The following is a 52651-nucleotide window of genomic DNA, read 5'->3' on the forward strand; positions in this document are numbered from 1 at the left end:
TGCGAGACCCGCGCTACTGCTGACTTGTCTTGCTGCGTCCCGATTCGCCTCCGTTCCAGAGGTATCGATCCGAATTTGGGTTTGAAGACAACGAAAATTACCAAAATAATGGCGGACAGGCACAGCGCCACGGCTAGGACGAAGACCATGGGGGATTCCACGGCTACCGCCTTCCCACTGGCGCTACTCCTGCACCGAAGACTGCCGGCGACACAGAGATGCCAAGTTCGGCGAACCGATCCAGAAAACGGGGTCGAATGCCGGTGGCTACGGGCTTGCCCAAGAACCGTCCTTGAGCATCCATACCTGCCGCGTAGTCGAAGAGGAAGGCGTCCTGCAGGGTGACGATCTCACCTTCCATGCCTTGGACTTCTGTCACGTGCGTAACGCGCCGGCTGCCGTCGCGGAGGCGGGTCACCTGGATGATGAGGTCCACTGCGGACGAGACTTGTTCCCGAATTGCCCGCAGCGGAAGGTCCATGCCAGCCATCAGAACCAGGGTTTCCAACCGGGCCACGGCGTCCCGCGGGGAGTTTGCGTGGACAGTGGACAAGGAACCGTCGTGGCCTGTGTTCATTGCCTGCAGCATGTCAAGGGATTCACCGCTTCGCACCTCGCCCACAATGATCCGGTCAGGCCTCATCCGAAGGGAATTGCGGACAAGCTCACGAATGGTCACTGCGCCCTTGCCTTCGATGTTGGGTGGCCGGCTTTCCAAGCGGACAACATGCTCCTGCTGAAGTTGCAACTCGACCGCATCCTCAATGGTGACGATGCGGTCGTCCGGGGGAATGAAGGAGGAGAGGACGTTGAGCAGTGTTGTCTTGCCGGTACCGGTGCCACCCGAAACGATGATGTTCAACCGGGCCCGGACGCAGGCGCTCAGCAATTCCGCCATCTCGGGAGTCAGTGATCCCCAGTCAATGAGGTTCTGCACAGTCAAGGGCACGTGACTGAATTTGCGGATCGTCAGTGACGGCCCGTTGACTGCCAGCGGCGGAATGATGGCGTTGACCCTGGAACCGTCCTCCAGACGCGCATCTACAAGTGGGGAGGACTCGTCGATCCGGCGGCCAACCTTGGATACTATGCGTTCGATAACCGTCCGGAGGTGTTCATCGGAGCTGAACCGTGTCCCAGTCAGGGTCAAACGTCCGTGGCGTTCGATGTAAATCTGATCAAAGCGGTTGACCATGATTTCCGTAACTGATGGGTCCTCCAACAACCGCTGCAGCGGGCCGTACCCCATCACTTCATCCGCTATTTCGCGAATCAGCCTGCGACGTTCCTCAGGGGACAGCGGAACCTGTTCCTGGTCAATGACAGTAGACAATTCCTCGACAGCAGAGGCGCGAAGAGCCTCTTCTGAAGAAGTAGTGTCACCAAACCGGGTGCCCATCCGTTCGAAGAGGGCTTGGGCGGCCCTCTGTTTCAGGTTGGCTAGAGCGTCTACAGCGGGGGCCGACGTGGGACTCGCCGTCGCCGCCCCTGGCATGGACAGGAGTGATGGCGTCGACACCGGAACCGGGGTTGCCGGCTCAGACGCCGACGCCGGAAGCGGGGCATTTTGACCCGGGAGTGCAGGCGAGCCGCCGCTGGTCCTGGAGAGCCGGTCTGAAAGTTTCATGAGACAACCACCCTTCGGTGAAGCTTGGTCTGCGGGGAGGCCACCCATTGCGGATCAAAGCGCTCCACGAGCTTTTTGAGTCCCTTGGACGCGGAGTCCCTGGCATTGCTCTGCAAGATGGGTATTCCCCGATTTGTTGAATAGGGAAGCGTCTTGGACCGCGGAACGACCGTGTCCACGGGGACTCCGATTGTTGCCTCAACATCCTGGACTGAAATTCCGCTCTTGCGGTCGGCGAAATTCAAGACGGTGTGTCGGCCTTGGGGCAGAAGCTGGAGCTCCCGGAGCACTGCAAAGCACTTATGCAGTCCTCGAATACTCGGGACGTCCATGCCGCAAACCCAGACGCCGTCAGTTGCCTGTTCCAGGGTCGCGAGCACATGCTCGCCCAGGCCTGGTGCGGTGTCGACCACTACATACTTGAACTCGCTTGCCAGCTGATTGATGAGCCTGCTGACATGTTCTGCAGTTATGGAATCGGACTCGGCTGGCGTCTTTGGTCCGCAGAGCGCGTAGATCCCTGCCGGATGAACGGTAAGAAAGGCCTTGAGCACCATCGAGTCCTGCGACGCTGCCCCGTGGACTGCCTCGGTAATCGAATGTTCCGGCTCAAGAAGCAGCCCGGACGCAACATCTCCGAACTGCAGGTCAAGGTCGACAATCACCACACTCATGGGCGCAACTTTGCCGAGGCCGATTGCCAGGTTTGTGGCAACAGTAGTCTTGCCGACACCTCCTTTGGGCGACATGACCGCAATGACCCTTCCGCGATCCTGATGTCCTTCCGCCGCAGGAGCCATGCCGCGACGGCGGCTTGCGGAAGCCAAGCACGCCCGTTCGAGCAGTACCCGCAGCTCACTCGAGCCGATTTCCGATGTAACCACGTCCCGAATACCGGAGTGCATCGCGCGCAACACCAATTCAGGATTGGGCTCTGCAATGAGGAGGAGGCTGATCTCCGGGTACTGCAAGTCGAAGACGGTAGCAAGCTTGAGGGCCTCATCTGGTGCAACTCCTGGACCCAGAATGAGAACTTCCGGCGGGGCGCCGTTGAGCTGCTTGAAGACATCGTCAGGTCCACCTGCCAGCACTTCGGGTGAGAGGGTCTGCAGTTCCCCGTGGAGGGCGCCGGTGATGGCCTGGCGAATGCGTCCTTCGAAGTCCCTTACAGCTGTAATGGCTACGAAGCGGCTCATCAGTACAGCCCTCCATAAGTAGTTACAGGAGGCGTGCTCTTCACCGTGGTATCCGTCTGCTTGGCCAGCCACAGCTTTCCGAACTCCGCAGTGAAGATGAGTTTTGACGCGTCGGCGTCGCTTCGCGCGAAGGTGATGAAAGCGGAACCGTTGGGCATTTCAACCGCTGGCTCGGATGAACCTGAACTTGTGTTGTTCGTTGACGCAGAAGGTGCCTTTTGTACGGCCGTGATGAGGACATCATGGAAAAGTAATCCCGTTTGCCCGTCCTCCTTATCGAATGAAGAGTAAATCGTCACGGTGTCTCCAGCTTCAAGCCGGCCGCCCAGGATGCGTTCAGGTGACAGCAGAAGGGTGATCTCCTCGAGTCCGTCCGGGACTGGCACGGTGCCGGGAGCCAGGTCGCGGGGATCTACCAAGCGAGCGGCGAGCAGTTGTTCTCCGGGTTCCAGACCGATAGCGGTGACTTTTCCCTCCTGCTGATCGAGCGTAGTGAGGGCTCCGTCCGGGACAGCGGACTTTGGGATCGCCTCGACTCGGACTTTGCCGGCAAGATCTGCCGATTTGGTTCCCACAGGGACCTGTTCAGTGATGACCAGAACATTCACGGGCTCAAGTCCTGCTTGGGCCCGCGCAGACGCGCCCTGAACATATACAAATAGGAGAACGGCTCCCACTACTGCCAGCAGTAATGCAGCTAAGCCTCCCAGTAGGCGTGATTTCACTTCAATTTCTCCTTTGATGGATGTGTCGATTTGCTGGCAGAGCGCGTTCAGCTACTCCGAGAGTGCAACCACGGTTCCCCCGTAGTTGGGCAGCCCGCCAGTTATTGACAGTCCCTCTTCAAGAGAGACGAAGCGGGTGAAGTAACCCTGTATGCCACGGCAGTTACCGCCAGTGCAGTCCGGGGCGGACGGGTCAAGATCAGTCAGTCCTGGCCCACCACCGAACTTGAACCCGGTGACCTGGAAAGCCAGGAATCCGGCTAGGGTAAATTTGGTTTTTTGTCCGTTTTGAACTGCGCTCGTGAAGACAGGAATCAGGATCGGAGAGTCCTTGATCGTTGACGGCATATCTTGACAGACGTTGGGGAGATCGTTGCCGGGGTTGCTGCCGACTTCGCTATTGGCGATGTTGATGTTTGTCGAGCAGCCAGTGTCCGTGTCCAGCCAGCCAAATCCGCCGGGTGCGTAGCCGTTTTGCGCCTCGCAACCTGGCACGGTGGGTACGTTTTGGTCATAGCGGAACAAGATTCGCGCAGGGTTGGGATCTCCGGTGAAAGTACCGGTTGACTGAAGTTCAGCCAACTGGCTGGACGACAGGTACTTTTCGAAGACACACATGCTGATGGTCCAGGGCAGAGTCGTCGCTTCCGACGGCGAACCCCAGGACGCTTCCGCTACGGCTGTAATCGCAGCCGTGTCCATACCCATGACTTTTGCGAAGAACAGTGAGAAGTGGTTGCTGCCGGATCCAGCTTCCCGGGCGTTTGTTTCCACGCGGACCGTGTTGGCGTTGGGCTGCGTAACAGAGAAAACGCCAGTTGAACCGTCATTGGCGTTAGCGTCCGCCAATCGGTTGGCAGGCGCGGCCATAGCCGTAGTGCAATTCAATCCCTTAGCACAATCGCCTGCAATTGCCAGGGCCGTTGCATCGGCCCCGTTTTGAACCTGGGCTTTCTCCGCATACATCGCCCCAACGTCCACGGCTATGGCTGCGCATCCAAGTACTGCAACCATAAGCACCGCCACGATGATGGCCGCCGCACCGTTTTCCGGATTCTGCTTTTCACTCGAACTTCTGGACTTGAAATGGGCAAATCGTCCTACCCGCCGCATCTCATTACCCCCACTCCTGTCATAGATAATGGAAAGATGCCGGAAGCGCCGAAGAAGCCGGCATCGAGGAAGCCTGTTAACGAGGGCAAGGCCACCCTGGTCTCGACCTGAACGTTGGAAGTTGACGTGCAGCTGCTTGCGTTGTCGGTTACGGTAACGCTCAATCCAGATAGTGATGGCGCTGCTGCGAGGGTGGCTGCCTGGACATCAAAGCCGGACTCGCCGTGGTGTATTGCCGCATAACGGGCACCTTCCCGTGCGGCTTGAGTGAGGGACACCTGGACGTTGAGAGCCCTGCCGAACTCTATAATTCCCAGGAGGATCAGCAGCAGCAGCGGGAGGACAATGGCCATCTCGACCGCTACGGCGCCTCTTTCCTTCCCTTTTTTCTTCATGACCTCTCCCAGAGTGTCCCATCGAATTTGAGTATGTTTGCTGGCTGCAGCGGCAGCCCGCCGGCACCGCTGCGGTATGTAGCCCCTCTAGAGAGCGGCGGAAACAGAGGTAAAGAGTCCTGCGTTTGGCGGGCCGAGAATAATGACAGCAGCCGTAACGAGGACTGCGATAAAGGCGGCCAGGATCCCGTACTCGACCATGGTTGCGCCCTTCTCTTCCGAAGTGATGCGCATGGACGGTGTGAAAAACGGAGGTGAGGGTAGAAATTAGAGCGATCCCTTTTCGTTCCTAACGAAAGTGGACCCAGATGCCGTTCAGAAGGAGTCGGAGGGCGAATGGAGTGCGCCTCGTACGCGCCCTCCATTCGCCCCTCCGGACTTAGAGCGCTGCAGACACGCTTGTGAACATGCCCTCGATCTGCGGGCCCAGGAGAAGGACGGCGCCCATCACGACGACCGCGATGAACGCGACCATGATGCCGTACTCAACCATCGTGGCTCCCTTTTCTTCCCGAGTGAAACGATCCTTGACGCCGGCGATGAAAGCAGTCATTGAGACCATGAGAGAAGTCATTGTATTTTCCTTAATTCGGTGAAATTGGTTTCTTGGATTTCAACGAATTTCCAGCTGCCCCCATAATTCCTTAGCGGCTGGACTTCGCTAAGAAGAGATTGTCATTTCCACTCAAACGCAACAATGCGTAGTGGTACTCGACTTTTCTGCTGGTTAAAAAAGGTACGTACTCGGAACTTTTGCGGAGTACTCAGATGGGCAGGCCGACTTCTCGGGTACTACTTGGGAGGACTGCTCGCTGCAGCGTCGAGAGGTAGGTGGGTTCTAGGTCAGGAAGAGCGTGATAACGGCAGTTGCGGCGAGCATGGACGGCCCGTGGGGCACTTCTGCCCCTTTGTTCCGGCCTTTCAGGGCTACCAGGGTTAGCGTGACCAGACCGTTGAGTATGAAGCCCAGAAGGCCGCCATAAAGTAGCGGTGTCCAACCTAGGTACCCCAAGTAGAGGCCGATGGGTGCGGCAAGCTTTACATCGCCCATCCCGATGGCGCCGGGAGAAATCAGGGCCAGGGCCAGGTAGGCAGCGAACAAAATGACGGCTGCGATCATGCCGCGGAGCAGGTTGCCCATCTGGGAATCAGAGATAGCCGGCAACAATAAAAGCAGGAAACCGCCCAAAAGCGTTGCCAAGACAAGGGGGTTGGGCAGTAAATGCAGGGCAATGTCAGTCCGCGCCAGTTGCACGCCGATGACGGCAAGGAAAATAAAGGCTGGTAATTGGCTGCTAATTCCGAGGCGTAAAGCAAACGCGAAGCAGATCGCAAAGGTAAGTGCCGCGGTCGTGATCCTGACGGGAAGGGTGGGAACGGCGCCCAGCCTCGGAAGGTGCTTTGCGATGAGGGCCTCGGAGGCAGGGGAGAGGATCAGTCCCAGGAGTGCTGCTCCAATGACGAAGAGCCAGCCGGAACCATCATCAACCATTGAAAACACCGCGACCCCCTGTGTCCGTCATGCCGGCGGGAGCTGAGACGCCGTCCGGCTACCCCATTTTGACCCTGAACCCCTTAACGCGCTAATCTTGGTAGTCGTTGTGCGTGTCCTATTCCGATGGTGCGTGCCCGCTTGAGAATCCGGTTGCAGGATAACTACTCAACGTGCACATTCGGAACCTCAGGATGACTGGTTACATAGAGCCCTCACCTCTGTTCCGGTAGCGCGCAGACAGTAGGTGCACGAGCTAGTGACACCTAAAAAAGAACGCCAGAACAAGAACGAGGCAAACACCGTGCGTACGTACACCCCGAAGCCCGGCGATATCAACCGCCAGTGGCACGTCATTGACGCCACAGACGTTGTCCTTGGTCGTCTTGCAAGCCAGACCGCAATCCTGCTGCGCGGCAAGCACAAGGCCACCTATGCATCCCACATGGACATGGGCGACTTCGTCATCATCATCAACGCTGAAAAGGTAGCCCTCACCGGCGCCAAGCTGGAGCAGAAGCGCGCATACCGCCACTCCGGCTACCCGGGCGGCCTGACCTCCGTCAACTACGCGGAACTGCTGGAATCCAACCCGGTCCGCGCCGTGGAGAAGGCCATCAAGGGCATGCTCCCGAAGAACTCCCTCGCTGCACAGCAGCTGGGCAAGCTGAAGGTGTACCGCGGTGCTGAGCACCCCCACGCCGCCCAGCAGCCCAAGACTTTCGAAATCACCCAGGTCGCCCAGTAGTCCTGGCCACCAAACAACTTATCTATACAAGGAGAATCGTGGCTCAGAACGAAGAGACCACCGAGGCCGTCGAGGCCGAGGAAACCCTGACCAGCTACACCTCTGAAAGCTCGGCTGCTGAAGCTGCGCCCAAGAAGGAGCGCCCGGCACTGACCGTTGCCGGCGCTGCAGTTGGCCGTCGCAAGGAAGCTGTTGCACGCGTTCGCGTTGTCCCCGGCTCCGGCAAGTGGACCATCAACGGCCGCGCGCTGGACAACTACTTTCCGAACAAGCTGCACCAGCAGGACGTCAACGAGCCCTTCAAGATCCTTGATCTCGAAGGCGCCTACGACGTCATCGCCCGCATCCACGGCGGCGGCATCTCCGGCCAGGCCGGCGCCTTGCGCCTCGGCATCGCCCGTTCGCTGAACGAGATCGACGTCGAGAACAACCGCGCCACGCTGAAGAAGGCCGGTTACCTCTCCCGCGACGCCCGTGTCATCGAGCGTAAGAAGGCCGGTCTCAAGAAGGCCCGCAAGGCTCAGCAGTACTCCAAGCGCTAAAATCCGCTTACACGAAAAGCCCGTCCCGCCATTGGCGGGACGGGCTTTTCTGTTTGCGTCGCTTTGCTTTGATTGCAGGCTAATGCGTCCCACCGGAAGGCCTGGGATCACGTGCGTCCCACCGGAGGGCCTGTGAACACGCGACAGGACGTTGAAGGGGTGAGCTCAGCAGTGCGCCAAATGTCGATTCCTACGTGAGCAGTGTGTAGTACTCCGCGCTGCCGATCTGCTCGACCGGAAAATTAGTTCTAACCCAAGCGACAATTTTCGCTGACTCGCCACGGCCTTCCAGCGTCAATGGCGGCAGTTCCTGGATCACGAACGATGCCACCTTGCCCTCGTCCACCATGGCCTGAAACTCTTTCAGCGTGGGGAAAGGGTCTGTGCCATCAAAGCCGCCGACAGGCAGCACGGATCGACGGCTCTCCAGCTGATAGTTTGCCGCAGTCTCAGATCCCACCATCGCGGCTGACCACTTCGCCGAAGCTGGAGCAGCACGCAGCCGGGACACCACCTCGTCCTCCGGGATGTCGCCGAACATCACCGCGATAAAGCTTGGCGGCACGTCAGAGCCCACTTGCTTGCGATCGGGATGGTCTGTCCTAATGCCCAGAATGCTGGGCCCAGCCACAACGCCCGCGCCGGCATGCGGGCTAAGTACTGTGTTCACAGACCAAACTATCGGCCCGAGTAATAGCGCCACCGCAAGAACTCCTGTAGAGACGGACCGCATTATCTGCGTCGGCGGAGGAAGAAGCTGCAGCGCTATGGCCACTGACCATAGCCCCAATGCAACGGGCGGGCCGCCAGGGAAATCGGCAGTTGACCGAGCCGCGGTGACAAAGCCGAGGACCATCGTCACCAGCAAAGTGCCAGCCAGCGCCAGGCGGACAGAGCGACGATCTCGCAGCCGGTAGAAGTGCACCAGTGCTATCGCTGCCAGGCAGCTCAGCGGTGGAACAAGGGTCAATGAGTAGTAAGGGTGGACGATCCCTGACATGAAGGCCAGCACTGTGGCGGAAGTGAGGAACCAGACCCCAGAAAGAACGAGGAATGCCCGGTACTGTCTGCTGCCGCTGCTGCGCTTCAGGTGCCATACCGCCAGCAGAAGCCCTGCGATAGCCAGGGGCAGAAACCACCCGAACTGGCCCGAGAATTGTGGCTGGAGAAAGCGCTGGAATCCCGGATCGAGTTTTTCCGCGAGATCGGCCGCGCTGGGAGACATGGTGCGGCTCGCGTCCTCACCGGTGAGTCGATCCAGGCCGTTGTATCCGAGTGTCAGCTCCACTGCGCTGTTGAAGCGGGAACCGCCTACAAAGGGCCGGTTGGAGGGGGCCGTCATCTGCACCACGATGAACCACCAACCTCCCGCAACAGCTGCTGCCAACAAGGCACCTAGCAGGTGCAGCAGGCGCTTAACTATGGGGACACTGGCAAACATCAGGTAAACGGAAGCGATCGCAGGCAGTAGCAGGGCTATTTGAAGCTGTTTCGTCAGGAGGGCTGCACCGGTGAGCAGCCCGGACAGCATCAGCCATCGCATCCGGTCGCGGCGAATTGACTCCAACGCCCCGTAGGCAGCGCCGATCATCAGCAAGGTCAACAGAGCATCGGGATTGTTGTAACGGAACATCACCGTCGCTACAGGGGTTACGGCCAGAGCTGTGGCGGCAAGGAAACCAACAGTGAGGCTGACGTAGCGTCGAACCATTCGGAAGAGCAGATACACGCTGGCTACACCCATCAGGGCCTGGGGAACCAGGATGCTCCAAGGACTAAGGCCAAAGGCCCAAACAGACGCAGACATCACCCAGAGGCTCAGTGGAGGCTTGTCCACGCTGATTGCGTTTCCGGGGTCGGAAGACGCAAAGAAGAACGCCGTCCAATCCTGCGAGCCCGCCATTGCCGCAGCCGAGTAGTACGAATTCGCCCAGCCGTTGCGGTCCAAGCCCCACGCGTACAGGAGGCTCGTTAGGGCTAAGAGTGCACAGAGGGCCCAACGTTCCGCCCGCGGTCCACGAAGAAGCCCGCGCCGCTCTGCCTGGGGCTGCGGCGCGGATATTACTTCTGCTGAAGCCTCGGGAAGGTCCATCGGGCCGCCGGTCGCGGCCTTCAAGCGACCCTGGCCAACTTGACGCCTGAATGTAGGGCTTGTGCGCCGCTCTCCGAATTGCGAACACGGAAGACCCAGATGCGCAGCAGTACAAACCGCATCAGAGTCGCAAGAATATTGGCACCGGTGAGGGCCATGAGCTCCATCGTGGAAGAAGAATCGGGCACAAGCGTATGCAACACCAGAAGCGAAGACGATGTGATCGACCAAGCCAGTGCAAACACAATAAGGCCTTGAAATTGCTGTGTGAAGAGCTTTTCCGGCCCGTTTATACCGAACGTAAAACGCCGGTTCGCAGCTGTATTCCCGACAGCTGTTAAAAGGAGGGCTAGAAAGTTGGCCTGCTGAGCCCCGAACGGGCCTTGAAACAGTAGAAAAAGCAAAGCGAAGGCCATAGTCGATATGCCGCCGACCATGCCGAACCGAACGACCTGGCCAAAGAAACTCGGCCGGGAGGGAGTAACTATTGGCCGTCGGCCAAGCTCTGCATAAATGGCCTGAACGGGGATCGAACCCTTAACCAAGGATCCGGCGACACGAACTAATCCGCGAACGTCGTCGATGGCTGTCTGCCGGATGTCCACCCTGCTGTCAGGATCATCCACCCAATCCACCGGTATCTCGTGAATCCGCAGGCCTGAACGTTCCGCGATGATCAGTAGTTCGGTGTCAAAGAACCATCCATTGTCTTCGACATGGGGGAGCAGAGTTCTGGCTACGTCCGCGCGGATGGCCTTGAATCCGCACTGTGCGTCTGAGAAACGCACCTGCATAGTGCGCTTCAGTAAGAAGTTGTACGACCGCGAAATAAACTCTCGCTTTGGCCCGCGGCTGACGCGCGAACTCTGTCCTAGCCTCGTGCCGATGGAGATATCCGAGTGGCCTGATAACAGCGGAGCCACCAATGGCAGCAGGGCTGCCAGGTCAGTCGAGAGGTCTACATCCAGATATGCCAGGACTTCGGCCTCTGACGCGCCCCATGCATCCCGGAGAGCATGCCCGCGCCCCTTGATCTCCAAACGCCGGTACTGAACGTTAGGTATGGTCTCAGCCAGACGAGTGGCAATCAGACGTGTGCTGTCCGTGCTGGCGTTGTCGGCGATGGTAATCTGCCACGACGCTGGCATTTCCAATTTCAGGTAATTCGCGAGCTCTACGATGCTCTTTTCGAGTACTGATTCCTCATTGAAAACCGGTACAACAATTTCAAGCGCCAGGCCCCCATGGCTAGGTTTCATGCTGTGTATGCTATAGACGCGTACGGCTGGCCCGCCAGCGTTAAACGGGATCTTGGGCAATTACTGATGGAAAACTTGGGGAATCCTTGATGGAGTGGTTTTTTGCACTGCCAAGCCTTGCAGGCGCGGTCGGCGTAGTCATTATTCCGGGGCTACTTTTGGGATGGGCGCTAGGCCTGCGTCAGGTGTGGTTGGTTTCGTTCGCACCTGTCCTGACAGCCTCGCTGGTAGCGGTATCCACTCTCGTCTGTTGGTGGTTGAAAGTCCGATGGGACATCGTCACATTCATCATCGCCACCGTCTTGATAGCCGGGGTCCTCCTGGTGTTGGTCCATTCGATGAGCAAGCGATGGCCGGCCGGTTTTGTTTGGATGCTGGAGCGGCGAACCGCAAGCAGCGGATACTGGATCGCTCTCTTGACGGGCGGGATGGTCCTGGCCATACGCTATGCCCAGATTGTCGAGCGCCCAACGAACATCAATCAGGGCATCGATACACCGTTTCATGTGAACTTTGTTCAGCAGATTCTTGATTCCGGTGATGGCTCGCCGTTTTCGGTGCAGGGATTGATGGGGGAGTCATCCGGGTTCTATCCTCAGATCTGGCATGCAATGGCAGCGTTGACTGCGCAGGCTACAGGGTTGCCCGTCGTTCCGGCCGCGAACGCCCTCAACTTCGCTATCGTTGCCGTCGCCTGGCCACTGGGTGTACTTCTTTTTGTCCATGTGGTTGTTGGGCCCAAGCTCGTCGCCCTGCTCGGAGCTGCAGTTGCCAGCGCCGGATTCTTCGCGTTCCCGTTCACGGTGATGCAAAGCCAGAAAAGTGATTTTGGCCCGCTCTTCCCCTATATGCTGGCGGTGACTTTTTTGCCGCCGCTGATTTCAGCGTTGGCGGCGGTATTGAAGTTTGGCAAGGTAACACCGATGCCGTGGCCGCTGGCCGCACTTACGCTCACCATTGGACTTCCCGGACTGGCCTGCACCCACATGTCAGGCCTGGTGGCTCTTGTAGGACTCTCATCCTTCTTTGCAGCCCTGGCCGCAGTCCGATCGTTTACCGAACTTCGGCGACGGCGGTCAGATTCCTTTGGTTACCTGCAGTGGGCGGCGCTTTGGATTAGCGTGTTCGCGGCTGGTCTGCTGATTTGGGCCACGGTCCGGCCCTGGACCACTACTTGGGACCCGATCGACTCCCTTCCCGCCGCCGCCGGCAGCGTGCTTTTAGTAGCACCTACCCACGGAGGGGTGGCATGGGGACTCGCAGCACTGACTCTGGCGGGCACAGTCCTGCTCATCTCCAGGCCCGCGGAGCGATGGTTTCTCGCTTCATATGCTGGCGCCGTTGTTCTGTATCTCGTAGCGGCCGTGGTCCCAATCCCAGTGGCGCGGGAGATTATTATCGGGGCCTGGTATGGAGATCCGCCCCGCCTCGCTGCACTCCTGCCCATGTTCTGGTCCGTATTTGTGGGCGCGGCTGGTGCGTGGATTTTTGAGGGCCTGTCACGGTACCGGGCCAAGTGGGTGGTCCCGGTTGGCATCGCAGCACTGGCTGCCTCTGTGGTCGTCTGGCCAACGAACTCGGAAACCACTCCCGGGCGGGAACGCACCTATGCCTTGGCGGACGCCTCTCCATTACTAAGACCCAATGAACTCGAATTGCTGAACCGGCTGAATACGCACGTGCCAGAAGATGCAGTAATTGCCAACAACCCTTGGGACGGTAGTTCCACCGCCTACGCCATTGCCGATCGCCGGGTGCTTTTTGCCCATGCCTATACGGGATCCAATGCCGATCGGCTCCTTGCCGCGAAGGAACTGAACCAAGCCCGTCCCAACTCGGAGGTCTGCGAGGCAGCAAAAAGACAGAACGTGCAATTCCTCCTCGACTTCGGGGGGCATTACATTGATCCAAAGCGAAAAGAAGTCAATGACTTTCCAGGCCTGAAAGCCGCAGACAACTCATCCGCCTTCATCAAGGTCGACCAGGAAGGCGATGCAGCCTTGTACAGGTTTGTCGGGTGTGACTCCTAGGCGCGTGCCTGCTTTGCCCCATCCTCTAGACTTGACCGGTGTCTAGATTATTTGGAACTGATGGTGTCCGGGGGCTGGCGAACGGTCTGTTGACTGCGGAGCTTGCCATGCAGCTGGCCCAGGCGGCCGCCGTCGTGCTCGGCCATGACCGCAACTCCAACGGCTCCCGGCCGCGCGCCGTGGTGGCCCGCGACCCGCGCGCCAGCGGCGAGTTCATCGCCGCCGCGGTGGAGGCGGGGCTCTCCAGCTCGGGCGTTGACGTCTACGACGCCGGTGTCCTCCCCACCCCCGCGGCGGCCTATCTTGTGGCTGACCTGGACGCAGACTTTGGCGTGATGATCTCCGCCTCGCACAACCCGGCGCCGGACAACGGCATCAAGTTCTTCGCCCGCGGCGGCCAGAAGCTCCCCGACGAGGTGGAAGACGCCATCGAGGCCCAGATGTCCAAGGAAGCCGTCCGCCCCGTCGGCGCCGACGTCGGCCGGATCCAGCGCTTCTCCGATGCCGAGGACCGCTACATCGTCCACCTGCTCCAGACGCTGCCGCACAACCTCGAGGGACTCACCGTGGTCCTCGACTGCGCGCATGGGGCCGCGAGCGGTTGCTCGCCGCAGGTATTCAAGGACGCCGGCGCAAACGTCATTGTCATCGGTGCCGACCCGGACGGCCACAACATCAACGACGGCGTCGGATCCACCCACCTCGGCCCCCTCAAGGAAGCAGTGGTCAAGTACCACGCTGACCTGGGAATCGCCCACGACGGCGACGCTGACCGCTGTCTCGCCGTGGACCACGAGGGCAACGAAGTGGACGGCGACCAGATCATGGCCATCCTCGCCCTCGCCCTGAAAGAGTCGGGCAAACTCAGGGACGACGTCCTGGTGGCCACGGTAATGAGCAACCTTGGCCTGAAGATCGCCCTCCGGGAAGCCGGCATCAGCATTCGGGAAACGGCTGTGGGGGACCGGTACGTCCTCGAGGAAATGCGCGACGGCGGCTTCAACCTCGGCGGCGAACAGTCCGGCCACGTCATTTTCGCCGACTACGCCACCACCGGCGACGGCGTCCTCACCGGTCTTCAGCTTGCCGCCCAGATAGCCCTGACTGGGAAGCCGCTGAAGGAACTCGCCACGGTGATGACCAAGCTCCCGCAGGTCCTGATCAACGTCAAGGGTGTGGACCGCACCAAGGTGGGCAGCAACGACGTCCTGGCCCAGGCCGTAGCATCCGCGGAAGCCGCTCTGGGTGACACCGGCCGCGTCCTGCTCCGCCCCTCCGGCACTGAACCTGTGGTGCGCGTGATGGTGGAAGCCGCAGACGAAGAAACCGCGCAGTCCATCGCCGAGCACCTCGCCCAGGTGGTCCGTGCCGAGCTGGCCCTCGAGCTCGTCAGCGAATAACCACAGCAAAGTGGCCCGCCTCCGTCAGGAAGCGGGCCACTGCTTTGTGTGAGCAAACTATTAGCGCGTGCGCTCCTTCAGCGCATCCCGGATCTCCGTCAGCAGCGCAATCTGCGGGTCCTCTGCCGACTCCTTCTTAACGTCCTGGTTGATCCCAAGCCGCCGGTTCCGGCGCTCGATCATCAGGTTCATCGGCATTACCACCACGAAGTAGATGGCCGCGGAGATCAGCAGGAAGTTAACGATGGCCGTCAGCAGGACGCCGAACTCGATGGCGTTGCCGTTGAGCTCGACCTTGGCGAAGCTGTCGAAGTTGGGAGAGCCCACGATCGCCGCCACGAAGGGCATCAGTACCTTGTTCACCAGCGCCGTGACCACTGCGCCAAAGGCAGTTCCGATGACGACGGCGACAGCAAGGTCAACAACGTTGCCCTTCATAATGAAGTTTTTGAATCCAGTCAGCATAGGAACAAACCTAGCGCAAAGCCTCAGGGGTACCCCGGCGCCGCCTCCACACCGAAGTACTCCTCCAGCGTGTTGATCCCGCGGTTCACCATGTCGGTGGCCGCCTCCACTCCGATGTACCGCAGGTGCCAGGGCTCGTAGTAGTACCCCGTGATGGGGTGGAACATCCACGGATACCGCACCACAAAGCCGAACCGGTGCCCGTTGGCCTTGGCCCACACGGCCGCTGGCTGGTCCGCGAAGCACGGCTGGAAGCTGCATGCGCCCCCGCCGTCCGCAATGTCGAACGCCCAGCCCGTCTGGTGCTCGGAGTAACCGGGCCGGGCGCTGGCCGTGTCGGCATCGGACTGCCCCCGTGAGGCGACGTACCCGTTGTAGGTGGCCACCTGCGTCGAATAGGAGCGGTAGCCGCTCGCCATGACCATGGCCACCCCTTCCTGCACGGCCGCTGCGAACATCGCTTCGGCCGCGGCCGCCGTCGTCCTGTTCAGCAGCGCGGATTCACCGGACGCGGTGGTCGCCACAGCAGGCTGGACCAAGTCAGCCGGCACGTAGTCCGCAGGCGCCAGCGGCCGGTGCTTGTTGACCACCAGCCAGGGGCTGGCCGGGTCAGTGAGGGAGAACTGGCGCGGCAGCGCGGAAGAGGGCGACGGCGTGGGGGACGGTTCAGGAGGCGGGGGAGCCGCCGTGGTGCCCTCCGCCGTCGTAATGGCGGAAGAGACGGACGGTGACGGTGATGCAGCAGGGGAGGCCGACGACGGCGCCGCCGCCTCGGGTGCCGCAGGCGTGCAGGCAGCCAGGACAGTGAGTCCTGCTCCCGCCGCCAGGAAGCGGGCGAAGCTGCGCCGGCTGGTCGCTGTCTCCGTAGGACCGCCAGCAGCTGCGCAGTCGTAGCACACCTGTGCTAGACCTTCCGGAGCAGCATGCGGCGGATGGAGTGGTCCATATCCTTGCTCAGCACCAGCTGGGCCCGGCCGCGCGTGGGGAGGACGTTCTCCTCCAGGTTGGGTTCGTTGATGCGCTTCCAGATGTCGCGTGCGGTGCTCTCCGCCTCGTCATCGGACAGGCTCGCATACCGGTGGAAGTAGGACTCCGGCTGGGCGAAGGCCGTGCTGCGCAGCTTGCGGAACCTGTCCACGTACCACTCTTCAATAAACGAAGTCTTGGCATCCACGTAGATCGAGAAGTCGAAGAAGTCGCTCAGCGCCAGCCCCTGCTTGCCGTCATGCCGCGGCCGCGCCGGTGCCAGGACATTGAGCCCTTCCACGATCAGCACATCGGGGCGGCGGACCACCACTTCCTTGCCGGGAACAATGTCGTAGGTGACATGCGAGTACCAGGGCGCCCGCACTTCCTCGGCGCCGCTCTTGATTTCGCTCACAAAACGCAGCAGCGCCCGGCGGTCGTAGGATTCCGGGAAGCCCTTGCGCTCCAGCAGCTGCCGCCGCTTCAACTCGGCCAGCGGGTACAGGAAACCGTCCGTGGTGATGAGTTCCACATTCGGGGTGCCGGGCCAGCGGCGGAGCATTTCACGAAGCACGCGGGCGATAGTGGACTTGCCCACGGCCACCGACCCCGCCACGCCGATCACAAAGGGGGTCCGCTGGGTCTGCTCGCCCAGGAACGTGGTGGTGGCGGCATGCAGCTGGCCGGCGGCTTCAACATAAAGGTGCAGAAGCCTGGAAAGCGGAAGGTAGACCTCCCGGACTTCCTTCAAATCCAGGGGATCGCCAAGGCCGCGGAGACGGAAGATATCCTCCTCGTTAAGAGGCTGCTCCATCTCATCTGCGAGCCGGGACCAGGTCTGCCGGTCCAGCTCAACGAACGGGGAGACGCCTTCGCCGTTCGCGTCGTTGCGTTGCACAGTCACTTTAGTGATTCTGCCCCCAGCCCGGCCGAGAGCGAAATGCGGGTGAGCTGGAGCACACGGGCTGACGCAACGAAACCGGCTTCACGGGCGGCCGCCTGGTTTAGATCTGACGGCCCCTGCCGATAGTCTTTAGCGTATGTGTGGAATCGTAGGATACGTGGGCCGTTCTGTTAACGGTGGAAGTCACAGTGCGCTGGATGTGGTCCTTGAGGGACTGCGCCGCCTGGAGTACCGGGGCTACGACTCCGCGGGAGTCGCTGTAGTTTCGGAAGGCTCCATCGAGTCCCGGAAGAAGTCGGGCAAGCTGAGCAACCTGATCGCCGAGCTTGAAGAACACCCGCTGCCGGAGACCGTGACCGGAATCGGGCACACCCGGTGGGCCACGCACGGCGGGCCGACGGACCGGAACGCCCACCCGCACCTTGCCGATAACGGCAAGTTGGCCGTCATCCACAACGGCATCATCGAAAACTTCGCCGAGCTCAAGCTCGAGCTGCTCGAAAAGGGTGTCACCTTCCTCTCCGAGACGGACACTGAGGTGGCCGCGGCCCTGCTGGCGGACATCTTCCGGAACAAGCTCGGCGGCGACGTGTCCGACGGCGGCCTGACCCGTGCCATGGAGCTCGCCTGCCAGCGGCTCGAAGGCGCCTTCACCCTCCTGGCGGTCCACGCTGACCAGCCCAACGTGGTGGTGGCAGCCCGCCGCAATTCACCCCTGGTGGTGGGCCTGGGCGAGGGCGAGAACTTCCTGGGCTCGGACGTGTCCGGGTTCATCGATTACACCCGCCGTGCGGTGGAACTGGGCCAGGACCAGATTGTCACCATCACCGCGGACACGGTGGACATCACCGACTTCTTCGGCAACCCGGCGGCCGGCAAGGAATACCACGTGGACTGGGACCCGGCCTCCGCCAAGAAGGGCGGCTTCAGCTCGTTCATGGAAAAGGAAATCCATGACCAGCCCGACGCCGTGGCGCAGACCCTGCTGGGCCGGTCCGACCTGGACGGCAAGCTGACCCTGAACGAGCTCCGGATCGATCCGGAACTGCTCAAGCAGGTTAACAAGATTGTGGTCCTTGCCTGTGGCACCGCCGCGTACGCAGGCACCGTGGCGAAGTACGCCATCGAGAACTGGTGCCGGATCCCCACCGAGGTGGAACTCGCGCACGAGTTCCGTTACCGGGACCCGATCCTGGACGAGAACACCCTGGTGGTGTCCATCAGCCAGTCCGGCGAAACCATGGACACCCTGATGGCCGTCCGCTACGCACGTGAACAGGGCGCGAAGACCATCTCAATCTGCAACACCAACGGCTCCACCATCCCGCGCGAATCCGACGCCGTGCTCTACACGCACGCCGGCCCGGAGATCGCGGTCGCTTCGACCAAGGCGTTCCTGGCCCAGATCACGGCAGCATACCTGCTGGGCCTGTACCTGGCGCAGCTGCGGGGGAACATCTTCTCCGGCCAGATCAAGGACGTCCTGGCGGACCTGGCCAAGATCCCGGACAAGATCCAGACCATCCTGGACAACGCCGGCCCGCTGCGCGAACTCGCCCGCAGCATGGCCAACGAGCAGTCGGTACTGTTCCTGGGCCGGCACGTGGGCTACCCCGTGGCCCTCGAAGGTGCGCTGAAGCTGAAGGAAATCGCGTACATCCACGCCGAGGGCTTCGCCGCCGGCGAGCTCAAGCACGGCCCCATCGCCCTGATCGACGAGGGCAAGCCGGTGTTTGTGATTGTCCCGTCCCCGCGCGGCCGTGAATCGCTGCACGCCAAGGTGATCAGCAACATCCAGGAAATCCGAGCCCGCGGCGCCCGCACCCTGGTCATCGCCGAGGAAGGCGACGAAGCCGTGAAGGCCTACGCCGAGCACGTCTTCTACGTCCCCGAGACCCCCACCCTGCTCATGCCGCTGCTGACCACCGTCCCGCTGCAGATCTTCGCCGCGGAACTCGCCGCAGCCAAGGGCTACGACGTGGACCAGCCCCGCAACCTCGCCAAGAGCGTTACGGTCGAGTAACCCTTCTTCACTCATAGCGGAAACCCCGGGTCCACCAGCCCGGGGTTTCCGCTTTTAACGGCTCGTGCGCTGCCGGTGGTCCGGCCAGTAACGTGCGTCACCGTAGAATAAGCCGCATGATTGTTGGCATTGGCGTAGACGTTGTAGACATCGAGCGGTTCGGCCGCCAGCTTGAGCGCACCCCCGGCCTCCGGGACCGTTTGTTCGTTCCCGCCGAGCGCGAGCTGAACATCCGCTCCCTCGCTGCGCGGTTTGCCGCGAAGGAAGCTGTGGCCAAAGTCCTCGGTGCGCCGGCCGGCATGAACTGGCAGGACTGCTGGATCGGCCTGGACCACAACGGCCCCACCGTCCAGGTCAAGGGCACCGTGCTGGCCGTCGCCGAGGCCAAGGGCGTCAAGCGCTGGCACCTCTCCATCAGCCACGACGGCGGCATCGCCACGGCCACGGTCCTGGCCGAAGGCTGAACCGGCGGGCCACCGCCACTGACACCGTGATCAGCGCCTACACCGGAAAACAGGTCCGGCAAGCCGAGGAACCACTCCTCGCTGCCGGACTCGGCGATGTCCTCATGCAGCGCGCGGCCCACGGCTTAGCCAACGCAGTAGTCCGGGAATTCAAGTCCCGGGGGCTGCGGACCTACGGCGCCGGTGTTGCCGTCCTCACCGGCAAAGGCAACAACGGCGGGGATGGTCTCTATGCCGCCGCTTTCCTTGCCGCCCGGGGCATGCGTACGACGGCGATACTCACCGCAGGCTCCGCCCATCCCCAGGCTTTGGCTGCTTTTGAGCAGGCCGGCGGCCGCGTCCTGTACCTCAGTGACGCGGCATCCGGTGCGCTGGTTTCAGAAGCCGTGCGCGCCGACGTCGTCATCGATGCAGTGCTGGGAACGGGCGCGAAAGGCGGCCTGAGGGGGAGTGCGGCGGACCTGGTCACTGCCATTGCGGACGCCCGTGCCCAAGCCCGTGCCGAGGGCTTTGTTGTTGCGTGCGATCTGCCCAGTGGCGTGGACGCCGATACCGGCGCAGTGTCCACGCCCGCGCTCGCCGCGGACCTGACGGTGACTTTCGGTGCAGCCAAAACGGGCCTGCTGGTTGATCCCGGCGCTGACTATGCCGGCCGCGTGGACGTGGTGCCCATCGGCATCGAGGAGCACCTCGACCAGCCGGGACTGCGAAGGCTCGAGGATGCTGACGTTGCCCGCCTCCTGCCGCACCCGGCGCGGCGGGCGCACAAATACTCACGCGGAGTCCTGGGCGTGGTGGCCGGCTCGGCAGATTATCCCGGCGCGGCCGTCCTCGCCTGCCGCGGCGCCCTCGCCGCCGGAGTGGGGATGGTCCGGTACCTGGGGCCGCCCGAGGTTGCAGATCTGGTGCGCCGGTCCTGCCCCGAGATGGTCTGCAGTACAGGTGCTGTCGCCGACAACAGGGTCCAGGCCTGGCTGGTGGGCTCCGGCATGGGGCCGGATGACCACGACCAGCTGCAGCGTGCCCGGGACGCCGTCACTTCCGGCCTGCCCGTGGTGGCTGACGCCGGTGCGCTGCCCGCCCTTCCCGACGTCATGGCCCCGAATGTGGTCCTGACCCCGCACGCCGGCGAGCTCGCCGCATTGCTGAAGCGGCTGGGCGGCGAGGAGGACCGGGCGGCCGTGGAAGCCGGCACCCTTGCCGCCGTCCGCCGGGCAGCGGCGCTGACCGGTGCCACCGTCCTGCTCAAGGGGGCGACCACGCTTGTGGCAGCACCCGCCGGGGACGTGTTCAGCCAGGCGGACGGTACGCCGTGGCTCGCCACGGCCGGCAGCGGCGACGTCCTGGCCGGCATCATCGGTGCCCTGCTCGCCCAGGAGGATTCCGACGTCGGCCGCTTCCGGGAGATGGGCGTGGAACCCGAGCAGCGCTGGGCGGCGGTGGCCGCGCTGGGAGCGGCACTGCACGGCAAAGCCGGGAGGGCGGCGTCGGACGCCTGCTCCGGCGGACCGATCGCTGCTGGCGGAATCGCCGATGCCATACCTGAAACGTGGGGTAAAGTCAGCATGCTTAGTAACGCTGGGGTCCGGAAACGTAATAGTCACACCCTGCCGTTACGGTAGGCATTAGTTCGCACCGGCAGCAGGGGCGCTCCTGCTCTTCTGCTGCCGTCTTATAAAGAGGAGCATTATGGAAGTCTGGCCTGGATCGGCTTATCCCCTTGGCGCCACGTACAACGGAACCGGCACCAACTTTGCCCTGTTCAGCGAACGAGCAGAAAAAGTCGAACTTTGCCTCTTCGATGACGACGGCAAGGAAACCCGTATCCCCTTGGACGAGGTGGACGGGTACGTCTGGCACTGCTACATCCCGCAGATCCAGCCCGGCCAGAAGTACGGCTACCGGGTCCACGGCCCCTACGATCCCGCCTCAGGGAACCGTTTCAACCCCAACAAGCTCTTGTTGGACCCGTACGCCAAGGCCGTCCACGGCCAGGTGGACTGGGACCCGTCGCTGTTCACGTACAACCTGGGCGAGCCGGATTCCATCAACAATGAGGACTCCGCCAGCCACATGATGATGGGTGTGGTGATCAACCCGTTCTTCGACTGGGACGGCGACCAGAACCTGCGGATTCCCTACCACCAGTCGGTCATCTACGAAGCGCACGTCAAGGGCCTGACCCAGCTGCACCCGGAAATCCCCGAGGAGCAGCGCGGCACGTATGCCGGCGTGGCCCATCCGGCCGTCATTTCGCACCTGCAGAAGCTCGGCGTCACCGCCATCGAACTTATGCCCGTGCACCAGTTCGTCAACGACGGCACCCTGCAGGACAAGGGCCTGAACAACTACTGGGGCTACAACACCATCGGCTTCTTCGCCCCGCAGAACACCTACAGCTCCACCGGCGATACCGGCCAGCAGGTCCAGGACTTCAAGGCGATGGTCCGTTCGCTGCACAAGGCCGGCATCGAGGTCATCCTGGACGTGGTGTACAACCACACCGCCGAAGGCAACCACCTGGGCCCCACGCTGTCCTTCAAGGGCATCGACAACGCCGCCTACTACCGGTTGATGGAGGGCGACGAGAAGCACTACATGGACTACACCGGCACCGGCAACTCGCTGAACGTCCGCCAGCCGCACTCCCTGCAGCTGCTGATGGACTCGCTGCGCTACTGGGTGTCGGAGATGCACGTTGACGGTTTCCGCTTCGACCTCGCCTCCACCCTGGCCCGCGAGTTCTACGACGTGGACAAGCTGTCCACCTTCTTCGAACTCATCCAGCAGGACCCGGTGGTCTCCCAGGTCAAGCTCATCGCCGAGCCCTGGGACGTCGGCCCCGGCGGCTACCAGGTGGGCAACTTCCCGCCGCAGTGGACGGAATGGAACGGCAAGTACCGCGACACCGTCCGCGACTTCTGGCGCGGCGAGCCCGCCACCCTGGGCGAATTTGCCTCCCGCATCACCGGTTCGGCGGACCTCTACGAGCACTCCGGCCGCCGCCCCGTGGCGTCCATCAACTTCGTCACCGCACACGACGGCTTCACCCTGGCGGACCTGGTGTCCTACAACGAGAAGCACAACGACGCCAACGGCGAGGGCAACAACGACGGCGAGTCCCACAACCGGTCCTGGAACTGCGGCGTTGAGGGCCCCACGGATGATCCCGAAGTGCTGTCGCTGCGGGCCCGCCAGCAGCGGAACTTCATCGCCTCGCTGCTGCTCTCCCAAGGCGTGCCCATGCTCCTGCACGGCGACGAGCTGGGACGCACCCAGCAGGGCAACAACAACGGCTACTGCCAGGACTCCGAGCTGACCTGGATCAACTGGGACAGCATCGACCAGCCCCTGGTGGAATTCACCGCTGCCGTGAACGCCCTCCGCGCCAAGCACCCCACCTTCCGCCGCAGCCGGTTCTTCGACGGCCGGCCCGTCCTGCGGGGAGAGGGCGAACGGCTGCCGGACATCGTATGGCTGGATCCCGACGGCGAGACCATGAAGCCGGAGGCCTGGGAAGCCGGTTTCGGCCGCTCGGTGGGTGTCTTCCTGAACGGAGACGGCATCCAGGGCAAGGACGCGCGCGGACGGCGGATTACGGACGTCAACTTCCTGCTGTACTTCAACGCGCACGACGACACCGTCAAGTTCACCCTGCCCTCGGACGAGTACGCGCCCGCCTGGGACATCATCATCGACACCGCCGGGCAAAACGCGGACACCGAGCCGGTCAACGCCGGACAGCCGCTGCCCGTGGAGGCCAAGTCACTGGTGGTCTTGCGCGCCCACACCGTCGAGGAAGTTGAGCCGGACCACTCGGTCGCGGCATCCTTGGCTGCGCTGACCCAGACTTCCACCAGCGAGACTGAATCCATCAGCACGCCCATGGTGGCCGAGCCAGGGAAAACCACGAAGGTGGGCTCGCGGAAAGTAGGGGACAAGTGAGGGTCCCCGCCTCCACCTACCGCCTGCAGATCCGCCGCAGCTTCACTCTGTTCGACGCTGCGGAGCGTGTTCCGTACCTGAAATCGCTGGGTGTGGACTGGGTCTATCTGTCGCCCATCCTTACTGCGGAGCAGGGTTCGGACCACGGCTATGACGTGACCGATCCTTCCGCCGTGGATCCGGAGCGCGGCGGCCCTGAAGGGTTGCTCGCCCTGTCCAAAGCGGCCCGTGAGCACGGCATGGGTGTCCTGGTGGACATCGTGCCCAACCATGTAGGCGTCGCGACTCCGGCGCAGAACCCCTGGTGGTGGTCCCTGCTGAAGGAAGGGCAGGGCTCACCCTATGCGGAGGCGTTCGACGTCGAGTGGGACCTTGCCGGCGGGAAGATCCGGCTGCCCATGCTGGGTTCGGACGAGGACCTGGACAAGCTGGAAATCAAGGACGGCGAGCTCCGCTACTACGACCACCGCTTCCCGATCGCCGAAGGCACCTATGCCGACGGCGACACTGCCCAGGAGGTGCACAGCCGCCAGCACTACGAGCTGATCGGCTGGCGCCGGGCGGACGCCGAGCTGAACTACCGGCGCTTCTTCGCTGTCACCACGCTCGCAGGGATCCGGGTGGAGACCCCGCGCGTGTTCGAGGAAGCCCATGCCGAGGTGGGCCGCTGGTTCCGGGAGGGGCTGGTGGACGGTCTGCGCGTGGACCACCCGGACGGCCTGGCCGATCCTGCAGGCTACCTGCGCTGGCTGAAGGACCTCAGCGGCGGAGCCTACATCCTGGTGGAGAAGATCCTGGAACCCGGCGAAACCCTGCCGCAGGACTTCGCCACTGAAGGAACCACGGGGTACGACGCCCTGGCTGATGTGGACCGGGTTTTTGTTGACCCTGCGGGGGAACAGCCGCTCAACGAGCTTGATGCGAAGCTCCGGGAATCTGCTGCCCCCGCCGACTATGCGGAGATGATCCGTGGGACAAAACGGATGATCGCCGACGGCATCCTCCGGTCCGAGGTGCTGCGGCTGGCCCGTCTGGTGCCGGAGTCCCACGGGCTCCCGGTGGAACAGGCGGCCGATGCCCTTGCCGAAATCATCGCCGCCTTCCCGGTCTACCGGAGCTACCTGCCCACGGGGGCCGAAATCCTCAAGGAAGCCTGCGAGTCCGCCGCGGCCTACCGGCCCGAGCTGGAGGTTGCGGTGGGAACGCTGCTGCCGTTGCTCCTGGACCCGGCCAACCCCATCGCGGTCCGGTTCCAGCAGACCTCGGGAATGGTTATGGCCAAGGGTGTGGAGGACACCGCCTTCTACCGCTACACCCGGCTGGGCACACTCACAGAGGTAGGCGCTGAACCCACCGAATTCTCCGTGTCCACCGAGGAGTTCCACCAGCGGATGCTGCGCAGGCAGGAACACCTTCCGCTCTCCATGACCACGTTGTCCACGCACGACACCAAGCGCAGCGAGGACGCCAGGGCGCGGATTTCGGTCATCGCCGAACTGCCCCGGGAGTGGGCGGCCACCCTGAACACGCTCCGCGAGCTCGCGCCGATTCCGGACGGCCCGTACGAAAACCTGCTGTGGCAGGCAATTGTGGGGGCATGGCCGGCCAGCAGGGAGCGGCTCCAGGGCTACGCCGAAAAGGCTGCCCGGGAAGCAGGCAATTCCACCAAGTGGACGGACCCCGACGAGGAATTCGAGTCCAGCGTCAAGGCCGCTGTAGATGCGGTGTTCGACGAGCCGCGCGTCAACCAGGTGGTGGAGGACTTCGTTGCACGCATCGATTCTTACGCCGCGTCCAACTCCGTATCCGCCAAGCTGGTCCAGCTGACCATGCCCGGCGTCCCGGACGTGTACCAGGGCAGCGAATTCTGGGAACGCTCGCTGACCGACCCGGACAACCGGCGGCCCGTGGACTTCGCGGTGCGGCAGCAGGAGCTGGCAAAGCTCGACGGCGGCCAGTTGCCTGAGGCGGGAACGGAAGCCAGCAAGCTCCTGGTCACCTCCCGCGCACTCCGGCTGCGCCGCGACCGGCCGGAGCTCTTCCAGGGCTACACGCCTGTGGCTGCGACCGGAGCGGCGGCCGGGCACCTGCTCGCGTTCCACCGCGGCGCACCGGATGCTCCGGGAGCGCTGACGCTGGCCACCCGGCTGCCCGCAGGACTGGCGGCCGGCGGCGGATGGCGGGACACCGCCGTCGAACTTTCCACTGCCATGCGTGACGAGCTCACCGGCACCGCCTACGGTGCTGGCAGCGTTTCCGTGGCAGAAGTCCTGGGTACCTACCCGGTGGCTTTGCTGGTACCGGCGGATGGAGAACAGGCATGACCCTCGTCAACACCGGGCCCGGACGTTTCGACGTCTGGGCCCCGGAGGCCCACTCGGTGATCCTGCAGGCGAACGGCCGGCAGTATCCGATGCTGAAGAAGGAGACGGCGCCCGGGTCTGAAGGCTGGTGGACAGCGCCGGACGCCCCGGGTGAGGGCGAGGTGGACTACGGTTACCTGCTGGACGGGGACGGCCACCCGTTGCCCGATCCGCGGTCACGGCGGCTGCCCGCCGGTGTCCACGAGCTGTCCCGCACCTTTGACCCGGCCGCCTACAGCTGGCAGGACGCTGGCTGGAGGGGCAAGGACCTGCAGGGCTCGGTCATCTACGAGCTGCATGTGGGCACGTTCACGCCCGAAGGCACCCTGGACGCCGCCGCGGGAAAGCTCGGCTACCTGGTGGACCTGGGCGTCGACTTCGTGGAGCTGCTGCCCGTCAATGGCTTTAACGGAACCCACAACTGGGGCTACGACGGAGTGCAGTGGTACGCAGTCCACGAGGGGTACGGCGGGCCGGAGGCCTACCAGCGGTTCGTGGACGCAGCCCACGCAGCGGGCCTCGGCGTCATCCAGGACGTGGTGTACAACCACCTCGGCCCCAGCGGAAACTACCTGCCGAAATTCGGCCCGTACCTGAAGCAGGGGGACGCCAACACCTGGGGCGACTCCGTGAACCTGGACGGCCCCGGCTCGGACGTGGTGCGGGAGTACATCCTGGACAACCTTGCCCTGTGGCTCCGGGACTACCACGTGGACGGGCTCCGGCTGGATGCCGTGCACGCGCTGCGCGATGAGCGGGCCGTGCACATCCTGGAGGAATTCGGTGCCCTGGGCGACGCCATCTCGGCGGAAACCGGGCTGCCCAAGACCCTGATCGCGGAGTCGGACCTGAATAACCCGCGCCTGATCTACCCGCGCGACGCCAACGGCTACGGCCTGGATGGACAGTGGAGCGACGATTTCCACCACGCCGTGCACGTCAATGTCAGCGGTGAGACCACGGGGTACTACGGGGATTTCCAGTCCCTGGCGGTCCTGGCCAAGGTCCTGAAGGACGGGTTCCTGCATGACGGCAGCTACTCCAGCTTCCGCGGCCGGCACCACGGCAGGCCTATCAATGCGGCCTTGGCCCACCCCGCTGCTTTGGTGGTCTGCAACCAGAACCACGACCAGATCGGCAACCGGGCCACCGGGGACCGGCTCTCGCAGTCGCTGTCCTACGGGCAGCTGGCCGTGGCCGCCGTGCTGACGCTGACGTCTCCTTTCACGCCCATGCTGTTTATGGGCGAGGAGTTCGCCGCGAGCACGCCCTGGCAGTTCTTCACCTCGCACCCGGAACCGGAGCTGGGCAAGGCCACCGCGGAAGGCCGCATCAAGGAGTTCGAGCGCATGGGGTGGGATCCCGCCGTCGTGCCCGATCCCCAGGATCCGGAAACCTTCCGCCGGTCCAAGCTGGACTGGAACGAAGCCACGGGCGGGGACCATGCTCGCCTCCTGGAGCTTTACCGTGCGCTCACGGCGCTGCGTCGGGAGCATCCGGAACTGGCCGGTCTTGGCTTCGGGGAGACGGACGTGACGTTCGACGACGACGCGGGCTGGCTGCGGTTCCGGCGCGGCAGCATCGAGGTGCTGCTGAACTTCTCCGACGCCAAGCTGCGGCTGGACGACGTTTCGGGGTCAGTCCTGCTGGCGACGGATGAGGGAACCGGCCTTGACGGAGAAGCCCTCGCCCTGGCCCCGTGGAGCGCAGCAATCCTGAAATCCTGATTCCTGCTGGAGAGTTACGCCGCATGCTGACCCGCTGTCTGCCCGCGGCGTAACTTTTCCGGCCACCCTCTGTAGCGCCGGTCACAAACTGGCAGGATGGAACGTATGACTTATTCCGCGGCGGAAGACCGCTACGAATCCATGCCCTACCGCCGGGTGGGCCGCAGCGGCCTGAAACTCCCGGCGATCTCCCTGGGCCTCTGGCACAACTTCGGCGACGACAAGCGCTTTGACGAACAGCGGGCCATCCTGCGGCGCGCTTTCGACCTGGGCGTCAACCACTTCGACCTCGCCAACAACTACGGCCCGCCGGACGGCTCCGCCGAAACCAACTTCGGCCGGCACCTTCAGGACGACTTCAAGCCGTACCGCGACGAGCTGGTCATCTCCACCAAGGCCGGTTACTACATGTGGCCCGGCCCGTACGGCGAATGGGGCTCCCGCAAGTACCTGATCTCCAGCCTGGACCAGTCGCTGCAGCGCATGGGCCTGGACTACGTGGACATTTTCTACAGCCACCGTCCTGATCCCGAAACCCCGCTGGAAGAGACCATGGGTGCCCTCGATTACGCCGTGCGGTCCGGCAAGGCGCTCTACGCGGGCATCTCCTCCTACACCCCGGAGCAGACCCTCGAGGCCGCCCGGATCCTGAAGGAACTCGGGACGCCGCTGCTGATCCACCAGCCCAGCTACTCCATGCTTAACCGGTGGACCGAGAACGGCAGTCCCAACCTGTACGAGGCATTGGACCAGGTGGGGGCGGGGTCCATCGCCTTCTCGCCGCTGGCCCAGGGCATGCTCACCAACCGCTACCTCAACGGTATTCCTGCCGACTCGCGCGCCGCCAAGGCCCGATTCCTGTCCGAGGACTCCATCACGGACGAGAAGCTTGAGCGGATCCGCGGCCTGCACGCTATCGCCGAGGGCCGTGGCCAGACGCTGGCGCAGATGGCCATCGCCTGGATCCTGCGGGACCAGCCGAAGGGCTCGCCGGTGACCTCGGCACTGGTTGGCGCGTCCAGTGTTGCACAGCTGGAGGACACCCTGTCCGCCATCAACAACCTAGAATTCACTGCCGACGAGTTGACTGCCATTGACGAGTTTGCCGTGGAATCGGACATCAACCTCTGGAAACAGCCGGTCTGATATCCACCCTGCCATTCCAAAAGGTGGGACGCGGGAACAAGCCCCCGTCCCACTCTGTTGGGTACTATTGAAAGGCGCCGCGCGGCGCCAAGCCTGCCGGCCGACGTCGTACTTCCCTCGAAGCCGAAACCGGCCGGCTGACGTTTGTCCTAAAGGAGTTCCGTGTCTTCACATCCGATTCGTGTTGCAATCGTCGGCGTAGGAAACTGCGCCGCTTCGCTGGTCCAGGGCGTCCACTACTACAAGGACGCTGACCCCAAGGCCACGATTCCGGGCCTGATGCACGTTGAGTTCGGCCAGTACCACGTGGGTGATGTCGAGTTCGTCGCCGCGTTTGATGTTGACGGCAAGAAGGTCGGCGTTGACCTTGCCGATGCCATCCTGGCAAGCGAAAACAACACCATCAAGATCGCCGAAGTGCCGCCCACCGGTGTCACCGTCCAGCGCGGCCACACCCTCGACGGCCTCGGCAAGTACTACCTCGAGACCATCGAGCAGTCCACCGAAGAGCCCGTGGACGTGGTCCAGGCACTCAAGGACGCCGCCGTTGACGTTATGGTCTGCTACCTGCCCGTCGGTTCGCAGGAAGCTGCCGAGTTCTACGCCCAGTGCGCCATCGACGCCGGCGTTGCGTTCGTCAACGCCCTGCCCGTGTTCATCGCCGGCACCAAGGAATGGGCGGACAAGTTCACCGCCGCAGGCGTGCCGATCGTCGGTGACGACATCAAGAGCCAGATCGGCGCCACCATCACCCACCGTGTGATGGCCAAGCTGTTCGAAGACCGCGGTGTCACCCTGGACCGGACGTACCAGCTGAACGTCGGCGGCAACATGGACTTCAAGAACATGCTGGAGCGCGACCGCCTGGAGTCCAAGAAGATCTCCAAGACCCAGGCCGTCACGTCCAACGTCGAGGCCGAACTGGCTGCCAAGGACGTCCACATCGGCCCGTCCGATTACGTCCAGTGGCTCGATGACCGCAAGTGGGCCTTCGTCCGCCTCGAGGGCCGCAACTTCGGCGACGCTCCCGTATCGCTCGAGTACAAGCTCGAAGTCTGGGATTCGCCCAACTCGGCCGGTGTGATCATCGACGCCATCCGCGCCGCGAAGATCGGCCTGGACCGCGGCATCGGCGGCCCGCTGCTCTCGGCATCGAGCTACTTCATGAAGTCCCCGCCTGAGCAGTTCAACGACGACCTCGCCCGCGAAAAGGTGGAAGCCTTCATCCGCGGAGACCTCGACCGCTAACCCCCTCGTACGCGCGCTCACTTGTGGCCGCCTCCCTGGGGACGCGGGCGCACTTGTGGCCGGGTTCCCCCGAACGCTTCTCCGTTTCATGCGGGGAGGCGTTCGGCGTTTAAGGGGCTATTCCCGGGGGTGCAGCCGCCGGATGGCATGGCTGGCTTGGGCCAAGGCCAGCAGCCTGAGCATCAGTTGGGAATGCATATGCTGAGCGTGGCGGCAATGTATTTATCCCTGGTTCGTGGAGGGCAGGGATCCTATACGGGAGCTCAACCTGCCGGTAGTAAGCGCGACGGCGGCGGGCAGTTGGGTGCCGACGTTCCGGAAAAACTTCCCAGCTGACTTAGGCCGTCACGAAACCTGATGCAGCAGCCGGGTCCACGGCAGAGCCCCTTAGCGCTCGCTTTATTCTTCCGAGGGCCGTCGCGAAATCGTCGTCCAGGTCCGTCTTGTCGAGGATGATGACGGACCATCCCGCCGCTTCGAACGCTTTGTCCCGGCGCCGATCGCTTAGCTGCTGGGGCTCCTGCAGGTGATGCCCGCCGTCGTACTGGACGGCAACCCGCCGCAAGCGGAAGCCGAGATCCGCCGACGGCGACCGCGCGTCACCAAGGCGGAGGCTCAGTTGAAGCTCCGGCTCTGGAAGGCCGGCATCCAGCATGGCCAAGCGGAGGAAGGTTTCGGGAGCGGAGTCAGCTCCCACACGCATCAGGTCCAAGGCTTGCCTGGCGCGGACCACGCCTTGGAGGTTTGGGTGCCGGTTGATGATGCTGCGCAGGTGGTCCACGCTCGCGTACGGGTGCTCTCTCCCTTCCAGGCCGGGCCGGGGAATCCTGATGAGTTCGTCGCCCATGGCCACCAGATCTTTCAGGGGCAGCAGCCTCGCCATGTCCAGCCAGGTACGCTCCCGCGTGCTGAGCCAAATGCCATCCACAAACTCCACCTCACCAGGGCCAACGAGGACCCTGTGCCCGCGGATGCCTTTCCGGCGTGCCCCGGGAAGAGCCTTGGGCTTGCTGAGATGGAGTTCTGTGGAGTCGGAAAGCCACGCCGGCAGGCACGAATTCCGCAAACGTGCTGCCGTGACATGGGAAATCCAAGCCCCTGGCGTTGCTTCTGACAACGCGCGGGCGGCATCCTCAAGGTCAAAGTCCCATGTGGATGGGCGGTAGAGGCCTCGGCCAACATGAGCCACATCGGCGCGACGGAGACGGCCACGGTTAAGGCCTGCGCTTCGTGCTCTTTCGACAGTGAACGGTTTGGTGGCCAGTTGGATCGGTAGGGGATGGAGGGTTTTCATACTGCATTCTTATCTATGCCACGGACATGGCCTCCGAGTTATCCACAAGCTGCTCGTCCCTTCGTTCAGCATCGTGGGAAGGGACAGAAACCAAGTGAGCGCGGGTGGGGGAGGAGGCGGCCGTTGGTGAGCGCGGGTGGGGGAGGAGGCGGCCGTTGGTGAGCGCGGGTGGGGGAGGAGGCGGCCGTTGGTGAGCGCGGGTGGGGGAGGAGGCGGCCGTTGGTGAGCGCGGGTGGGGGAGGAGGCGGCCGTTGGTGAGCGCGGGTGGGGGAGGAGGCGGCCGTTGGTGAGCGCGGGTGGGGAGGGCTTAGGTGAGGCCTACCGGATTGCCGGCGTCGTCAACGTCCATGCGCATCGCCGCCGGGGCGGCGGGCAGGCCGGGCATAGTCATCACTGCTCCGGTCAGCGCCACGATAAACCCGGCACCGGTCTTGGGCAGAAGGTCGCGCACGTGGATAGTGAAGCCCTTGGGTGCGCCCAGGCGGGAGGCGTCGTCGGTGAAGGAGTATTGGGTCTTCGCCATGCACACCGGCAAATTGGACCAGCCATTCCGCTTGATATCGGCCAGCCGCTTCAGGGCGGGCACGGAAAACTCGACCCCGTCCGCCCCGTAGATCTCCTGCGCGATGGTCCGGATCTTCTCCTCCACAGGCAGCTCCAGAGCGTACAGGTGCCGGAAGCTGTTCGGTCCGGCCACCACCTTGGCCACGAGGGCAGCGAGGTCGTCACCGCCATCGCCCCCGCCGCCGCGCCCCCAAACATCGGCGACGGCGGCCTGTACCCCCTCGGCCGCGCACCACGCCAGCAACCACTCGAGCTCGTCGGCAGAATCGGAGGAGAACCTGTTGATGGCAACCACCGGCGTCACGCCGAACTTTTCCACGTTCCGCACATGCCGGCGCAGGTTTTCCACCCCTGCCTCCAACGCCGCCGCGTCGGGGACGATGAGCTGGTCTTTCGCCACCCCGCCCTGCATTTTCAGGGCCCGCACTGTCGCCACCACCACCACCGCTGACGGGGCCAGGCCACCGGACCGCGCCTTGATATTCATAAACTTCTCGGCGCCCAGGTCGGCACCAAAACCGGCTTCCGTCACAACAATGTCCGCCAGCCGGCGGGCCATCTGGGTGGCGATCAGCGAGTTGCAGCCGTGGGCGATGTTGGCGAAGGGGCCGCCGTGGACCAAGGCCGGCGTCCCGGCGATGGTCTGCACCAGGTTGGGTTTGATGGCCTCCTTGAGGAGAAGGGTCAGCGCACCCTGCACCCCGAGGTCGGCCACGGTGACGGGGGAGCGGTCATACGTGTAGCCGAACGTGATCCGGCCCAGGCGCCCGCGGAGATCGGCCAGGTCCGTGGAGAGGCAAAAAACCGCCATGATCTCGGACGCCACCGTGATGTCGAAACCGTCCTGGCGGGGGACACCCTGCGCCGGCCCGCCCAGGCCGATCACCACTTCCCGCAGGGCCCTGTCGTTCATGTCCAGGACCCGTTTGAAGGTCATCCGCCGGGGATCGATGTTCAGTTCGTTGCCCTGGAAGATATGGTTGTCCACCAGCGCCATCAGGGCGTTGTTGGCCGATGTAATGGCATGGAAGTCGCCGGTGAAGTGCAGGTTGATTTCGTCCATCGGCAGCACCTGCGAATACCCGCCGCCCGTGGCGCCGCCCTTCATCCCCAGGACCGGGCCCAGCGACGGCTCCCGGAGGGCGATCATCACCCGGTGCCCCGCCCGGGCCAGGGAATCGCCGAGCCCTACGGTGGTAGTGGACTTTCCCTCGCCGGCGGGGGTGGGGGACATGGCCGAGACCAGTACCACTTTCCCGTGCGGCGCAGACGCCAACAGGGCCGCCGGGTCAATCTTGGCCTTGTACCGCCCGTAGCGCTCCAGGGCTTCGGGATTGATCCCTGCGGCAGCGGCAATCTCGTCAATGGGCCGGATCCGGGCAGCCCTGGCTATCTCAAGATCAGTTGGAAGACCAGACATCATTGTCCTTTCCTGCACCGGCCGGCACCGGACACCTGCCCCTAAGCTAACAGCTGCGGACGGGCTGGACAGCAGATCCAGGAGGGTAGGTTCAGGGGGTTGGAAGGGCAGTTGCCAGATGCGGCCGCACAAAATTGTCGACGGCGGCATGGTAGCTTTCGAGCGTAATGGCGGCGGTGCGCTGCCATCCTGAGTTCTGGGCCCGGATGGCTGCGGCCCTTCCCATGTCCTCCCGGGTCACGGGATCGTCGTACAACGCCTCCAGCGCATCCGCCCAGTCCGCGGCGTGGTGGCCGTCCACCAGCAGCCCGGTCCGGCCGTGGAAGATGGCCCGCGACAGCCCGCCCACCCGGGTGGCCACCACGGGCGTGCCGCAGGCCTGCGCCTCAAGCGCCACCAGTCCGAAGGACTCGCTGTAGGAGGGCATCACCACCACGTCGGCCGAACGGAACCAGGCCGCAAGCTCAAGTGCCTTGACCGGCGGAAGCTGCGTGACGACGTCGTCCATTCCAGCCTCCGCGACCAGGCACCGCAGGTTGAATTCCTTGTTCCCGCTCAGCGAGCCCAGGATGGTGAGCCGGAGGTCGATGTCCGGGCGCCGGCTGCGCAGCAGCGCCGCTGCCTTCACCAGGACCTGCGGCCCTTTAAGCCGCTGGATCCGCCCTGCGAAAACCAGGTGGAAAGTGTCCGGGCTGATACCGCGCTCAGTCCTGGACCGTGCCCGGAAGGCAGGAGTGAAGGTACTCAGGTCCACCCCGGGCGGGGCGATATCGATCCGTTCGTACGATGCTCCGTAATGGGAAACCAGCTCGGCGGCCTCTGCACTGGTGTTGGCAATCAGCCGCGCGGCGCCGTCAACAATCCGGTGCTCACCCAGCTCGCGGCGGCGCGGCTCCGGCTGCTCACCGGACTGAAGCAGGAGGTTCTTGACCTTGGCCATGGTGTGCATGGTGTGGACCAGCGGCACACCCCACAGCTCGGAAAGCTCCAGGCCGGCAATCCCGGATACCCAGTAGTGGGAGTGGATCACGTCGTAATGCCCATGCGGCTGGCGGCCCCGGATCTGTTCGATCTCTTCCACCATGTGGTGCAGGAGGCCGGGCAGTTCTTCCTTGGGGATCTTCTTCGGCGGCCCGGCCAAGACGTTGTGGACACAGACGCCGGGGTCTGGGTGCTCGACGGCGGGCTGGCTGGCCGAGGTGGAACGCGTGAAAATCTCCACTTCCACTCCGGCCTCGGCCAACGCGGAGGCCAATTCACGGATGTAGACGTTCATGCCGCCGGCATCGCCGGAACCGGGCTGCTCCATGGGGGAGGTGTGGAGGGACAGTAACGCCACCCTGCGGACAGGCGCCACGGGACCTCCTTCCGGCCGCCGGCGCAGATGTGGCGCGCCGGATCAATGCTGGCATTCGATAAAACACTACTCCTGTGTCAACGCCTACTGCCGCGACACATCTTCCCGAGCGCCGGAAAGGCCTCCTCGTAGCCTGCCAACAGGGCCGCACCAAGTTCCCCGGACCCCACCAGAGGGTGCCGGGCGAAGGCCTGGACCGCCGCGTCCCGGTCGCCCTCCACCGCCGCCCGCACCGTCAGCCGCTCCACCTCCTTCACCTGCTGCAGCAGGGTGAGCCGCTCCGCGGGGGGAGCCTCCTGGGGCAGCGGCAGCGCGCCGCCGGCCGTCACCGTGCAGGGAACTTCGACGACCGCGTCAGGCGGCAGCCCGGGAATGGCCGCTTCCGGGGTGGTCGCCCCAGCCGTGGCCGGCCGGGGAGCGGGGCTTGCCGCAGTTGGCTGCACGGTGTTGCGGGTGTTGAGGATCAGCTGAGCCGTCCCGGAACCGGACAGCGCCCGCATGGCCGCCAATGCCACCCGCTCGTAGCCGCCGCCCGCCAGGTCGTCCTCGTCCCGGTGCTCGTCCTTTCCGCGGGCTTCGGCCAGGTAGCCTTCCTCGCGGGAGCGCCGGGCGTCCTCCCACAAACCGAATGCACCGGAACCTGCTGCCGCCAGCCGGGGGTAAAGCTCCCGTTGCTGGCTGTGGATGCTCTCACCGCGGGTCTGCGCCATGGCCCCCATCGCGTCGCGGGCCTTGTCCTGCTCGTAGTAGTAATAGAGGTACTCGTTGGGGAGGGCGCCCAGGCTGGCCAGGAACTGTTGCGGAAAAAGCCTGCCCTCTTCAAAGGACTGAAGGGCACCCGGGTCTGACAGCAGCGCAGGCAGCACGTCACGTCCCCCGGACTCCAGCCGGTAGAGCCAGCCCAAGTGGTTCAGCCCGTAGTAGCCCACGCCGTCGAGCCTTCCCTCCGGCAGCCTGACCCCGGCAGCCCGCGCCGCGCGGTGCACCAGGCCTCCCGCGGAATCGCAGATTCCGATGACTCGCCGGCCGAGCACCGGCAGGAGCGCCTCGGTGACCATCCCGGCGGGGTTGGTGAAGTTGATGAGCCACGCCTCGGGGCAGTGCTCCTTCATGAGGCGTGCCAGGTCCAGCATGTGCGGGATGGTCCGCAGGGCGTACGAGATGCCGCCCGCTCCGGTGGTTTCCTGGCCCAGCACACCCAGGTCCTGGGCCACCGTCTCATCCGCCACCCGGCCGGCGGTGCCGCCGGGGCGGATGGCCGCGAACACCGTCTGCGTACCCGTCAGCGCCTCGGGAAGGTTAGTGGTGGGATGGATTGGCAGCGGGACGGAAGGGGCAGGCATGCTGCGCAGGACCGCCGTCACCGCGGCAATGCGGGAAAGATCCACGTCATACAGCACCAGTTCGGTCACCATGCCGGAGAACGGGCCTGAGGCCAGCGCGCGGTAGATCAACGGAACCCGGAAACCCCCGCCACCCACAATCAGAAGCCGCATAACCAGCAGTCTAGGTGTGGCTGTCCACAGTACCTATGCCCGCCCCTACCGCCTGTCCATGGCAGGGCGTAGTGTGCGGTCATGGACGCGATTCCAGCACGCCCGTTCGATCCCCTGGCTGCCGTCCGGGAGCCCTCGGACCCCGGATTCGACGTGCTGCTCGCCGGGACGGTGTTCCAGGACATCATCTTCACCGGCCTGCCCCACGGACCGGAACCCGGCACGGAAATCTGGAGCGACGGCATGGGCAGCTGCCCGGGCGGGGTGGCCAACCAGGCCATCGCGGCGGCACGGCTTGGCTTGCGTACCGGTCTTGCGGCGGCGTTCGGTGACGACGGCTACGGCGACTTCAACTGGAAGATCCTCTCCGGCCAGGAGCACGTTGACCTCAGCCTGTCGAAGAAGGTCCCGGGTTGGCACTCACCGGTCACCGTCTCGCTGTGCGTGGACAAGGACCGGTCGCTGGTGACCCACGGCCACGCCGCCCCCATCACCTCCTCGGAGCTCATCGGCGACCCGCCGCCCGCGCTCGCCGGCATCGCGGAAGTCGGGCTGGAAGTGGAGCCGTGGGCCAAGGCCGCCCACCAGGCGGGGGTGAAGCTGTTCGGCGATGTGGGGTGGGATCCCAGTGGTGTGTGGGCGCCGGTCAGGCTGGAGAACCTCCAGTACTTCCACGCGTTCCTGCCCAACCAGCGCGAGGCCATGGCGTTCACGGGCAAGGATGATCCCTGGACTGCCCTGTACGCGCTGGCCGACCGCGTTCCGGTGGCCGTGGTGACCCTTGGGCCGCAGGGTGCCATGGCAGTGGATTCGGAAACAGGGGAGGAGGAGTGGGTGCCTTCCCTGCCCGTCAAGGCATTTGATCCCACCGGCGCGGGAGACTGTTTCGACGCCGCGTTCATCGTCGGGAGCCTGGCGGGCTGGCCGCTGGGAAACAGGCTGCGTTTCGCGAACCTTTGCGCCTCCCTGGCGGTGCAGGAAGTGGGCGGCTCGCTGGCCGCACCCGGCTGGGGCGACATCGCCGACTGGTGGAAACGCGCCAACGCCCGGCCGGAACGGCAGACCAGCCAATGGCTGCGGCGCTTCTCCTTCCTGGCCGAGATCGTCCACGACGTTCCGCTCGCTGCCCAGCGCAGGGCCGCAGCCACCATCGCGCACCTCTCGGACGCCTGATTATTCGGGCCGAAGCGCCAGCACTAGAATCACTAAGGTGACTTACCCCGCTGCAACCGGTGATTTCGACGCTGCCCTGGCACAGGACCCCCGCTACGAACGGTCCGCCGTCATCGACCTTGAGGCCATCCGGCACAACGTCCGCCGGCTGGCCGCAGCAGCATCGCCGGCGAAGGTGATGGCCGTGGTGAAGGCTGACGCCTACGGCCATGGCGCGGTCCCGGTGGCCCGGGCGGCCCTCGAAGCAGGCGCCGCATGGCTCGGCGTCGCGCACATCTCGGAGGCCCTCGCGCTGCGGGCCGCGGGAATCGACGCGCCGCTGCTCGCCTGGCTGCACACCACGGAAAGCAACTTCGGGGCGGCGGTGGCTGCCGGCGTCGACATTGGCTGCTCGGGCTGGGAGCTCGAGCGGATTGTCGCGGCGGCCCGTGAGCAGGAGCGGCCGGCCCGGATCCACCTGAAAGTGGACACCGGCCTGGGCCGCAACGGCGCCACCCTGGAGACATGGGACAACCTGGTGGGCGAGGCCCTGGAGTACCAGGACCAAGGGCTGCTGCGCGTGGTGGGGATCTTCTCGCACCTCGCCGTCGCCGATGAGCCGGAGCGGCCGGAGACTGACCAGCAGCTCGCCGCCTTCCGGGAAGTCCTGGCGGTCGCCGAGGACGCCGGGGTGGATCCCGAGGTGCGGCACCTCGCCAACACCCCGGCCACGCTCTCCCGGCCGGACACCCACTTTGACCTGGTGCGGGTGGGCCTGGGCATCTACGGCCTGTCGCCCTTTGCCGGCCAGACCTCCGCCGAGCTGGGACTACGCCCCGCCATGACTTTGCGGACCGTGGTGTCCCAGTGCAAGGAAGTCCCGGACGGACAGGGTGTGTCCTACGGCCTCCGGTACCACACGAGCGGCCCCAGCACGCTGGGCCTGATTCCGCTGGGCTACGCCGACGGGATTCCGCGCGTCGCCACCGGCGGTCCGGTCCGTGTTGCCGGCATGACCTACCCCGTGGTGGGACGGATCGCCATGGACCAGATGGTGATCGACCTCGGCGACGTCGGCCCCGCAGGTGCAGGCCTGCTGGGTGCCGAAGCGCAGCTTTTTGGCGACGGAGCCGACGGCGGCCCCACGGCTGACGACTGGGCCCGCGCCGCCGGAACCATCAACTACGAGATCGTGACCCGGATCAGCCCCCGGGTTCCGCGCCGCTTCATCAATGAACAGCCCTTTAGCGGTCATAGTGGGGAGGGTGCCGCATGAGCCCGTCCAGCCAGCCAGCGGCGCACACTCCCGCAGCGCAGCCCAACTGGGAGAAAACGCTAACGGCGACGACGGCGGAACAGACCCACAACCTCGGCGTGCGCCTCGCTGGGGTCCTGGAAGCCGGGGACCTGCTGGTGCTTTCCGGCGAGCTGGGTGCCGGGAAAACCACCTTTACCCAAGGGCTGGGGGAGGGGCTGGGTGTCCGTTCCGGCGTCATTTCCCCGACGTTCGTCCTCGTCCGCATCCACCCCAACCTGGCCGACGGGCCGCGCCCGGGCGGACCGGACCTGGTGCACGTGGACGCGTACCGGCTGGGGTCGGCCGCCGAAATTGATGACATCGACCTCGAGAACACGCTTGACTCGTCCGTGACAGTGGTCGAATGGGGCTACGACCGGGTGGAGCACCTGAGCGAGAGCCGGCTGGAAATCGACCTGCACCGTGCCATCGGCCTGGGGGCCGGCGCCGCCAGTGGCGCCGGAAGCGAACCCACCGAGACGCTTGATTTCGACAACGAGGACACGGACGAGCCCCGGACCATTGTGATGCGCGGCTACGGTCCGCGCTGGCCCGCCGTTCCCGAACCGGTGGCCGCCTTTGAAGGGAAGTCCTGATGCTGATCCTCGCCATCGATACCTCAGCCGTGGCCAGCGCCGCACTGGTTTCGGACGACGCCCTGGAAGGCGTGGTGGCCAGCATCTCCACGGAGGACACCCGGAGCCATGCCGAAGTCCTGGCCCCGGAAATCCAGCAGCTGCTGCTTGAAACCGGTGTCAGCGGATCCGATATCGATGCCCTGGTAGTGGGTGTGGGGCCGGGACCGTTCACCGGCCTGCGCTCAGGGATCGCTACCGCGCGGACCCTGTCGTTTGTCTGGGGCAAACCCCTGTACGGGATGATGAGCCTGGATGCCGTCGCACTGGAAGTTGCCGAATCCACTACCGCAGCGCCGGAATTCCTGGTGGTCACGGACGCGCGGCGCAAGGAAGTCTACTGGGCCCGTTACAGCCTCACCGAAGGCCAGCTGCCGGTATTGGAGGACGGCCCGCACGTCGGTTTCGCTGCCGACCTGCCGGATCTTCCCGCCTACGGTGCCGGCGCAGGGCTCTACGCAGATGCCCTGAAGGCGGACCAGGAATTCGCTCATGAACAGCCGGACGCCCTGTACCTGGGCCAGTTCGCACTGGCCCGGCTCGCCGCCGGCGGTGAACTCCTGGATTCCACGCCGCTGTACCTGCGAGAATCGGACGCCCAGATCCCCGGACCCCGAAAGCGGGCCCTGTGAGCACCGCCCCGGATAGCAGCAACCATGGTGTCACCGTCCGCGGGATGACCGCTGACGACGTAATCGCCGTCAGCGTCCTGGAACAGCGGCTTTTCCCGGTGGACGCCTGGCCCCTGCACATGTTCTACGACGAGCTGGCCCAGCCGGACACCCGGTGGTACCTGGTGGCCGAGGGCAGCGAAGGGATCGTGGGCTATGCCGGGCTGATGTGCATCGAACCCATCGCGGACGTCCAGACCATCGCCGTCGTGCCCGAATACGAAGGGCGCGGCATCGGCACCACGCTGCTGACGCGGCTCATCGAGGAGGCCCGCCGCAGGCACGCGGCGGATCTCCTGCTGGAGGTCCGCGCCGACAACCCCCGTGCGCAGCAGCTCTACCGGCGCTTCGGCTTCGAACAGATCCACGTCCGCCCCCGCTACTACCGGGACGGCGTGGACGCGCTCATCATGCGGCTCCAGCTCACCGGCAGCCAGGATCCCAGCCAGGAAGCCTCCAAAGACCAGGGAGACGAGACATCTACGGAAGCAGGCCAGCCATGAACACCGCCCAGCCCCTGGTGCTCGGCATCGAATCCTCCTGTGACGAAACCGGCGTGGGCATTGTCCGCGGGACCACACTCCTGACCAACACCGTCTCTTCCTCGATGGACGAGCACGTCCGGTTCGGCGGGGTGATCCCCGAGATCGCCTCGCGCGCCCACCTCGATGCCTTCGTCCCCACCCTTGAGCAGGCACTGTCCGAGGCCGGCGTCACCTTGGCCGAGGTGGACGCCATCGCCGTAACGTCCGGCCCCGGGCTGGCCGGCGCCCTTATGGTGGGGGTCTGCGCCGCCAAGGCACTCGCGGTGGCCACGGGAAAGCCGCTCTACGCGATCAACCACCTCGTGGCGCACGTCGGCGTGGGCCTGCTGGACGGCAAGGACGGGCAGGCGCCGGAGCTGCCTGAAAACCTCGGTGCCCTGCTGGTCTCCGGCGGCCACACCGAAATCCTGAAGATCAACAGCATCACGGATGACGTTGTCCTCCTCGGCTCCACCATTGACGACGCTGCCGGCGAAGCCTACGACAAGGTGGCCCGGATCCTCGGCCTCGGCTACCCGGGCGGCCCGGCCATCGACAAGATGGCCCGCACCGGAAACCCCAAGTCCATCCGCTTCCCCCGCGGCCTCAGCCAGCCCAAGTACATGGGCACCGCCGAGGAACCCGGGCCGCACCGTTACGACTGGTCCTTCAGCGGACTCAAGACGGCGGTGGCCCGGTGCGTTGAGCAGTTCGAGGCGCGCGGCCAGGAAGTCCCGGTGGCGGACATAGCCGCAGCGTTCCAGGAAGCGGTGGTGGACGTGATCTCCTCCAAGGCGGTGCTGGCGTGCCGGGAGCAAGGCATCAAGGATGTGCTGCTCGGCGGCGGCGTTGCAGCGAACTCGAGGCTCCGAGAGCTGACCGGACAGCGCTGCGCCTCGGCCGGGATCAGGCTGCACGTGCCGCCGCTGGATCTCTGCACTGACAACGGCGCCATGGTGGCCGCACTGGGCGCCCAGCTGGTGATGGCAGGAGTGGCACCGAGCGGAATCGGTTTCGCCCCGGACTCATCCATGCCGGTCACCGCGGTATCCCTCCCCGCCTGAACCCCCTATGTTTGGTTCAGGGTCAACCCGCGCTCACTTTTGGCCGTTTGCTGATCGATCCGCGCTCAGTCGTGGCTGCTTGCTGATCGATCCGCGCTCAGTCGTGGCTGCTTGCTGATCGATCCGCGCTCAGTCGTGGCCCGCACCCTCCCAGCATGGCTGCGCTCGCGTCCGAGGGAGGGCGTCCACAAGTGAGCTCGCATCAGTAAAAGGGTGGCCGTAAGTGAGCGGGCGTCGGTGGGGGCGGCCACAAGTGAGCTCGCATCAGTAAAAGGGTGACCGTAAGTGAGCGCGCGTCGGTGGGAGGGCGGCCAATAGTGAGCGCGCGTTGGGCATGAGGTCAGGCGGTGGGGCCGTTCCGCATCTGCTTGACCAGGTCCAGGACCACGGCCTGGAGATCGCCGCCGTGTTCTTCGGCTACCCGCCGCTGGCGCTGGTACCCGGCGCCGCGGCGGATGATCTTCTCGACGTCGGCCAGCTCATCCTGGCAGCGAAGCTTGGCCGCGACGGGCTCCAGCCGGTTCAGGGTTTCCAGCAGGTGGTCCGTGACCAGCTGTTCCTTGCCGGCGGCGTCGAGGATGATGATGGCGTCCATGCCGTACCGCGCCGCGCGCCACTTGTTCTCCTGGACGTGCCACGGCGGCATGGTGGGAATGGTCCCGCCGTTGTCCAGGGTGGTGGAGAACTCGTCCACGAGGCACTGGGTGAGGGCAGCGATGGCTCCCACCTCCTCGAGCGTGGCCAGGCCGTCGCAGATGCGCATTTCGATGGTGCCCAGGTTCGGCACGGGCCGGATATCCCAGCGGATCTCCGAGAGGGTGTCGATCACTCCGGTGGTGAACATGTCCTGCACATAGGACTCGTATTCTTCCCAGGAGCGGAACTGGAAGGGCAGGCCGGCGGTGGGCAGCTGCTGGAACATCAGGGCACGCTGGGAAGCGTAGCCGGTGTCCTCGCCGCCCCAGAACGGGCTTGACGCCGAGAGCGCCTGGAAGTGCGGGAAGTAGTTGACCAGTCCGTCCACCACGGGAAGTGCCTTCTCGCGGCGGTCCAGCCCCACATGCACGTGAACGCCGTAGATCACCATCTGGCGGCCCCACCACTGCGTGCGGTCGATGAGTTTGGCGTACCGGGCCTTGTCCGTCACCGGCTGCAGCTGCGGCGGGCTGAAGGGGTGGCTGCCGGCGCAGAACACTTCCACGCCCATGGGATCGGTGATTTCACGGACGGCAGCGAGGGACCGGCTGAGGTCCTCCTTGGCGTCGGCGGCCGTTTCGCAGATGCCCGTGACCAGCTCAACCGTGTTCAGCAGCAGTTCCTGCTTGATGTGCGGGTGCTCGTCGTCCTCGTTCAGCTCAGGGTGCCGGGAGGCAACTCCGCGCAGCACCTCGTTGGCCACGGAGGCGAGTTCGCCGGTCCGGCCGTCCACCAGTGCAAGCTCCCATTCCACACCGAGGGTCGATTGCCTCGATGAAGCGAAGTCAATCTTCACGCCTATCCTCACTGTCCGGGTTGCCGCTGGGCACGCCGCTGACAGGCTGCTGCTGGCGGGCGCACGGGTGTTTCAAGTCTAGTGCAGGGGTAGCATCGTATTGATGGCCCCGTTCCAACACCTGCGTGACAGTTTTCACAAATCCTTCCCCGTCCTGGCTGCAGCCTCCACTGCGGTGGCGCTCGCCTCCTGTACCGCCGCCCCGCCGCCCGCCGCGTCGCCGGCACCGTCTTCAGCGGCGCCGTCCGGGTCCGCGGCCCCTTCCGTCACACCGCGCACGACGCCGGCACCCCGCACGGCGTCCCCGTCACCTTCTGCCACGGCGGACCCCGGCGCGAGGCCCCTGGGGTGGGGCCCCCAGCAGCGGGACCAGGACGCCGCTGCCGCGGCAGTTGCCGCGATGTCGCCTGAACAGAAGGCCGGCCAGGTCCTCCTTCCCTTCTTTACCGGGACGGACGCCACCGCCCATGCCGCCGTCGTCGAACGCCTGCACCTGGCCGGGTCCATCATCATGGGCGACAACGTCCCCCGGGACCCGCAGGGAAAGGTGGACCTCGCCGCCATGACCGCGATCAACCAGCGGCTGGCCCAGGCCACGAGGGCGGACGGCAGGCCGTGGCCCGGGATTATCGGCGTGGACCAGGAAGGCGGGATCGTGGCACGCCTCGGCGCCCCGCTGACGGAATGGCCCGCTCCCATGAGCTACGGCGCTGCCGGCAGCGGCCCCCTTGCGCGGGAAGCGGGGCAGGGACTGGCCGGCGAACTGGTGCCGCTGGGCTTCAACACGGATTTCGCGCCGGACGCCGACGTGACCATCGGCCCGAAGGACCCCACCATCGGCGCCCGCTCCATGTCCGGTGATCCGGGCGCAACCGCCGGCCTGAGTGTGGCCTTCTCCCAGGGCATGCTGGCCGCCGGCGTCCTGCCCACCATCAAGCATTTCCCCGGGCACGGGTCGGTCACGGCTGATTCGCACCTGGACCTTCCCTTGCAGCCGGCCACCGTGGCCGAACTTCAGCAGCGCGACTGGAAGCCCTTCCAGGCCGCCATCGCGGCGGAAGCGCCCATGGTGATGACCGGGCACATCGCCGTGCCTGCCCTGGAACCCGGGGTGCCGGCGTCGCTCTCCGCCCCAACATATGCCGCACTGCGGGGGCTGGGTTTCAAGGGCGTGGCCGTGACTGATGCGCTGAATATGGGAGCGGTGAGCAAACAGTACCCACCAGGATCCGCCGCCGTGAAGGCCCTGGCGGCGGGTGCCGACCTCCTGCTGATGCCTGCGGATGTCTGGCAGGCGCACGCTGCCATTGTTGGCGCCGTCGCCTCCGGCGCCCTCCCCGCCGCCCGGCTCGATGAAGCGGCCCTGCGGGTGGCAACAATGATGACCTGGCATGCCCGGACGGCGGCCGCGACAAGTGCGCCGGCGGGCCTGCCCGCCGGGAGCGGAACTCCGCTTTCTGCCAGGGTTTCGGCTGCCGCAGTGACAGTGCTGACCGGCCAATGCTCCGGCGCCTTGGCCCCCGGTGCTGTGCAGGTGGCAGGCGGCAGCCCGGCGGACAGGGAACGGTTCTCGGCTGCTGCTGCCGGTGCCGGGCTGGCTGTCGGGTCCGGGCCGGTGGTGAGCCTGATCGGGATCGGCGGACGCCATGCCGGAGGGGATATCGCCGTCGCCCTCGACGCACCGTGGCCGCTGCAGGACGCCACCGCGCCGGTCAAGGTGGCCCTCTACGGCCGCAGCCAGGCCGCTTTCGACGCCCTCGCTGCCGTCCTCGCCGGGAAGGCCACCGCCCCCGGGAAACTTCCTGCCGCCGTCGGAAGCTTCCCGGCCGGCACCGGCTGCCCGTAAGAACGCGTTTAATGGTCAGGTGCCCATTCTGAATAAAGACATGACCCTCTGCATCTCGCTCTCGGCCCGGCCCAGCAACAACGGGACCCGGTTCCACAACCACCTCTACGAGCAGCTGGACCTGAACTGGATCTACAAGGCGTTCGCCCCCACCAACCTGGAACAGGCGATTGCCGGGGTGCGCGGGCTGGGCATCCGCGGGTGCGCCGTGTCCATGCCGTACAAGGAAGACGTGATCGCCCTCGTTGACGAGATGGACCCCTCCGCCAAGGCCATCGACTCCGTCAACACCATTGTGAACACGGACGGGCATCTCAAGGCCTACAACACGGACTACACCGCGATCGAACAGCTGCTCGCATCCAACGAGGTCCCCACCAGCTACTCGGTGCTGGTCCAGGGCGCGGGCGGCATGGCCAAAGCCACCGTGGCCGCGCTCCGGGACGCGGGGTTCACCGACGTTACCGTCCTCGCCCGGAACGAAACCACGGGCCGGGCGCTCGCCGGCCAGTACGGGTTCCAGTGGCGCCCTGAGCTCGACGGCGGGACGGCGGACCTGATCATCAACGTCACCCCCATCGGCATGGCCGGCGGACCCGACGCGGACACCCTCGCCTTCCCGCAGGAAACAATCGATGCTGCCCGCATGGTCTTCGATGTGGTGGCACTGCCCGCCGAAACCCCGCTGATCAAGGCCGCACGCGCCGCCGGAAAGCCGGTGATCACCGGAGCGGAAGTCGCCACCATCCAGGCGCTGGAACAGTTTGTGCTCTACACCGGCGTCCGTCCCACTCCGGAACAGGTCCGCGCGGCCGAGGAGTTCATGCGCGCCCAGTAGGCAGCATCCTTCGGAAAGCTAGACCGGCTCCACCACAATGGCCACCCGGTCCTCCCCGATGCGGGTCAGGACCAGGGTGGCCGTTTTGCTGCCGCCCTTTTTCCCGGCCGCCTTGCCCCCGGGGAGCAACTGCTTGCGCAGTTCCTCGGGCGTGACCGCAGTGCCGCGCTTCTTGATGTCCAGCACACCGATGCCCTCCGCCTTCACCCACGCCTTGAGCGCCTTGACGTTGTAGGGCATCACTTCGAGGACCTTGTAGGCCCGCGCGAAGGGTGTGTCCACCAGATGCGGGGCGCAGATGTAGGCGATGTGCTCGTCCACCAGGTGCCCGCCCAGTTGAAGGGCGACGTCGGCCACCAGCCCTGCGCGGATCACCGCACCGTCGGGCTCATACAGGTAGCCCTCCGCCGGACCAACGGGAGCGGCAGGACCGGCAGTGAAGTCCTCGCCGCTGGTCATCTCGGCTGCACCGGCGGCGCCCAGGACCAGGGCGGCCCTGCGGATTCCGGGCCGGCGGACGGCGTTGAACCACAGCGCCACCTCGGTCACGTCCCCGGCCACGGAAACCCATTGGGCTTCACAGTCCGCGGGTACGGAGTCGTGCGGCATGCCCGGGCCCATCTTGACTCCCACCGCCTTGCCGGATGCGGCCAGGGATTCCACAAAGGACAACGGCGGCGAAAACGCCTCGGGGTCCCAGATGCGTTTGGTACCGGAGGTGGAGGTGACCCGGCGTGCAGGATCCAGCCAGACGCCGTCGATCCCGTCGAGCGGAACGGACGTGGCGTCGGCGTGGACCACAGTGGCATTGGGGAAGGGGATCAGGTTCACTGTGGCGCAGGCCGCCGTCGTCTCATCCATTTCCACTGCGGTGACGTTGATGTCCAGCGACGCCAGGGCCAGGGAGTCGGCGGCGAGGCCGCAGCCCAGGTCCGCCACATGGCTGATCCCTGCCCCGGCGAACCGCTGGGCGTGGCGCGCGGCCACATTGAGCCGGGTGGCCTGCTCCAGGCCGGCCTGGGTGAACAGCATCCGGCGCGCAAACTCGCCGAACTTCGCCTCGGCTTTGGTGCGGAGCCTCGACTGGGTCAGGACGGCGGAGACGAGGTCGGGGGAGTGCCCGGCCTTGCGCAGCGCCGAGTTGAGCTCAAAGGAGGTGTCCTCCCGGTAAGGGCCCAAGGATGCCAGCAGGTCCCAGCCTTCGGGAGTGAGCAGAGGCGCGATCTGGTCCTGGGGAGCGTGAGGCATGCGTTCCAGCCTAGTGGAGGAGGCCGCGGGGGATGCGGGATAGTGTTGAAACCATGGAAGCGAGCGCAGGCCCCCGGCAGTCACCAGAACCAGCCAAGGACAGGGGCCCCGCCAATTTTGCCCGGACTGCGCTGATTGCCGGTGCCCTGGTAGCGGTGGTGTGCATCGGGCTGCTGGTGGTGATCTTCTTCCTGGACACGTTCAACGCCACGGTCTACTCCGTGGGCGGAAATGACATCTCGGGCGACACGCAGGAAGCGCGGGACATCCGCGGGCTGTACGACGGCGCACGCGTGGGAAGCATCGCCGTGCTGGTTGCCGCGCTGCTGGTGGCGGCAGGGGCTGGAGCGTTGCTTTACCGTGCCCGGAACTCCGGATCGGGCGAGGGTGACGGCGGGGAAGACGTCGACTTCGACGACCTCGGACGCTGAGGCCCGCCGGCACTCGTCAGCAGGACTCCCGAAATTACCAGGACGCCGCCGAGGATCTGCGGAAGGGTGATGGGCTGGCCCATGGCAACAGTAATGATCGCGGTGAACACGGCGATCAGGTTCAGGTAGTTGCCCGCATTGGCGGCGGTGGTGCGCTTCAGGGCAAGGTTCCACAGCAGGTAGGAACCGAGGGACGGAAACAGGGCGATGAACGCAAGGGACCAGCCCTCCGCAGGGGTCGCCGGCAGGCCCGCCCCGGTGACGAGGGCAACAGGGGTAAGAACGACGGCGGCGATCGCCACCTGGACTGCCGTGGACGTGATGGCGGGGACATCCACCCTCCGCCCGATGATGGTGTACAGGCCCCATACGGTAATGGCGGCGAGGATCAGCAGTTCACCGGTGTTGATGGAAAAGGTCAGCAGCCGGTGGAAGTCGCCGCCGGTCAGGACCAGCAGGACGCCCGCCAGGCCCAGCCCGATGCCCGCCCAGCCGGGCGGCCGGGGCCTGTCCCGCAGCAGGACCACGGCCAGCACCACGATCAGTGCGGGGTTGGCTGCCGTCACCAGCGAGGCGTTCAGGGCGGAGGTGTGGCCCAGCGCGCTGTAGAGCAGGAGCGTGTAGGCGCTCATGCCCAGGGAACTCAGGAGCAGCAGGATGGGCCAGCGGCGCAGGACGCTCCGCCAGTCCGGGCGCTCCACCGTGTGTGCGAGGACCAGGAGCGGTACTGCGGCGAGCGTCCACCGCCAGTAGGTCAGCTGCAGCGGCTGCATGGTTTCCATGGCGGCGTGGCCCACCACGAAGTTTCCGGCCCAGAAGAGGGTGGCAAGGATCAGATATACAGCGGCACGCACCGGTCAAATGTACACATCAGGGGTTCGCAGATGACGAAACTCTGGCACTCGCCTTGACCGAGTGCTAACCCTTACATAGAGTCTTCATTAGCACTCTCCCTAGGAGGGTGCTAATACATGAAGAGCTGCCAGCCAGGCTGCTGCCGGCACCGCGACGACGGTTTGCCAGCCAGGTCGGGAAAGCTTTCCAGTCCACGAATTTGCTGACGAAAAGGAGAGGTCCGAGTGTCGGTCTCTATTAAGCCTCTTGAGGATCGTATTGTTGTCCGCCCGCTCGAAGCCGAGCAGACCACGGCTTCCGGCCTGGTTATCCCGGACTCCGCGCAGGAGAAGCCCCAGGAAGGCGAAGTTGTTGCAGTAGGCCCCGGCCGCTTTGACGACAACGGCAACCGCGTCCCGCTCGATGTTGCCGAAGGCGACGTTGTTATCTACTCCAAGTACGGCGGAACCGAAGTCAAGCACAGCGGCACCGAATACCTCGTGCTGTCCGCCCGCGACGTTCTGGCGATCGTCGTAAAGTAACTCTTCGGATCCCCGTGCCGCTGGTCATGCCTTCTGCTGGTCAGCTGTGCGGGGTTCTGTCTTGAAAGGACTGAACCATGGCAAAGCAGCTTGCGTTTAACGACGCTGCACGCCGGTCTCTTGAAGCCGGCATCGACAAGCTCGCCAACACCGTCAAGGTAACGCTCGGCCCGCGCGGCCGCAACGTTGTCCTGGACAAGAAGTGGGGCGCGCCCACCATCACGAACGACGGCGTCACCATCGCCCGCGAAGTTGAGCTGGACGACCCCTACGAGAACCTTGGCGCCCAGCTGGCCAAGGAAGTTGCCACCAAGACCAACGATGTTGCCGGTGACGGCACCACCACCGCAACGGTCCTCGCCCAGGCCCTGGTCAAGGAAGGCCTGCGCAACGTAGCGGCAGGTGCCGCCCCCGGCCAGATCAAGCGCGGCATCGAGGTTTCCGTGGAAGCCGTCGCCGCCCGCCTGCTCGAGAACGCCCGCCCCGTCGAAGGCACCCAGGTGGCCAGCGTTGCAGCCATCTCCGCCCAGAGCGACGAGGTTGGCGAGCTCCTGGCCGAGGCCTTCGGCAAGGTTAGCAAGGATGGTGTGATCACCATCGAGGAATCCTCCACCACCCAGACCGAACTGGTCCTCACCGAGGGCATGCAGTTCGACAAGGGCTACCTGTCCCCGTACTTCATCACGGATGCGGACCGCCAGGAAGCAGTCCTCGAGGACGCCCTCATCCTGATCAACCAGGGCAAGATTTCCTCGCTGCAGGAATTCCTGCCGCTGCTGGAGAAGGCCCTCCAGGCCGGCAAGCCGCTGTTCATCATTGCCGAGGACGTTGACGGCGAGGCCCTGTCCACGCTGATCGTCAACCGCATCCGCGGCACCCTGAACGTGGTCGCCGTCAAGGCACCGGGCTTCGGCGACCGCCGCAAGGCCATGCTGCAGGACATCGCCACCCTCACCGGTGCGCAGGTTGTGTCTCCGGAGCTGGGCCTGAGCCTGGACACCGTTGGCCTCGAGGTGCTCGGTACCGCCCGCCGCATCACGGTCACCAAGGACAACACCACCATCGTTGACGGCGCCGGTACGGCCGAGGACGTGGCAGCCCGCGTGGCGCAGCTGCGTGCCGAGCTGACCCGCACCGACTCCGACTGGGACAAGGAAAAGCTCCAGGAACGCCTGGCCAAGCTGGCCGGCGGCATCGGCGTGATCAAGGTCGGCGCAGCCACCGAGGTCGAGCTGAAGGAAAAGAAGCACCGCATCGAGGACGCTGTGTCCTCCACCCGCGCTGCCCTCGAAGAAGGCATCGTGGCCGGTGGCGGCTCTGCCCTGATCCACGCCCTCAAGGCACTGGATGAGGACCCTGCCGTCAAGGCTCTGGAAGGCGACGCCGCCGCTGCTGTGGGCATCGTCCGCCGCGCGCTGGTCCAGCCGCTGCGCTGGATCGCCCAGAACGCCGGCTTCGACGGCTACGTCATCACCGCCAAGGTTGCCGACCTCGACATCAACAACGGCTTCAACGCCAAGTCGGGCGAGTACGAGGACCTGATCGCCGCCGGCGTGATCGACCCCGTCAAGGTCACCCGCGCAGCCCTCCGCAACGCAGCCTCCATCGCTGCCCTGGTTCTCACCACCGAGACCCTTGTTGCAGAGAAGCCTGCTGAGGAAGACGAGCACGCAGGCCACAGCCACTAATTTCCGCTGCAGTAACAAGAAACCGGTCCAGCATCAGCTGGGCCGGTTTTTTGTGCCCGGGAAATCCCTCGGGAGCAGGGGCCTACTTCTTCACCGCATAACGCACATGCGTGGCGTAAGTGGAACTTACGGTTTTGATGATTTCAAGGTCAACGTCGTGCTCGAAGCCGTCGAACAGGCGCTTGCCCGCTCCCAGGATCACCGGTGCCGTGGAGAGCACCAGCTCGTCCACCCGCCCGGCGGCCAGCGCCTGCCGGATCACGTCCGCACCGCCGCCGATCGACACGTCTTTGCCTCCGGCCTCCGCAACAGCCCGCGCCAGGGCCGCCTCAAGTCCGGACACAAAGGTGAACCCGGACTCCGCGGCGGGCTGGTCCTGCACCCGGTGGGTGAGCACCATCAGCGGGCCGGGGAACGGGTTGGTCCCTCCCCACCCTCCGGCAGCGTCATACATCCCGCGGCCCACAATGCCGGCACCCAGGCCGGCAACAAGTTCGTCGTAGAAGTCTTTGTCGGGGCCGTTCATCGCGAAGTCGTGTCCGCCGTCGTAGGTCCAGGGGCCGCCCATCACCCAGTAGTGCAGCCGTTCGCCGCCCTTGCCGAGGCCATAGGCCGGCCCGTCGTCAGGGCCGGTAATAAAACCGTCCACCGAGGTGGTGATGGCCGCGATGACCTTGGCCAAGGCCTAGCCCATCTCCCGGGTTTCAACGTCGCCCGCGCGCTCGTACACCAGTGACACTGCCCCTTTCGGGAAGCTTCGTGCCGGTTCGGCGAGGCGGAAGGAGACGGGGATGGTTCCGGCGTCGAAAAGGCGTTTGCCCTGCCCCAAGGTCACGGGATAGAGCCAGACGTGGAGGCGGTCCAGCACATCGGCCGCCAGCAGTGAACGGATAAGGACGCCGCTGCCGAACATGTGCACTTCGCCGTACTCGTCGCGGAGCCTTCCTGCTGCTGTTGCATCGGGCAGCACCGTAGTGCCGGCCCAGCCGGGAGCGGTCAGGCTCTTGGACACAACGAACTTGGGCACCCGGTTGAGCGTGCCCCCGACTTCGTCGGACTGGTGGGGCCAGTAGGCGGCGAAGATGTCGTAGGTCTTCCGGCCCAGGAGCAGGGCGTCAATCTTGGCGATCTCCTCGCCGATGGCCGTCCCGGCCTCTTCATCGGAAACCGGCGCCTGCCAGCCGCCGAAGGCGAAGTTGCCCTCGGTGTCCTCTTCGCGGCCGCCGGGCGCCTGGTAGACGCCGTCAAGGGTAAGGAATAAGTTCGCGACGATGATTCCCACGCGTCCAGTCTGGAGCAGGGTCCGGGCCCTGTCCAGAGCCCGTGGCAGACTGATCCCATGCTGCTCGACGAGCTTGTAAAGACCACGGATGCCGTCGCATCCACCCGCTCCCGGCTGGCCAAGGTGGCGGCCCTGGCGGACCTGCTGCGCCGGCTGGACCCCGCGGAAACAGCGACGGCGGTGGGCTTGCTGATGGCCAGGCCGCGCCAGGGCCGGGTGGGGATCGGGTGGCGCGGCATGTCCGCGGCCATGGGGGAGCCCGCTGCTGAGCCGAGCCTCTCAGTGGCCGACGTGGACGCTGCGCTGGACCGGCTGCTGGCCGCTGCCGGCGCCGGTTCCGCCGCGGAACGCGCCGCCACCCTTCGCGCGTTGACCGCGGCGGCCACCGAGCGTGAGCAGGCATTCATCGCCGGTGTGCTGCTGGGAGAACTGCGGACCGGTGCGCTGGAGGGCGTACTCACGGACGCGGTGGCCAGTGCTGCCGGCCGGCCGGCCGACGCGGTACGCCGGGCGGCCATGCTCTCCGGCGACCTTGGCGGGACCGCCCTGCTGGCGCTCACCGGCACCGCGGAGCAGCTCGACGCCGTCGGCCTCGTCGTCGGCCGTCCCGTACAGCCCATGCTCGCGGCCACCGCGGCCAGTGTGGACGCGGCGCTGGAGGTCACGGGCGAAGCCTCCGTGGAGTACAAGCTCGACGGCGCCCGCATCCAGGTGCACCGCGTCGGGGATGATGTGCGCATCTTCACCCGCACCCTCGCCGACGTGACCCACCGCCTGCCCGAGGTAGTGGAGGTGGTGCGCGGACTGCCGGTGCGCGACGTGATCCTCGACGGCGAGACGCTCGCCCTGGACGAGGACGGCGGGCCGCGGCCATTCCAGGAGACCATGTCCCGTTTCGGGGCCGATGCGGTGCGCACCACGCTGTTGCACCCGTGGTTCTTCGACGTGCTGCACCTTGACGGGCGCGACCTGCTGGACGAGCCGCTGTCCACACGCATCGGCGTGCTCGAACGCATTGCCCCCGGGCACCGGATCCCGGGGGCGGTCACCGCCGATGCCGCTGTTGCCGGTCAGGTTTCCCGCGATGCGCTCGCCGCCGGCCACGA

47 protein-coding genes (1 of these 47 running past the window's edge) are annotated in these 52651 nt (G+C 64.9%); 24 read left to right on the top strand and 23 right to left on the bottom strand.

Annotated features, from left to right (window positions below):
- The 9 genes from ARTSIC4J27_RS06195 to ARTSIC4J27_RS06230 all read right to left on the bottom strand — a co-directional run.
- A protein-coding gene (locus ARTSIC4J27_RS06195; protein ID WP_235436573.1) for a type II secretion system F family protein crosses the window boundary here: on the bottom strand, window positions 1–161 show its 5' portion. Its footprint begins 781 nt before the window's first position; the window shows 161 of its 942 coding nt (coding positions 1–161); its start codon is at window positions 159–161; the stop codon falls past the left edge of the window.
- Between the two features lie 2 nt (window positions 162–163).
- Complete coding sequence (locus ARTSIC4J27_RS06200; RefSeq protein WP_050054342.1) at window positions 164–1627, bottom strand: CpaF family protein; 1464 nt, start codon at window positions 1625–1627, stop codon at window positions 164–166.
- The gene (locus ARTSIC4J27_RS06205) at window positions 1624–2823 is read right to left on the bottom strand and encodes an AAA family ATPase (RefSeq protein ID WP_050054343.1); all 1200 of its coding nucleotides are present in this window, start codon (window positions 2821–2823) and stop codon (window positions 1624–1626) included. The genes ARTSIC4J27_RS06200 and ARTSIC4J27_RS06205 overlap by 4 nt, the downstream gene beginning before the upstream one ends.
- The gene (gene cpaB, locus ARTSIC4J27_RS06210) at window positions 2823–3431 is read right to left on the bottom strand and encodes a Flp pilus assembly protein CpaB (protein ID WP_235436575.1); all 609 of its coding nucleotides are present in this window, start codon (window positions 3429–3431) and stop codon (window positions 2823–2825) included. Before cpaB ends, ARTSIC4J27_RS06205 begins: the two co-directional genes overlap by 1 nt.
- 168 nt (window positions 3432–3599) lie before the next feature.
- On the bottom strand, window positions 3600–4661 hold the full coding sequence (locus tag ARTSIC4J27_RS06215; protein WP_050054345.1) for a Tad domain-containing protein: 1062 nt from the start codon (window positions 4659–4661) through the stop codon (window positions 3600–3602).
- Window positions 4649–5056: a TadE/TadG family type IV pilus assembly protein gene (locus ARTSIC4J27_RS06220; protein WP_050054346.1), complete on the bottom strand. Its 408-nt coding sequence runs from the start codon at window positions 5054–5056 to the stop codon at window positions 4649–4651. Before ARTSIC4J27_RS06220 ends, ARTSIC4J27_RS06215 begins: the two co-directional genes overlap by 13 nt.
- Window positions 5057–5143: 87 nt before the next feature.
- On the bottom strand, window positions 5144–5290 hold the full coding sequence (locus tag ARTSIC4J27_RS22075; RefSeq protein ID WP_083435348.1) for a Flp family type IVb pilin: 147 nt from the start codon (window positions 5288–5290) through the stop codon (window positions 5144–5146).
- 145 nt (window positions 5291–5435) lie between these two features.
- Window positions 5436–5630, bottom strand: coding sequence for a Flp family type IVb pilin (locus ARTSIC4J27_RS06225; protein ID WP_050054347.1), 195 nt, complete (start codon window positions 5628–5630; stop codon window positions 5436–5438).
- Between the two features lie 264 nt (window positions 5631–5894).
- Window positions 5895–6548 carry a prepilin peptidase gene (locus ARTSIC4J27_RS06230; RefSeq protein ID WP_050054348.1) on the bottom strand — a complete coding sequence of 218 codons (654 nt, stop codon included), beginning with the start codon at window positions 6546–6548 and terminating at the stop codon, window positions 5895–5897.
- Window positions 6549–6852: 304 nt separating this feature from the next.
- Here ARTSIC4J27_RS06230 and rplM point away from each other — a divergent pair, with 304 nt between their 5' ends.
- Window positions 6853–7296, top strand: coding sequence for a 50S ribosomal protein L13 (rplM, locus tag ARTSIC4J27_RS06235; RefSeq protein WP_009358699.1), 444 nt, complete (start codon window positions 6853–6855; stop codon window positions 7294–7296).
- Between the two features lie 38 nt (window positions 7297–7334).
- Window positions 7335–7838 (top strand): 30S ribosomal protein S9, encoded by a 504-nt coding sequence (rpsI, locus tag ARTSIC4J27_RS06240; RefSeq protein ID WP_050054349.1) that lies wholly within the window; start codon window positions 7335–7337, stop codon window positions 7836–7838.
- Window positions 7839–8028: 190 nt separating this feature from the next.
- Here rpsI and ARTSIC4J27_RS06245 read toward each other — a convergent pair whose 3' ends face one another.
- Together ARTSIC4J27_RS06245 and ARTSIC4J27_RS06250 are read right to left on the bottom strand one after the other, a co-directional pair.
- Window positions 8029–9786: a glycosyltransferase family 39 protein gene (locus ARTSIC4J27_RS06245; protein ID WP_161799556.1), complete on the bottom strand. Its 1758-nt coding sequence runs from the start codon at window positions 9784–9786 to the stop codon at window positions 8029–8031.
- 164 nt (window positions 9787–9950) lie between these two features.
- Window positions 9951–11189: a glycosyltransferase gene (locus tag ARTSIC4J27_RS06250; RefSeq protein WP_050054386.1), complete on the bottom strand. Its 1239-nt coding sequence runs from the start codon at window positions 11187–11189 to the stop codon at window positions 9951–9953.
- 89 nt (window positions 11190–11278) lie between these two features.
- Here ARTSIC4J27_RS06250 and ARTSIC4J27_RS06255 point away from each other — a divergent pair, with 89 nt between their 5' ends.
- Together ARTSIC4J27_RS06255 and glmM are read left to right on the top strand one after the other, a co-directional pair.
- Window positions 11279–13219 carry a DUF6541 family protein gene (locus ARTSIC4J27_RS06255; RefSeq protein WP_050054351.1) on the top strand — a complete coding sequence of 647 codons (1941 nt, stop codon included), beginning with the start codon at window positions 11279–11281 and terminating at the stop codon, window positions 13217–13219.
- Between the two features lie 38 nt (window positions 13220–13257).
- Window positions 13258–14619 carry a phosphoglucosamine mutase gene (glmM, locus tag ARTSIC4J27_RS06260; RefSeq protein WP_050054352.1) on the top strand — a complete coding sequence of 454 codons (1362 nt, stop codon included), beginning with the start codon at window positions 13258–13260 and terminating at the stop codon, window positions 14617–14619.
- A 60-nt stretch (window positions 14620–14679) separates the two neighbouring features.
- Here the strand turns inward: glmM and mscL are convergent, their stop codons facing one another.
- The 3 genes from mscL to coaA are packed head-to-tail and all read right to left on the bottom strand — an operon-like array spanning window position 14680 to window position 16954.
- On the bottom strand, window positions 14680–15084 hold the full coding sequence (gene mscL / locus ARTSIC4J27_RS06265; protein WP_050054353.1) for a large conductance mechanosensitive channel protein MscL: 405 nt from the start codon (window positions 15082–15084) through the stop codon (window positions 14680–14682).
- 23 nt (window positions 15085–15107) lie between these two features.
- Entirely contained in the window at window positions 15108–15983 is an 876-nt protein-coding gene (locus tag ARTSIC4J27_RS06270) for a M15 family metallopeptidase (RefSeq protein WP_050054354.1), read from the bottom strand.
- A gap of 5 nt (window positions 15984–15988) precedes the next feature.
- Window positions 15989–16954 carry a type I pantothenate kinase gene (coaA, locus tag ARTSIC4J27_RS06275; protein WP_050054355.1) on the bottom strand — a complete coding sequence of 322 codons (966 nt, stop codon included), beginning with the start codon at window positions 16952–16954 and terminating at the stop codon, window positions 15989–15991.
- Between the two features lie 136 nt (window positions 16955–17090).
- On the opposite strand from coaA, the gene glmS reads away from it, so the two are divergent.
- The 8 genes from glmS to ARTSIC4J27_RS06315 all read left to right on the top strand — a co-directional run bounded on the left by glmS (window position 17091) and on the right by ARTSIC4J27_RS06315 (window position 29870).
- Window positions 17091–18977: a glutamine--fructose-6-phosphate transaminase (isomerizing) gene (glmS, locus tag ARTSIC4J27_RS06280; RefSeq protein ID WP_050054356.1), complete on the top strand. Its 1887-nt coding sequence runs from the start codon at window positions 17091–17093 to the stop codon at window positions 18975–18977.
- A 116-nt stretch (window positions 18978–19093) separates the two neighbouring features.
- Window positions 19094–19441 carry a holo-ACP synthase gene (locus tag ARTSIC4J27_RS06285; protein ID WP_050054357.1) on the top strand — a complete coding sequence of 116 codons (348 nt, stop codon included), beginning with the start codon at window positions 19094–19096 and terminating at the stop codon, window positions 19439–19441.
- 26 nt (window positions 19442–19467) lie between these two features.
- The gene (locus ARTSIC4J27_RS06290; RefSeq protein ID WP_050054358.1) at window positions 19468–21063 is read left to right on the top strand and encodes a bifunctional ADP-dependent NAD(P)H-hydrate dehydratase/NAD(P)H-hydrate epimerase; all 1596 of its coding nucleotides are present in this window, start codon (window positions 19468–19470) and stop codon (window positions 21061–21063) included.
- Between the two features lie 67 nt (window positions 21064–21130).
- Window positions 21131–23386, top strand: a complete 2256-nt coding sequence (glgX, locus tag ARTSIC4J27_RS06295; RefSeq protein WP_050054359.1) for a glycogen debranching protein GlgX — start codon at window positions 21131–21133, stop codon at window positions 23384–23386.
- Window positions 23383–25710, top strand: a complete 2328-nt coding sequence (treY, locus tag ARTSIC4J27_RS06300; RefSeq protein WP_050054360.1) for a malto-oligosyltrehalose synthase — start codon at window positions 23383–23385, stop codon at window positions 25708–25710. The genes glgX and treY overlap by 4 nt, the downstream gene beginning before the upstream one ends.
- Window positions 25707–27476, top strand: a complete 1770-nt coding sequence (gene treZ / locus ARTSIC4J27_RS06305; RefSeq protein ID WP_050054361.1) for a malto-oligosyltrehalose trehalohydrolase — start codon at window positions 25707–25709, stop codon at window positions 27474–27476. Before treY ends, treZ begins: the two co-directional genes overlap by 4 nt.
- 105 nt (window positions 27477–27581) lie before the next feature.
- Window positions 27582–28622, top strand: coding sequence for an L-glyceraldehyde 3-phosphate reductase (mgrA, locus tag ARTSIC4J27_RS06310; RefSeq protein ID WP_050054362.1), 1041 nt, complete (start codon window positions 27582–27584; stop codon window positions 28620–28622).
- 162 nt (window positions 28623–28784) lie between these two features.
- Window positions 28785–29870 carry an inositol-3-phosphate synthase gene (locus ARTSIC4J27_RS06315; RefSeq protein WP_050054363.1) on the top strand — a complete coding sequence of 362 codons (1086 nt, stop codon included), beginning with the start codon at window positions 28785–28787 and terminating at the stop codon, window positions 29868–29870.
- 337 nt (window positions 29871–30207) lie between these two features.
- Here the strand turns inward: ARTSIC4J27_RS06315 and ARTSIC4J27_RS23470 are convergent, their stop codons facing one another.
- The 4 genes from ARTSIC4J27_RS23470 to ARTSIC4J27_RS06335 form a co-directional block, all read right to left on the bottom strand.
- Entirely contained in the window at window positions 30208–30798 is a 591-nt protein-coding gene (locus ARTSIC4J27_RS23470; RefSeq protein WP_327077638.1) for a hypothetical protein, read from the bottom strand.
- A 673-nt stretch (window positions 30799–31471) separates the two neighbouring features.
- Entirely contained in the window at window positions 31472–33148 is a 1677-nt protein-coding gene (locus tag ARTSIC4J27_RS06325; RefSeq protein WP_152683796.1) for a formate--tetrahydrofolate ligase, read from the bottom strand.
- Between the two features lie 91 nt (window positions 33149–33239).
- Window positions 33240–34505, bottom strand: coding sequence for a D-inositol-3-phosphate glycosyltransferase (mshA, locus tag ARTSIC4J27_RS06330; RefSeq protein ID WP_050054366.1), 1266 nt, complete (start codon window positions 34503–34505; stop codon window positions 33240–33242).
- A gap of 77 nt (window positions 34506–34582) precedes the next feature.
- Window positions 34583–36001: a 6-phospho-beta-glucosidase gene (locus ARTSIC4J27_RS06335; protein WP_050054367.1), complete on the bottom strand. Its 1419-nt coding sequence runs from the start codon at window positions 35999–36001 to the stop codon at window positions 34583–34585.
- An 81-nt stretch (window positions 36002–36082) separates the two neighbouring features.
- On the opposite strand from ARTSIC4J27_RS06335, the gene ARTSIC4J27_RS06340 reads away from it, so the two are divergent.
- From ARTSIC4J27_RS06340 to tsaD, 6 genes are read left to right on the top strand one after another with little or no spacing between them, the layout of a single operon-like run.
- On the top strand, window positions 36083–37174 hold the full coding sequence (locus tag ARTSIC4J27_RS06340) for a carbohydrate kinase family protein (protein ID WP_050054368.1): 1092 nt from the start codon (window positions 36083–36085) through the stop codon (window positions 37172–37174).
- Between the two features lie 37 nt (window positions 37175–37211).
- Window positions 37212–38429: an alanine racemase gene (gene alr / locus ARTSIC4J27_RS06345; protein WP_050054369.1), complete on the top strand. Its 1218-nt coding sequence runs from the start codon at window positions 37212–37214 to the stop codon at window positions 38427–38429.
- On the top strand, window positions 38426–39046 hold the full coding sequence (tsaE, locus tag ARTSIC4J27_RS06350) for a tRNA (adenosine(37)-N6)-threonylcarbamoyltransferase complex ATPase subunit type 1 TsaE (RefSeq protein WP_050054370.1): 621 nt from the start codon (window positions 38426–38428) through the stop codon (window positions 39044–39046). The genes alr and tsaE overlap by 4 nt, the downstream gene beginning before the upstream one ends.
- Window positions 39046–39717, top strand: a complete 672-nt coding sequence (gene tsaB / locus ARTSIC4J27_RS06355) for a tRNA (adenosine(37)-N6)-threonylcarbamoyltransferase complex dimerization subunit type 1 TsaB (RefSeq protein ID WP_050054371.1) — start codon at window positions 39046–39048, stop codon at window positions 39715–39717. The genes tsaE and tsaB overlap by 1 nt, the downstream gene beginning before the upstream one ends.
- The gene (gene rimI, locus ARTSIC4J27_RS06360) at window positions 39714–40259 is read left to right on the top strand and encodes a ribosomal protein S18-alanine N-acetyltransferase (protein ID WP_407681120.1); all 546 of its coding nucleotides are present in this window, start codon (window positions 39714–39716) and stop codon (window positions 40257–40259) included. The genes tsaB and rimI overlap by 4 nt, the downstream gene beginning before the upstream one ends.
- Entirely contained in the window at window positions 40256–41344 is a 1089-nt protein-coding gene (gene tsaD / locus ARTSIC4J27_RS06365; RefSeq protein ID WP_050054373.1) for a tRNA (adenosine(37)-N6)-threonylcarbamoyltransferase complex transferase subunit TsaD, read from the top strand. Before rimI ends, tsaD begins: the two co-directional genes overlap by 4 nt.
- A gap of 340 nt (window positions 41345–41684) precedes the next feature.
- Here tsaD and ARTSIC4J27_RS06370 read toward each other — a convergent pair whose 3' ends face one another.
- Complete coding sequence (locus ARTSIC4J27_RS06370; protein WP_050054374.1) at window positions 41685–42836, bottom strand: glutamate--cysteine ligase; 1152 nt, start codon at window positions 42834–42836, stop codon at window positions 41685–41687.
- Window positions 42837–43236: 400 nt separating this feature from the next.
- On the opposite strand from ARTSIC4J27_RS06370, the gene ARTSIC4J27_RS06380 reads away from it, so the two are divergent.
- Window positions 43237–44682, top strand: coding sequence for a glycoside hydrolase family 3 N-terminal domain-containing protein (locus ARTSIC4J27_RS06380; protein ID WP_050054376.1), 1446 nt, complete (start codon window positions 43237–43239; stop codon window positions 44680–44682).
- Between the two features lie 19 nt (window positions 44683–44701).
- Complete coding sequence (locus tag ARTSIC4J27_RS06385; protein ID WP_268794384.1) at window positions 44702–45520, top strand: shikimate 5-dehydrogenase; 819 nt, start codon at window positions 44702–44704, stop codon at window positions 45518–45520.
- Between the two features lie 18 nt (window positions 45521–45538).
- On the opposite strand, the gene ARTSIC4J27_RS06390 is transcribed toward ARTSIC4J27_RS06385, so the two are convergent.
- Complete coding sequence (locus ARTSIC4J27_RS06390; protein WP_050054378.1) at window positions 45539–46768, bottom strand: class I SAM-dependent methyltransferase; 1230 nt, start codon at window positions 46766–46768, stop codon at window positions 45539–45541.
- Window positions 46769–46821: 53 nt separating this feature from the next.
- Between ARTSIC4J27_RS06390 and ARTSIC4J27_RS06395 the strand changes: the two genes are divergently transcribed.
- Window positions 46822–47199 carry a hypothetical protein gene (locus ARTSIC4J27_RS06395; protein ID WP_083435352.1) on the top strand — a complete coding sequence of 126 codons (378 nt, stop codon included), beginning with the start codon at window positions 46822–46824 and terminating at the stop codon, window positions 47197–47199.
- On the opposite strand, the gene ARTSIC4J27_RS06400 is transcribed toward ARTSIC4J27_RS06395, so the two are convergent.
- Entirely contained in the window at window positions 47124–48053 is a 930-nt protein-coding gene (locus ARTSIC4J27_RS06400; protein WP_050054379.1) for a DMT family transporter, read from the bottom strand. The genes ARTSIC4J27_RS06395 and ARTSIC4J27_RS06400 overlap by 76 nt on opposite strands.
- Window positions 48054–48278: 225 nt before the next feature.
- Between ARTSIC4J27_RS06400 and groES the strand changes: the two genes are divergently transcribed.
- Both groES and groL read left to right on the top strand, forming a co-directional pair.
- On the top strand, window positions 48279–48575 hold the full coding sequence (groES, locus tag ARTSIC4J27_RS06405; protein WP_050054380.1) for a co-chaperone GroES: 297 nt from the start codon (window positions 48279–48281) through the stop codon (window positions 48573–48575).
- A 77-nt stretch (window positions 48576–48652) separates the two neighbouring features.
- Entirely contained in the window at window positions 48653–50263 is a 1611-nt protein-coding gene (gene groL, locus ARTSIC4J27_RS06410; protein WP_050054381.1) for a chaperonin GroEL, read from the top strand.
- Between the two features lie 82 nt (window positions 50264–50345).
- Here groL and ARTSIC4J27_RS06415 read toward each other — a convergent pair whose 3' ends face one another.
- Together ARTSIC4J27_RS06415 and ARTSIC4J27_RS06420 are read right to left on the bottom strand one after the other, a co-directional pair.
- A complete protein-coding gene (locus ARTSIC4J27_RS06415; protein ID WP_050054382.1) occupies window positions 50346–50945 on the bottom strand; it encodes a dihydrofolate reductase family protein in 600 nt (199 codons plus the stop codon).
- A gap of 3 nt (window positions 50946–50948) precedes the next feature.
- The gene (locus tag ARTSIC4J27_RS06420) at window positions 50949–51545 is read right to left on the bottom strand and encodes a dihydrofolate reductase family protein (RefSeq protein WP_050054383.1); all 597 of its coding nucleotides are present in this window, start codon (window positions 51543–51545) and stop codon (window positions 50949–50951) included.
- A gap of 57 nt (window positions 51546–51602) precedes the next feature.
- Here ARTSIC4J27_RS06420 and ARTSIC4J27_RS06425 point away from each other — a divergent pair.
- The coding region (locus tag ARTSIC4J27_RS06425) for an ATP-dependent DNA ligase (protein ID WP_050054384.1) at window positions 51603–52651 on the top strand (1049 nt) is incomplete at its 3' end.

The sequence above is a fragment of the Pseudarthrobacter siccitolerans genome, assembly GCF_001046895.1.
Classification (GTDB): Bacteria; Actinomycetota; Actinomycetes; order Actinomycetales; family Micrococcaceae; genus Arthrobacter; species Arthrobacter siccitolerans.

Coding starts and splice junctions, on each gene's coding strand:
- ARTSIC4J27_RS06200 (WP_050054342.1), bottom strand. CDS start 1,627: ATGAAACTTTCAGACCGGCTCTCCAGGACCAGCGGCGGCTCGCCTGCA.
- ARTSIC4J27_RS06205 (WP_050054343.1), bottom strand. CDS start 2,823: ATGAGCCGCTTCGTAGCCATTACAGCTGTAAGGGACTTCGAAGGACGC.
- ARTSIC4J27_RS06215 (WP_050054345.1), bottom strand. CDS start 4,661: ATGCGGCGGGTAGGACGATTTGCCCATTTCAAGTCCAGAAGTTCGAGT.
- ARTSIC4J27_RS06220 (WP_050054346.1), bottom strand. CDS start 5,056: ATGAAGAAAAAAGGGAAGGAAAGAGGCGCCGTAGCGGTCGAGATGGCC.
- ARTSIC4J27_RS22075 (WP_083435348.1), bottom strand. CDS start 5,290: ATGCGCATCACTTCGGAAGAGAAGGGCGCAACCATGGTCGAGTACGGG.
- ARTSIC4J27_RS06225 (WP_050054347.1), bottom strand. CDS start 5,630: ATGACTTCTCTCATGGTCTCAATGACTGCTTTCATCGCCGGCGTCAAG.
- ARTSIC4J27_RS06230 (WP_050054348.1), bottom strand. CDS start 6,548: ATGGTTGATGATGGTTCCGGCTGGCTCTTCGTCATTGGAGCAGCACTC.
- ARTSIC4J27_RS06250 (WP_050054386.1), bottom strand. CDS start 11,189: ATGAAACCTAGCCATGGGGGCCTGGCGCTTGAAATTGTTGTACCGGTT.
- ARTSIC4J27_RS06255 (WP_050054351.1), top strand. CDS start 11,279: ATGGAGTGGTTTTTTGCACTGCCAAGCCTTGCAGGCGCGGTCGGCGTA.
- mscL (WP_050054353.1), bottom strand. CDS start 15,084: ATGCTGACTGGATTCAAAAACTTCATTATGAAGGGCAACGTTGTTGAC.
- glmS (WP_050054356.1), top strand. CDS start 17,091: ATGTGTGGAATCGTAGGATACGTGGGCCGTTCTGTTAACGGTGGAAGT.
- ARTSIC4J27_RS06285 (WP_050054357.1), top strand. CDS start 19,094: ATGATTGTTGGCATTGGCGTAGACGTTGTAGACATCGAGCGGTTCGGC.
- glgX (WP_050054359.1), top strand. CDS start 21,131: ATGGAAGTCTGGCCTGGATCGGCTTATCCCCTTGGCGCCACGTACAAC.
- treZ (WP_050054361.1), top strand. CDS start 25,707: ATGACCCTCGTCAACACCGGGCCCGGACGTTTCGACGTCTGGGCCCCG.
- mgrA (WP_050054362.1), top strand. CDS start 27,582: ATGACTTATTCCGCGGCGGAAGACCGCTACGAATCCATGCCCTACCGC.
- ARTSIC4J27_RS06325 (WP_152683796.1), bottom strand. CDS start 33,148: ATGTCTGGTCTTCCAACTGATCTTGAGATAGCCAGGGCTGCCCGGATC.
- ARTSIC4J27_RS06335 (WP_050054367.1), bottom strand. CDS start 36,001: ATGCGGCTTCTGATTGTGGGTGGCGGGGGTTTCCGGGTTCCGTTGATC.
- ARTSIC4J27_RS06340 (WP_050054368.1), top strand. CDS start 36,083: ATGGACGCGATTCCAGCACGCCCGTTCGATCCCCTGGCTGCCGTCCGG.
- tsaE (WP_050054370.1), top strand. CDS start 38,426: ATGAGCCCGTCCAGCCAGCCAGCGGCGCACACTCCCGCAGCGCAGCCC.
- tsaB (WP_050054371.1), top strand. CDS start 39,046: ATGCTGATCCTCGCCATCGATACCTCAGCCGTGGCCAGCGCCGCACTG.
- tsaD (WP_050054373.1), top strand. CDS start 40,256: ATGAACACCGCCCAGCCCCTGGTGCTCGGCATCGAATCCTCCTGTGAC.
- ARTSIC4J27_RS06380 (WP_050054376.1), top strand. CDS start 43,237: ATGTCGCCTGAACAGAAGGCCGGCCAGGTCCTCCTTCCCTTCTTTACC.
- ARTSIC4J27_RS06390 (WP_050054378.1), bottom strand. CDS start 46,768: ATGCCTCACGCTCCCCAGGACCAGATCGCGCCTCTGCTCACTCCCGAA.
- ARTSIC4J27_RS06395 (WP_083435352.1), top strand. CDS start 46,822: ATGGAAGCGAGCGCAGGCCCCCGGCAGTCACCAGAACCAGCCAAGGAC.
- groL (WP_050054381.1), top strand. CDS start 48,653: ATGGCAAAGCAGCTTGCGTTTAACGACGCTGCACGCCGGTCTCTTGAA.